This is a genomic window from Thiorhodospira sibirica ATCC 700588 (assembly GCF_000227725.2).
Classification (GTDB): domain Bacteria; phylum Pseudomonadota; class Gammaproteobacteria; order Ectothiorhodospirales; family Ectothiorhodospiraceae; genus Thiorhodospira; species Thiorhodospira sibirica.
On the sequence record NZ_MU255056.1, the window covers coordinates 981351 to 1039021 of the forward strand.

Below are 57671 nucleotides of genomic sequence, written 5' to 3' on the forward strand. Positions count from 1 at the left end.
GAGGATCTGGATAAAGATGCCGCTCATGCGTTGCAGAGCCTTCATGAAAGTAATCCAGCGACTGTAGACATTGCCAAGCACGCAACCGCCATTCTGATATTTCCCAGTGTGATTAAGGCAGGACTGGTCTTTGGCGGCAGCTATGGTGAAGGCGTGCTGATGAAAGGTAACAAGGTTACCGGTTATTACAACTCTGTTTCCGCATCCTGGGGCTGGCAGGCAGGTGCTCAGTCGTATAGCTACGTTGTTTTTCTCATGAACAGCAACGCCGTGGATTATCTGGATAAATCCGAAGGATGGGAAATCGGTGTTGGGCCAACCGTGGTCGTGGTGGATGAAGGCGTCGCTAAAAATCTGTCATCAACAACGCTGCAAGATGATGCGTATGCGTTCATTTTCGATCAGAAGGGATTGATGGCCAGCCTGAGCATTGAAGGAACAAAAATCAGCCCAATCAAACGTTGATTTGATGACGTGCATTGATCCGATAGCGTGCAGGTCAAGACCTGCACGCCGTTTCAGTCACCAGTGTTGCGCGAGAAGCCCCCGGCTTTAGCCGTGGGGAGGGTAGTCAAATCTATCTACTACGGTACAGATATTCCCGACGGCTTATAGGCAGACGACACACGCTGCTGTTCCTAAAAACCTAAACAAAGTTGCTTATGCGATTTTTAGGCATTTCGCTCTCCGTTGATAGCGCCCCGAAGGGCGAGCAACTGGAGTCCTGGTTGAGCAGTCCCAACCGGAGGCGCTCAGTGCGTTCCAGCAAGATCGCCTTGACCCGCTTGAACGGGGTAAACCGCTCAATGTCCGGGTCTGATAACCTCGCCAGCACGTTTCGCGCAGCGTTTTGGTCTGCCTGCAACACAACCCCGTCGGAACAGTAAAATTGATCCCCTTGCCGTTTGCCGTCAAGGCATCCAGTTCGAGAATCCATTTGCGATGTGTAAGCAGGATTAACGAGAACGACCGTCGAACCTCGACGGCTTGAAACACTGTCAAGTGCTTGGGCAATAACACCTTTCGTCCAGCTTGCCAGCCGACGATTGGCATTCTTGCCGAAGGACTTGCTCGCCATGGGGGCGGTTAAATCTTCTGCCGCGATCACGGCGGCTTTATCGACCACCTTGTGAACGGATTGAAATACAATGTCGCGGATGCGCGCATGGGTTTTGCTCATCTGCCGGTTGAGCTTCTTGCGCCCCAAGTTGAACTGGCGAATGTGTTGACGCTTGCGCGGGTTGCGGGTGTTGTTGGCGAGTGCCCGCAGCTTGGCGCGACGCTGGTATTTGATCTTGAGCCGGTCGGATTGGGCGGTCAGCACTTGCCCCAGCTCCGGGCCATGATGGTCGCCATCCGAGTCCACCAGGACTTCGGAGTAGCCTTTATCGACGCCGAGGGTGCGCGTGCCGCAGTTCTGTTTGGCTTCGACTTCAATGGTGTAATGCACTTCGATGCGGTCATCGTCGGTCAGAATGATCCGCAATGTGCCCGTGGGTGCGACATGGGTATCGAGCGGAATGGCGATGCGCTGGCCTTTGACCAGGCCGGGAATCTTGATCCAGACGCGCCCGCCAAGATGAAAGGTGGTGTAGTTGTCGGAACGAACGATGATTTGGTTGTGCGTGTGATTGTGACCATGCTTCCAGTGCTTGCGCATCATTCGGCGCAGATAAGGATCGTGTACCCAGTCGTTGCCTTTGAGCGCGGTGAAAAGCCGTTTTTGCTCGGTCTTGTCTTGGGTATGCCGCCAAATGCACTGCCGCACCTTGACCTTGGCAGCTTCCATGTAAGCCGTGATGTCGCCCTTGGCATCGCGCAAAGTTTCTTTCCAAGCGTTGGCTGAGACGGAAAAGACGCGCTTGTCTTTCAGCCATTGGTCGCGGATTTGGCGATCCGAGCGGGTGACGCCGCCAATTGAGCCAAACCGCTGCCAGACCTCGGAGCGCACCTGCCCGAGCCGCCCCGCTTGGTCGCGCAACGCCCCGACTTTGCCCTGGTTCGGGCGCTTGGCGCACAAAATCCGCGTGACTTTCATTCGCACAAATCCTTGGGCTGGCGAACGGGCATCTCGGCAAAGTCCTCCTTGAGCTTCCCCTCGCGCTCCCAGCGCCGAATTGTCGAGGGTGCTTTTCCGATCCGTTTTGCAAACTCGTTAATGCGATATATATTGCTCATGTAAGCAATTATAGATATTTGCAGAAAAAAATCAAGCAACAGTTTTTAGCTCTTTGTCTCGATCGGCGAGCAGGGCCTCTTCCAGGCTTTGTCCTTCTTTCCAGCCGGGGGCGTAGTGTGCGTGAAATGCGCCGATGATTGGCATGTGCTGCACCAGTGAGATCAGTTCGGGCAATAAGGCGGCGATATAGTCTTGGCGGGCGGCTGATAAGGCGTTTGCCCATTGGATAAACTCGGCATTCCAGATGGCCATTTCCTGGGCGTTGGCCTTTTTTTTCAGCGCCTCATTGCGTTGTTTCAGGATGCGATGGAAGCGTTGCCAAATCTGTTGAAACTGCGGGTTGCTGTGAAAGGCGCCCCAGTCCATGAAGGCGCGCCGCTTCACCGGGGCACCCGAGATCAGCTCATGGCTTTGCGGGTGGAAGACTTGCACCGGCAGCAGGCGGGTCAGTTCGGCCTGGCTGTTGGCGGGGTTACCGGCAATGCGCACGCTGCTGTTGCCTTGTCGATCTTTTTGCATCCCTAAATGCAGCGGCGCGGGATAGGCATCGGTGTGTAGTTGGGCGGTGATTAAAAGATGCGCTTTGTCATGTGCAATGCAATGGGCCAGCTGCGGGCTGCGAAAGCTTTTGCCGGTGGCAAGCAGGTAGATGGCTTCCAGCAGACTGGTTTTGCCGGAGGCGTTGGCGCCGTGGATGATGTTTAGGCCATCCACCGGCGCCAGTATTCCCTGCGTCCAGCAGCGCAGGTGCTGTATTTGTAGCTGGGTCAGGTGATTTCCCATGCGCTTTGCCGCGTGTGTTGATGCCGCATATTAAAACGGCATCTGGAAGATGCCGTCATCGGCGCTTACAGGCGAATCGGCATGATCACATAGGCGACATTGTCGTCACCCGGCGGCTTGAGCAGGCCGGAGGATTCCGGATCGCGGAAGAAGATGTCAACGCTGTCGCTTTCCAGGGCATTCAAGGCATCGAGAAAATAATTGACGTTAAAACCGATCTCCAGCCCATCACCGGGGTAGCGGGCTTCCAGTTCTTCCTCGCCCTCATCTTCGTCCAGTCCGTGCGTTTTGAGCTTGAGCAAATTTTCGCTGATCACTAAACGAATGCCGCATACCCGGGTTTTATCGGTGTACAGAATCAGCATGCGCTTGAGCGCTTTGATCAGGGCGGTTTTATCGACGTTGAGAATCTGGTCATATTTGCGGGGAATCACCCGTTCATAGTCAGGGAAACGGCCATCAATCAGTTTGCAGGTGAAGCGCAGGCCGGGAAAGTGCAAGCGCAGGTGGTTGCTGCCCAGGTGAACCTCGATGTGGGATTCTTCGTTGGGGGAGAGCAGGCGCAAGAGTTCCTGCACCCCTTTGCGCGGGATGATGGCCTGGCGGACTTCCTCGGTTTCAATCTCTTTGGGCAGATCGCATAAAGACAGGCGATGGCCATCGGTGGCCACGCAGCGTATCAGGTTTTTGCGCGTTTCCAGCAGGATGCCGTTGAGGTAGTAGCGAACATCTTGATTGGCCATCGCAAAGGCGGTGCCTTGCAACAGGTGTTTGAATTCCTTTTCGTTCATCTGCCAGTGATCATTGGCCTCGATTTCATCAAGCACCGGAAAATCATCCACCGGCAGCGTGGCAAGGCTAAAGCGCGATTTGCCGCCGATGATGGTGGCTTTGTTGCCCTCTACGGTGAGCCTGATCTCGGTGTTGGCAGGCAGGGATTTGCAGATGTCGAGCAGTTTGCGGGCCGGCAGGGTGGCCATGCCGGGCGTATCTACCGGGTGGGCAAAGGAGGCGACGAGTTCAACTTCAAGGTCAGTGCCGGTGAGCTGAATGTGATCAGCTTCTGCCTTGATGAGTACATTACTGAGGACTTGCAGGGTTTGCTTGGCTTCAATGGCACCAAAGACCTGGGTCAGCGGGCCAAGTAATGTTTCGCGGGATATGGCAAGTTTCATCAGTTTGCGCGGGATATCCGGGCCGTTGGGCGCGGGGAGCGCAGCACCGCCCTGCACAAGCAGGTTAGGCCGCCCTCAATCCCGATCCTCCATCAGTTTTGGGGTTGGATAAAAGAATCTGGGAGCCCCGGCCTGGCACGACAGCAACGCCGTGTGCCGTGACTGTGCCGGGGCTCCCAGGAAAGAATGGGTAGAGTGGCTATTTTAGCAAATTTATGGGGCGGGCAGAATTTTCACGCGGGCGCCTGCGGTACGGGCATGGGCGCTGGGCGCATACATATCCTCCACAAATGACGGCGGCAGCGCATATTCACCGGGCGTTACGGCGCGCATCAGGTAAGCCACTTTAAATTGATTATCCTCCTGGCTTAAATCCAGCTGGGCAATAAAGCGATCATCGCGCAGATCCACATGTACCACCCCGGTGCTTTGGGTGGCCTCTGGATCAATCAGGCCGGTCAGCGTCTCGCCAAGCCAGGCCAGATCACGCAGATTTGCCCCACCTAAAGCGGCATTTTCCAGCTCAAAACCAGCGGCGAGCAGATCAACCACCAGCAGTCGCCGAGCGGGCAGATAAGGGCGTTGCATCTGTCCTTCAAGCACCGCAACCACCACCTCGTTTTGCGAAAGCTGCTCCAGTGTCAGCGGCGTGCCTTCGCGGGTGTAGAACTGGCGGCTGAGTTGCAGGCCGTGGCTGCTGGGGCCACTGTCATTGAGCGGGAAACCGGCAGTGCTTAAAGCGTAATACAGCGCCTGGGTGCCATTCTGGCTAAGGGTTATCCCCTGACGCAGACGGTCAACCGGCAGGGCGCTGAGCCAGATGCCTTGCGTGACCTGCTGGCGCTGTCCATCCAGGGTAAATTCAAAGGCAGCACTGCGGGATTTGAGATGGTGAGCGGCGACTAACAGCCAGGCCATTTCCTGAGTGCTGACGGCCATGTTCGGCTGATAGCGTTCCTGTAGCTGTGTTGCCAGCTCAAAGAGCGTTTCAACTGGGCGCTGACTGACTGCCGCCAAGGCCAATAAGGCCGCCCGATCACGCAGATCCGAGCCATAGGTGCGATAAATCCATGTCCCGCTGGCCGTTTCCTGATGGCCGTATGCGGCGTTGAAGGCGTTATCAGCACGGGCGCTGTCACCGGCGTGGGTCAGTGCCGCGCCCAGATGGGCCTTGGCCATGCGAGTCGGCAGTGCCGCCAGATAGGTATCGGCAAAATGACGCAGTTCAGCGGTCTTGCTGGTGCCGCTGTGGGCGAGCACATAATGGGCATAGCTCACCGCTGGTAGTTGTGCCGACTCAAAATCACCGGAGGCCACCGCCCGTCCGAGAAAGGCCAAACCGCGCCGATAGCTGGCTTCATTGATGGAAACACCGACCTGCTGCGCCTGTTGCAAGAAATCCAGGGCATAGGCACTGAGCCAAAGATCGGCAGGGCCGCCGGATGACCATAAACCAAAGCCCCCTTCGGCATTTTGCATCGCTTCGATGCGCGCAATCGCTTGCTGGATGCCGCGATGGGTGGCCGGGGGCTGTTCCGTGTGCCAGTAGAGCAAGGGCAGCGCCCGGCTGGTTACCTGCTCCAGACAGCCATAGGGATACTGCTGCAGCTGCTTGAGCAGACTCGCTACATCCACCGTCGGCACGCTGGCCAGCAAGATGCTGGCGCGGGCCTGGTCTGGGTGTACATCGCTAAGCAGTTCAGGATCAATGCGCAGGGCTTCGCCGGGTTGCAGGTAGCCGCTGCGGGTGCGGGTGATGAAGGCGTGCGCCGGTCTGACGCTCAGGTCCCAATGGCGTTCAATCGCCATCGCATCAGGGCCTTGCAGCTGCAGATGTAATTGTCCGTCGCCGATTTGCCGGGCGTGAACGCGCACATCCATCCAGGCGCGTTGCTCCGGGAGGAGGTTCAGCGTCAAGGTGCTCTGGGCGGCGATGACCTCACCATCTCCGGCCAAACTGACCGTATACGTCCCCGCCGGGGCATCCAGCGCCGTCAGACTCAGACGCACATCGGCGGCATCGCCCGGCGCCAGAAAGCGCGGCAAGGACGGTTCGGCAATCAGCGGATCACGCACAAGTACGGTGGTTTGTGCGCTGCCTACGGCCTCGGCATTAAACGCCACCGCCATCAGGCGCAAACGCCCGTTAAAATCAGGAATATCCAGCGTGACCTCGCCATATCCCTTGGCATCCAGTGCCACCACCCCGCTAAACAAAGACACCACTCGCGAGCTGCGCTTACCCAGGGCAGCCAGATTTTCTGCGCCGATGTCGCCGCCGGTGCGGATACTGCCGGGATTGCCCAGCCAACCATCCAGCAGGCGACCATACAGATCACGTATCTCCACCCCAAGCTGGCGCTTGCCATAATAGTGCGCTGCCGGGTCAGGGGCACGATAGGCGGTGATTTGTAACACCGCATCATCCACCGCTGCCAAGGTCATGCTGGCCGGACCGCTATGGCCCTTGACCTGCACCGGAATTACCACCGACTGGCGGGGCGTGATCTGTTCAGGTGCGGTGAGCGTCACATCCAGCGTGCGCGGGCTACGATCCATCGCCAGCCAGGCCAAGCCCACTGCCCGCGCCGGACCTCTGCTCGCCCCAGCCTGGGCGGGTCGCAAGGCCGTGGCGGTGATGTAAGCCCCGGCCTGCCAATCGCCCACCGGCAAAAGAAACTCGGCGCCTTCGGCAGGCACCTGGGCACGATAGACCCCGCGCACCCCGTCGTTTAATACCGCCAAGACCACCTCACCGGCAAAGGGCGGCACCAAGCGTACCTTGGCTTTTTCACCCGGCAGATACTGCGCCTTATCCAGAGTCACCTGCATCTTGTCAGGAGTCTGTGTGGCCTGCCCGGTGCTGCCATAGCCCACGCTAAAGGCAAAACTGCTCACCGCACCGCTGTGCGGGTCTTTGATCTCCAGCCGATAATGCCCCCAGTCTTGCTGCAGTCTCAGCGTGCCGGGCTGCTCTGCCGTCCCGGTCTGTATCTTCCCGGAACTGAGATAACGGTCGGTGCTGACCGTGCGATAAGCCCAGTGCTCATGATCACGATACCAAAAGTAATCCCGCACCTCTTCATACAAGACCCACTCCAGCGGATAGGCAGACATGGCCTCACCTTGGCTTGACAGCGCAATGATGGCAAATTCAGCCGCCTGATTCAGGCCAATTTCCCCCTCGCCCCATAAGGGCCGCACCCCGATCATAGGACGCTGCGGGGCTACCGCCATGCGCAATGAACGATTAACAGGCCGACCGCCCTCTTCAAACAGGGTCACCCGCAGCCGTGCCTCCAGAGGGCGAGAGCTCTCGGGCAAGGTATTCAGTAGCAGCGCCAGACGGGACTGCCCTTGGGCATCGGTTGCAGGCACCGTCAGGCTGTGGCGAAAGGGTGTCCAGGATTCATCGGCACGGCCGAAATGATAGCCCGGATAGCCTTCCAGCGAGCCTTGCTGCGCCTCAATGAGCAGTTCTGCTTCACCGCGCAAACCCGCTGCCACGGCCCCATAAAGAAAACGCGCCGCAATCTCCACCGCTAGCGGTTGGCCGGGGATCAGTTGCGGGGCCTCGGCACTGACATTAAACTCCACCAGAGGCGGGACAAAATCCTCGACCTGAAAGGCCGTCTGCCCCACCGGTTCAGCCTCAGGATCAAGATGCAGATGCAGGCGCCACAGTCCTGTAGGAGCGCGCTCATCCATGGGCAAACTGAGCGCGTGGGCGCCGCCGGGATTTGCCGCCAGGGATAAACGCCGACTCTCCACCCCATCCGGGCGCAACACCCGCAAGGTAGCGGGCAGCTCGCTCAGGGCCTTGGCATTGGCATCGCGCAACAACACGCTGGCGTGTACCGTCTCGCCAGGCCGATAAATCCCTCGCTCGGTATACATAAACGCATCTACCGCCCCCGGCGAAGGACGGCCACTCACACCGCGATCCGCCAAATCAAAGGCCGGTTGAGTCAGCTCAAGCAGGGCAAAATCCCCGTCTTTGGACAGCGCCGTCAGGGCCACCGGCTCTGCGCCCAGCGTACCGCGCAACAGCCCCGCGCTCAAACGCGCCACCCCGTTGGCATCTGTCGTCGCTGTGCCCAAAACGCGGTTACTGCGGCTCAGCAGTGTCAGGCGGACATCCGCCAAGGCCTTGCCCGTGGCCAGGGAATTTGCCACCACCGTCAGCCCGTCATGCCCCCAATAACTGATTAAACCGGTATCCGAGACCAGCACCCACTGCGTGATCGGTTCATAATAGCGGGCATCGTCTTCATGCAACTCCGCCGCCAGCAGATAAATCCCCGGCTCAGGACGACTGAGCAACTGGCCGATGGGAAAAGCTGTCGTCGTCTCGCGGTTGCGTTCCCCCGGCGTCTCCAGCGCACCCTCCCAGACCTTTTCAGCGCGCTCCGCTTTAAAATCCTCCAGCATCCAGTAATACAGGCTTTGCCCCAGACGATCGCGGTTAATCTCCTCGACCAGATTACGATCCGTGACCCGCCAGAGCGACAGCTGTACCGCATCGGTATTCACCGTAACCATCGGAACCCCCTGGCTGCCGACCTTGGGCAAGACATAGCGCTGGCCACGAAAGAAAATCGCCGGTTCGCGATCGGGAACCATCATGCGCTGTGTCGTACTACTCACGGTTGCGCTGCCTGCAGCAGAGGTCAGACCCGGCAACACCGTAACCGCATACTCCACGCCGTGACGCACCCCTTCCAGGCACAGCATCATCTCCTCAGTGCGCACCACATAATCCAGCTCCGGCGCAATGCGCAAATAATCTTTATAATTCAGTGCCTGCATATTTTGCAGACCGCGATTAAAACGCAAACACAACTGCGGATGATCACGTTCCGCCTCGGCCGTCATCTCCTGCACCCCAAAGGGATGTGCTTTAAGCAACTGCTCCAGTGCGGCCTTCGCAGCGCTGGCTTGGGCATCCAGCGCCAGTATCTGACGCAAGGCCAGCTCGGCCTCATGAAAATGACTGCGCTGACGCTGTGCTTCGGCCAACAGGCTCAGCGCCCTGACCTGTTCGGCGGTTTGCGTACTGCTGCGATAGGCGCCATACGCCGCCACCGCCGCATGAAAACGATGATCCGCCTGCTGCCACTCATATTCCGGCGTGATATATAAATGCCCCTGCGCCAGCAACAGCCACGCCTCAACCGCATGACGATCCAAGGCCAGCGCCGTATTCGCGGCAGTGATCAACGACGCCCAGGATTTTTGCGCCAGGGCCTTGTGCGCGCTACTCAGCGCCTGGGAAAAATCCCCCGGCGCCGTACGCCCCGCCGCATCTTTAAGCTGCGCCTGCCACAGCGTCTCCAGCGCCTGATCATGATAGCCAAGCCCCCCCGCACCCGCCTGGCCTGCCTGCAGCGTCGCCGCAGAAAACCACAACAGACCCACAAGACACAGCAGCACACCACATCCACGCATCGACATCACACCGCCTCCCGGCACCCGCCGCACATTCAAAGAGTTAACCAAGCTTAGAACACATACTACCCATAAAACTGTGAGGTACGTCCGATTCATCCAGCGTAGGACGTGAAAACACCATTGAAACAGAGGCTGCTTGCCGAAGCGCGGTCAAGGGGGTGTGCGCAGTGACTGCAATGCGGCTCCAGAGATCACTCCTCGCACCTGCGTCAGCACGTCGCTGGCCAGTAGCCCTTGCATCCCTGCAGCGGCGGCTTGATCGGCGGCGCTGGCATGTAGACAGACCCCGGCGCAGGCGCTGGCCGTTAGGCGGCGGCCTTGGGCCAGCAGGCCGGTGATGAGGCCGGTGAGAACATCGCCCATACCGCCGCTGGCCATGCCGGGATTGCCGGCGCTGCACAGCCAGCGCTGGGGGCCGTCGGTGATCAGGGTGCCGCTGCCTTTAAGGACGCACACGCCGCCATAGCGGGCGGCAATACGTTCCGCTGCCGTAAAGCGCGCCGCCTGCACGGCACGGGCATCGGTCTCCCCCAGCAAGCGGGCGGCTTCACCGGGATGCGGGGTGAGTATCCACGAGTCACGGCGTATGGGCTGCTGTGCCAGCAGATTCAAGGCATCGGCATCAACGACCATCGGCAAATGACTTGCCAGTGCCTGCTCCCACAGCATACGGCTCCAGCGATCCTGACCTAATCCCGGTCCCATGGCGATAACTGTGGCGCGCTTGAGCAGGGGGGCCAGCTCTGCGCTGCGCACAATCCCATGGCTCATCAGTTCGGGGCACGCCTGGGCAATCAATGCGGCATGATCCGGGTGAGTGGCCACACTCACCAGCCCCGCACCTGCCCGTGCTGCCGCCTCCGCACACAACCGCACCGCGCCTGACATCCCCGGCGCACCGCCAATCGCCAACACATGGCCAAAATGCCCTTTGTGGGCGCTGGCCACTCGCGGTGTGAGAAAATCAGCCAGGCGCTGCCGATCCAGACGTTGCGCATAAGGCGGCAGGGCGGTATAGACCTCGGGCGGTGCGCCCAGCCCATCCCATAAGACGGTGCCGCTATGCGCCTGCCCTTCGGCGGTGAATAAACCGGGCTTGAGGGCGATAAAGCTCAGCGTCAGGTTGGCCTTGACCGCCGTACCAAGCACCGCCCCCTGATCGGCATCCAGCCCGGAAGGAACATCCAGTGCAAATACCGGGCAGGAGCTTTGATTGATGGCCTCAATCCATTGAGCCAAAAGGCCGCTGACCGGGCGCTGTAATCCAGTACCCAGCAAGGCATCCACCACGAGATCTGCGCCAGCGAGTGCTGTGTGCAGGTCATCGTGTGCTTTTCCGCCGGCTTCGTGCCACGCCTTGCGGGCCTGTGACGCGGCCTCTGGCAGGCGTTCCGGCGGCCCCCATTCCAGCACCCGCACCTCAAAGCCCACCGCGAGCGCCAGCCGGGCCAGCACATAGCCATCACCGCCATTATTTCCCGGTCCGCACAGGATGCTCAGGCGGCGGGCTTTGGGCCATTGGGTGCGTACCGTGGCAAAGGCTGCCTGTCCCGCCTTGCACATTAGGGTATAGCCATCGATGGCGAGGGTTTGCAAGGTCAGGCGATCCAGTTCGCGCACCTGCCTGGCCGTGTACAGCGCATAAGGCAACATGATCAAAAAGCTCCTGGGCGTCAGTGATATTGAGCTTAGCGGGTCGGGCTTGGCGCGTCGAGGCGCTCATCAAAGGTGCCCGACCGGCCCCCCGCTTTGTGCAGCAGGCGGATATTGTCCATGCACATCTGCCGATCCACCGCTTTGCACATATCATAAACGGTGAGCAGAGCGACCTGCACCGCCGTGAGTGCTTCCATTTCCACCCCGGTGGGGCCGTGGGTTTCGCAGCGCACCTGACATACGACGCCCGGCAGGGATTCATCCAGGCTAAAATCGACGGTGACATGGCTCAGGGCCAGCGGATGACATAAGGGCACCAGTTCGGCGGTTTTCTTGCTGCCCATTATCGCCGCCACGCGGGCAATGCCCAAGACATCGCCTTTTTTATGCGTTCCGGCCTGAATCAAGGCCAAGGTTTGCGGCTGCATGACAATCTGTCCGCTGGCAATGGCCACGCGGTGGGTACTGTCCTTGCCGCCGATATCGACGATCTGGGCATGCCCCTGGGGGGTGAAATGAGTCAGTGAGGATTTAGGCATAGTCATATAAGAATTTAGTTATATCAGTATTTTTCACGATTATAATGAGTTTGATCAATGACAAATCTGTGCGAGCGTTTGAGAATTCACCCTTTCGACTGTTTACGCAGGTAGGTTGCTCTTATGTTTCCAAGCAAAAACTGGCAAACCATGATGCCATGGTGGCTTGTGCTGGTATTAACGGTGCTATCCGCGTCCGTTGCAAACGCACAACCCAGCGAAGCTCAGGCCGATGCACCCGCACGCCTTGCTGTGCAGACACCCTTTGAGATTGTTCCCCGCGAAGACCGCCTCACCTATTACCCGTGCATGGCCTGTCATCAGGTGATGGAGGTCAACTATCAAGAGCGCGATCTGGCACAGACCCCGCATCTTAAAGAACAGCCGCACGGCGAAGGGCGTTTTTGGTGCCTGACATGCCATGATCCCGAGGATCGTAACAGTCTGCGCACGCTCAAAGGTGAGCGGGTCGGCTTTAGCGAAACCCATCTGGTATGTGAGCAATGTCATTCGCATCGCGGCCAGGACTGGTTTCACGGCGCGCACGGCAAGCGGGTAGATAACTGGCAGGGTCAGCGTGCGATTTATACCTGCACGGAATGCCACGATCCGCACAATCCAGTGATTCCGCCCGGCCCGCCGGACCCACCGCCACCGACACGCATCGGCTTCCCGCCGCCCCAGGATCACGGCATCAAACATGCGCCGATCTGGGAAACGGTGTTGAGCAATTCCCATCGCTAAAGGTTGCATGATTATGACAGATAAACCCTCGAAACAGCCCCAAACGGCTCCGGATGATGCGCCGTTCAGTCACAGTCGCCGTGGCTTTTTAAAGCGCGTGGGTGTGGTTGGCGGGGTGGCCGCCACCGCTGGCAGCGTCCCCGCCATTGGGCAGGCCGCCTGGGGCGGGCACACCTTATCCGATGCCTTTGCCGATTTTTTCCAAAGGCATTATCAGCGCATGTCCCGCGATGAGATCAATGCCTCATTGGAGCGCATCGAGCGCCGCACCAAGCGCCTGTATGATGTCACTATTCAGTGCGAAGACAGCCGCCCGCTGCCCGATGTGGTCTTTGGCTATGCGCTCAACATTTCCAAATGCAAAGGCTATCGCAAATGCGTCACCGGCTGCGTGACCGAAAATAACATGGGGCGTGAATCCCAAACGCAATACATTCGCGTCCTGCAGATGAAGCGCGGCACCATTGACCTTGAGCACTCCGATCACTACTACGACCCGGAAACCGTGCCGGTGGCCGGGATGCAATACCTGCCGGTGCAGTGTCAGCAATGTGAAGACCCGCCGTGTGTCAAAGCCTGCCCGGTCAAGGCCACCTGGAAAGAGCCTGACGGCATCATCGTCGTAGACTATAACTGGTGCATTGGCTGTCGCTACTGCATGGCCTCGTGTCCGTACTTTGCCAGACGCTTTAACTGGAGTCAGCCACAGATTCCGGCCGAAAAAATGAACACTTTCACCAGCTATCTGGGCAACCGGCCCCGGCCACGCGGCGTGGTGGAAAAATGTCATTTTTGCACCCAACGCACCCGCAATGGGCGCCTCCCTGCCTGTCATCAAGCCTGTCCGACAGGGGCGCGCGTCTTTGGCAATCTGCTCGACCCGCACAGCGAAATCCGCTATGTGCTGCAAAATAAGACCGTCTTTCGTCTGAAAGAAGATCTGGGAACCGAGCCTAAGTTCTGGTACTACACCGATGTCTAATGCCACCACCGACACCCTGCCGGGCAGTGCTGCGCCTAAGCAGCCCGGCTTTATCCTGACCTGTCTGGGCAACCTGCTCAAAGGCGGCATCGCCTATTGGCTGTGGGTCTTTTTGTTGCTGACCGGCGTTGCCACCGGCGCGTTTTTCTACCTGGGGCAGGTACGCGATGGCCTGATGATCACCGGCCTGTCTGATCAGGTTTCCTGGGGCTTTTATATCGCCAACTTTGCCTTTTTGGTGGGGATTGCTGCTTCAGCAGTGTTATTGGTGATTCCGGCCTATATCTTTCATCGCAAAGAAATGAAAAACGTCGTGCTGCTGGGCGAGGCCGTGGCAGTCGCGGCGGTGGTCACGGCCATGACCTTCGTCACCCTTGACCTTGGGCGTCCGGATCGGCTGTGGCATTTGCTGCCCCTTATTGGTGAATTTAATTTTCCGATCTCCTTGCTGGCCTGGGATGTCACCGTCCTGAGCGGCTATCTGCTGCTCAACCTGCTGATTCCGCTTTACGTCCTGCATTGCCATTTCAAGGGGCGTGAACCCACCTTCTGGGCCTACTTTCCCTGGGTGGTACTGGCGATGTTTTGGGCCATCTCCATCCACACCGTCACCGCCTTTTTGTTTGCTGCCAACTCGGCCCGCCCCTTCTGGGACACCGCCCTGCTGGCGCCACGCTTTATCGCCTCGGCCTTTGTCTCCGGGCCAGCGCTGATGATCATCGCCTTGCAGATCATCCGCAAGGTCACAGACTACCCCATCAGCCAGGACGTGATCCGTATGCTTGCAGTGATCATGACCGTGGCCCTGCAGATCAGCCTGTTTTTCCTCATTACCGAGCTGTTTGTGGACTTCTACAACGAAGGCGCACACGCCGCCTCGGCCCGCTACCTGTTCTTCGGCTTATACGGCTTTGACTCGCTGACCATGTGGATCTGGACCGGCATCTTCCTCAACATCGCCGCCGTCCTCATTCTCATGATCAACCCGCTGCGGGAAAACCTGATCACCCTCAACCTTGCCTGCATCCTCGCCTTCGTCGGCATCTGGATTGAAAAAGGCATGGGCCTGGTGGTCACCGGCTTCATCCCCACCCCGCTGGGCGAAATCATGGAATACACCCCCACCGTACCAGAGCTGTTCATCTCTCTGGGCGCATGGTCTTTAGGCGTACTCGTCTTCACCCTGCTGGTGAAAATGATCATCCCCATCGAACTGGGCTACCGCCAGCGCAAACCCTCCGCTTAACCCCCTTCCCCGGCGCACGGACGCGCCTTCCTTCAAGTTTTTTGCATCCTGCGCTTCACTCTGGGAAGCCAGCACGCTCAACGGTCACAATCCGTTTGAGGTGTTGCGCAAAGTGCTGGGTAGTTAAGAAATAGAAAAGGATTTTTAAAAGCGGATCACATGCGGGATAAAGCGTGAGCTGTCTTGTGTGATGGGGCTGAGATCTTCGCGGATGCATAAACCGGCGGCGCGATCCGCAACCACCCAACTGCCACAGACGGCATAGTGTTGACCAAAGCGCGGCAGCAGGTGCAGCGCCTGGCGGATGGTTGGGCTGTCTTGATATGGACCGGGAGTGTGATAGCGTCGGCCATCGTGCCGGGTGAGTTCGATATTTGCGCCTTCGCGGGAAAACAGCGGTTTGCGCACCCAGCCGGGCGCTAAGGGCGGGGGCCTGGACGGCTCGAAAAAGCAGGGGAGCAGATTGGGATGCTGCGGGTAGCGTTGCCACAATAGGGCTAAAAAGCCCTTGTTAGAGGCCAGTAATTTCCACGGCGGCTCAATCCACTGGGTATGGCTGCCGGGCAAGGCAACGGCAAAGGGTTCCGCCAGCAAAAACTCCCACGGATAGAGCTTGAACAGGCGCTCAATGGCTTGACCCTGCGGGTCATAAAACTGCCCCGTCAGCAGGCCAATGTCTTCAATCGCCAGATAGCGCACCACATGTCCGGCCTGCTGGGCGATGTCTTGCAGATAGGCGGTGGTTCCCCAATCCTCGGCATGATCGCGGATCGAGGCAAAATAAAACGTGGCGTGCTTGGAAAGCAGGGCCATCGCCTGCTCCAGATAATCCTGCAGCGCATTGAATTGATCCGTATCCGGCGGCAACTCGCGGGCATCAAGTTTGTCTTGCAACCACACCCACTGAAAAAAGCCGCTTTCATACAAGGCGGTTGGCGTATCGTAATTCAGCTCCAACAATTTTGCCGGTGGACGACCGTCATAAGCCAGATCCATGCGCCCATACAGATACGGCGCCTGTTGATGCCAACTGGTGGCAATCCAGTCACGAAAGGCCTCCGGGATGTGCAACTGATCCAGGGCGTGCTCATCGTCAATGATTTCATCCATCAACGCCAGCACCATCGCATGCAGCGCCTCGGTGGGGGCCTCCAGATCCTCTTCGATCTGCCTGAGCGTAAATTGGTAATACGCCGATTCATCCCAGTATGGCTGCCCATCAAGGGTGTGGTAATGAAAGCCCAGCGCCTTGGCCTGTTCCCGCCACTGCGGACGTTCGGTGCTTGTCATGCGCTGCATGGTGGCTTAACCGCCGACGCTGACGCGCACCCTGGCCTGTTGCCCAAAGCCCTCACGCTGCACCATCCGTGCGGGTTGCGGCTGTAATTGGGAAGCTTTGACCGAGGCAAAGCCGGTGGAATTTGCGACCATGGTATTCGTGGCCGTGCGAAATCCGGGCTGATGACGCGAGGTATACAGCGGCTGGGTTGGCACACTGCGTGCCCCGCTGCCCATCTGACTCATGGCACGGCCGACCAGATAACCCGCCATCAAGGGCATAAACAGACCTGCGCCAAGCCCGGCGGTGGCGGGTGCTGTTTCGCACTGGCCGCTGCCAAACTCTGCCTCGCAGGCACTCAAATCCGTATAACGCGGCGCGGTTTCCTGATGCAAGGCCTGCGCCTGTCCAAAGTCTGCGCGACATTGTTCGCTGGAAAGCACCCCATAATCATTACAATCCTGCTCGGAATGAAACACCATCGCATCGACCGATTTTTCCCCGCACCCCGCCAAGATGAAGCTGACTGCCGGTGCCATTGATATCAAGGCAACGTATTTGCTGCGTTTCATAAAAAACCCCTCCGCCCGTCAGGCCGTTAGAGATTAAAATGCACGATTAATGAGACAATTTCAGCGTAGCCACCCCGGCAACAATCAGGATCACCCCAAGGTAGCGTCCCAGACTGGTCGCATCCCCAAAAAATACCACACCGACCAAAAATGTACCCGCTGCCCCGATGCCTGTCCACACGGCATACGCCGTACCCATGGGAATTTCTCGCTGTGCCAACCACAATAGCAAACCGCTGATGGTCATGCAAAAAATAGCTATCGCAATCCCCACCAAACGCAGCGACTCGGTTTGCGATAATTTCAAACCCACAGGCCAGCCGATTTCAAACAAACCCGCCAGAAATAGATAAACCCATGCTATAGGTAACACCGTTAAACCCTCCTGAATGAACGACGCTTTCCAAGCCGTGTGGGCGGATGTAGACAAGGTTTCCGGTTTCGCTGAACGAGGGTGCCACGTTACAAAACATCGGCAAAGCCGTTTTGCAGACGGCGAAACAGTGCATACCCCAGCCCAAAGGCCAGTGCCGCCACGGTGGCCAAGCCAAGCCAGGTGTGCAATGCGGGCCATTGTCCCAGTAATACGACATTTTGATAACTCTGCGCATAGGGGGTGAAGGGATTGATCAATAATAACCAGCGCAGATGTTCGGGTACCAGGGCCAGCGGATAGAGAATCGGTGCGGTATAAAACATGGCGGGCATGAGGGCGTTGACCACTTGCTGGATATCACGGATATAGACCGTCAAGGCGCTTAAGCCCAATACCAGCCCCGCCATCAACAGCCATTGCAGCCCCAGCAACAACACTAAGGCCAACAGGGTTGGCCAGGCCATTCCCTGCCAGATAAAAAACACGCCGATAAACAAGATAAAGCCGCACAGATGGATGATAAAACCGGCGCTGAGGGCGGCGATGGGGAAAATCTTGACCGGAAAGGCCACTTTCTTGATGACATCCCGGTGGGCAATCAGTGAACCGGTGCCTTTCATCACGCCTTCCTGAAAGGCAAACCAGGGCAATAGGCCCGCCAGCAAAAACACCAAAAAAGGCAGCTCCCCGGCGACTTCAACAGGAATGCGAATGCGTAAAATGGCAGAAAACACCCACCAAAACAGCAAGATCAGCAAGGCCGGTTGAATCACGGTCCACAAAATGCCCAGCCAGGAACCGGCATATTGCTCGCGCAATTCACGCATTACGAAGGGAATTAACAGGCGCAGACGTCTCATTACACAGCACACAGCCAACACAAAAAACAAAGGCCGCCTTTGCTCAATGCGCAGGCGGCCATAAAGGACTCAAGACTTATCCGTTTTGGACCATGAAGCGATCAATAACGGGCGAAGCTGAGTTCCTGCGCCTCGGAGTACATTTCCATATACCAGTCGCCATCAACCCACAACCAGCGCGTGGGGGTTACCATTTCGCGCTCAGGGACTTCGATATCACGCCCACCACTCGAAAATCGTGGCACGGAAGCGATCATGCGAACACCGACGAAGGCGAGGTTGCCAAAGCGCACCATCTCGGCAAATTCAGCCTCACGGTACTGGATACGGCCCTGTGATTGCAGATGACCCAGGAAATCCACCCGCGCCCGATAGAAAGGATCCATCAGGTCATAGGCGGCCTGATAATCTTTGTCGATCAATGCCTGAGCATATTTTGCAACCCGTGCCTGCAGGCGCTTTTCGTCAGGGCGCTCGGGGGCTTTATGCAGGGAACGATGTCCCAGACGTGACTGCTCCAGTGTCAAAGTCAGAATGTCTTTGCTTAAAAAGGCATCCTGGCTGCGTTCAAAGGCCAGATGTAGTCTGCCATCTTGGCTTGGGTAGACACTTTGTACCGCATGTGCCAACTGATAGTTGTATGCAGGATCAAGATTTAAGGCTCCACCTTCAATGCGCCAGCTGGTGCCCATATCAGCGGAAACCCAGTAGCGCAATTCAGCGCGAATCGACCGCCAGTCTTCCACCAGCAAAAACAATTCACCATTGTTTAAAAAGGTGGCCTTGGCATTGGGCGCCCGCGCATAGTCGAATTCCTCGCCCCGTAAAGAACGGGGTTCGCTCCAGCTGCTGCCGTTATCTGTTGAAGTAATCAGGAAAGGCCGCTGTTTTTCTACGCGGGTATGGCGATAATCGCCAATCACTAGCAGAGCGATCTGACCCTTGCCGTCTACCGCATGATCAATCTTGGCAACGTCCATGCCGCGCAAGCCTTCAAAGGCAAAACCTTCCCAGCTTTGGCCTTGATCATCCGAATAAAAGCCTTCGATCAGGAAGTCACTCTTGTTTTCACCGTGCAGGGCTACCCAGTACACAAAATAGCGGCCCTTGGACTCAAAGGCAGCAAAGGGCAGCGAGATTTCCGGGGTATCGCTTAGCACGACTTCCGGACCGAATACCTGTCCATCCGTGCTGTAGCGCATACCAACGCGAAAACCCTGGGCAGATGCTTCTGCCGGATACCAGGAAAAGACCATCACGCCACCTTGGGCGTCATTGATCCATACCGGATAGATGCCGGGGAGTACAGCTTGTGGTTCGCCGACCTGACCGTCCTGGACATGGTTGTAATACACCATGTAGGGCTGCGGGTCATCGCTTTCACCCATCAGACCGCGCTCACCGTACCACAATACGCGCACGCTCTGATCTACCACGGCCATCTGCAAGCGTGCCAAGGCCGCTGAATCTCCGGAAATCCCCAGCTGAGTCTCCAGATCACGGGTATGTGTCAGGTAAATATCGCGCACAGGATGCTTGTTGCGATAGGCAATCCAGGCACCTTGGGCATCTCCTGCCATGGCTAAACCGGAAGGCGCATCTTCTGCATCTGCACCAGGATCTACAATGGGCTGAGGACCCGCTGCGCCGGCTAGCATCAAGCTATGGCGGGTCGGATAAAATGCGGTATATAGAGTGCCTGAGTTATCAATAGCGGCATTCCAGGCATCAAGGGCCTGGACATTGCTTGAACCGATAAGCTGCATGGCAAGCCCAACGCTTTGACGCGGTGGCGTAGCTACCGGGGCCGGGGCGGAAGGAGGAGTGGTTGTTGATTTGGGGTCAGCGCTGGAAAGGCTAGGGGCGTCCTGGTGGGCGACAACAGTGGGGGAAGAGTCTTGTCGGGCATCCTGGAATAACCAAAATGCCACCAGAATCGGTACAAGCCAAAGCCACGGATATGTCATCAAGTTCACCTGTCCGAAGAAAGTCAATCAACGCAAAAAAAGGAGCCGCCCTAAGGCGGCTCCCAAAACATCACACTAAGGGTGATTCAGATTAAGAACCACCGGGGATGCCTGGAACACCAGGTAATACACCTTCACCGAATACCAATCCGCGACGTGAAGGTAACACGAAGGCATTATTGAAAGCACTGGCACTGGCAAGCGACTGACCGTTAAATACGCCAGCGGTGTTGAATTCCAGCTTGATGACCACCGCATTGCGGGTTGGTACGCGGCCACCGGTCAAGTTACTCGGCATTCTGGTTCTTACATTGGTCCAGCCGCCGGTATTTTCTACGACACGTTGCGCACCAGCAGTCATCAGATCCTGGATATTAACAGCACCAACGCAGGTTACGTCAGCCGTACGCGAGCCGGAAATTGCATTTTCGTCACGATCGAAGGCGACACCGGTTGCGCTGGCCCACAAATCAATGCGGGTTGTGAGGCTATTCCAGCCCAGTACTGAAGCTCCGCCATCAGCACCTAACATGGAATTAGTAACCTGTTCAGCCGGAATCACAGGCGTCGGGAAAGCTTGTCCAGCAGCACCACGATCATTCACTGGGGTAACAATGAACACGGTGCGGCTTTCTGTCAGCGGCATGAAGGTGACTGCCTGATCAGCGCTGGCAGCAAAGGAGAAATCAAAGTCACTGGCGCGGCTACCACCGGCAGCCAGGGTACGACCGCTATCGCCCTGGATAAAGGCCTTATAACCCCAAGCAGCACCGGTAGCAAATTCAAATACCATTGCCTCGCCTTCCAAAGAAGCTTGAGGCGTAGCAGAGGCTGCATTATTGACAACTAAATTACCACGCAGAGGCGTTCCAGCAACGGCAGCCAAGGCGTAGGTCAGGTTAGAACCTTCCAGGGCACCACGGTAGTTGTTGTTGTTGCTGGCATCGCCAAACAATACACCGTAGTTATCACCGCCGAAATGGGCGCCCAGATCAATGGTTTGAATGTCGTTGGGGCTGGTTGGGAGGAAATAGTTGATTTCGTCACACAGCGCGGCATTGTCACCAGCACTGTCACCGGCCTTGTAGGTCAGGTGGTAATGCAGACGGTTACCATCGACAGCAGCCTGCCCAGATGCATTGTAACGTGCCGTGCCTGGTACGCCGCGATCAATGACGCTAACGATGGTAGTCACGGATTCACTGTTTACAACATAGGGGAAAAACAGGACATCAGAGGCCGAGGCAGTGCCTACGCCCGCAGTCATGGCGGCGGCAACAGCGACGGTTAAGGCTTTACGCTTTACGTTCATTCAGAATATCTCCCTTGCACTTAGATGAGATGTTGAGGTTTCAACCAGATCAGGCTTTAACTTGCACTGGAACAATACACGATAACCACCTCTATCGACAAGCTTTGTCGATAAATTTTCTGTAATTGCTTCAGTGCCAGTGACTCGCCTGATGCCTAGGGGCAGATCATACCAATAATATAGCTGGCGTCAAGTAAAATGTATCTCGCAAACATCACCTGTTACTTAAAAGCAACATTTGCGCGTTATTCCGGGCGAGACAGGCTCCCCAAACCTTGCAGGCGCTGCCGAAAAGCCTCGGTAACCTGACGGGCCTGGGTGGTGTCTTCAACCACACGCGGGGTCAATAACACCACCAGCTCGGTGCGCCGCGTTGAACGACTGGTCGCGCCAAACAGTGCGCCCAGCACCGGCAGTTTGTGGATGCCGGGCACGCCGGATTGATTCTGGCCGCTGGAATCCAGTATCAGTCCCCCCAGCACGATGGTTTCACCACTTTGTACGGCAACCGAGCTTTTGATCAGCCGTTGCTTGATGGTCGGTGAGTCGATGCTGGAGCTGGTGGTGGTGGAGACATCGTTGACTTCTTGCTGAATGTCCAGGACCACCATCCCGCCTGAGCTGATGCGCGGCGTGACCTCCAGACTGACCCCGGTATCGCGGTACTCAATGCTGGTGACCGTCAACGGGTTGTCGGTCACCACGCTGGTGGTTTCGGTGGAGCGGATCGGTACCTGATCGCCAACACGAATCAGCGCGCTGTGTTTGTCCAGCACCATCACGGAGGGGGATGATAACACATTTACCCTGGAATCTTGTGCTAAAGCGCTTAAAACCGCCCGCACCTGATTGGCGCTATCGACAATGGAGTAGTTAAAGCCGGGAAAGCTGCGCGCCAGTTGTGCCGATTCCCCCGTTGCAAAGGTGCCGCTCCCGCGATAGCCATCCAGATGATCGCGGAAAAACCATTGTAGCCCATAGCGCAGCTCGTCCGTGAGCGAGACTTCAATGATGGTGGCATCCACCAGAACCTGACGGCCCGGAATATCCAGCTGGCGAATGGCGGTTTCCATCAGTTCGTAATCCGTCGGTGTCGCGAGAATCAGCAAGGCATTATTGCGATCATCGGCGACAATGCGCACCGTGGCCTCCAATCCTGCCCCTTGCTCTGCCGCAGTCACTGTGGTGATAGCGGTGGGGGTTGCGGCAGGGCTGTCCTGGCTTTGCCCATCGGTACTGAGCTGTACCGGGCGCTGTCCTGGGGCAAGGCGCGGTGCAGAGGGTGTGCTGCGGCTTTCCTGGGCGTAAATCTCTCCCAGGACCGCAGCAACTTCTTGCGCATCGGCATTTTCCAGGCGATAGACATACAGCCTTGGCGTATTGACATGACGCGCCTGATCCAGGCGGGCCACCCAGCGGCGGGCCTCTTCGAGGTAATCCGGCTGTGGGGTGATGAGCAGCACGGCATTGAGCGGCTCAATGGGCACCACGCGCAACAGTCCGGCCAAGGGCGAGTCAGCGCCCCCGGTTAAGCCTTCCAGCGCAGCGGTGACACTGGCAATGTCAATGTGTTTAAGGGTAAACAGCCCCGCCGACATGCCTTGCATCAGATTGACATCAAAGGCGTTGATCATGTCCTGCCATTGGGTAAGTTCCTGGCGCGTGCCGCTCAGGATTAACAGATTGCGCACCGGGTCAACGCGCAAAACCGCCGGGGCCGAGAGCAGAGGTTCGAGGATGCCTTGCATCTCGCGGGCCCCGATATAGCGCAAGGGGATGATGCGAATACTCAGACCGGGACGCTGCCGATCTAAGCCGGGGGAGGCCCGCAGTGCTCCATCACGCGGCACAATCTGATAAATGCCATCGCCTTCGATCAAGGCGGCTCCATGTATCGCCAGAACCTGTTCAAATACCGATAGCAAGGTCTCTGGCGTTAGCGGTTTGTCGGTTTTGAGGCTGACCTGGCCTTGCACTGCAGGATCGAGCACATAGGCTTTGCCCAGAATTTCGCCCAGAATATGCCGGGTCACCGCCCGCAAGTCAGCATCTTCAAAATTGAGGCTGATCTCACCGGTGCGGGTATCACGCTGTGACGGTGGTGGCGGACGGCGAATAAAGGTTCCCGTACCCGGATACAAGGCAACCTCGGTGCTGGCATCGCGGCTTTGCGTAGCGCTGGCAGCGGTGCTGTCGGCCTGTGGGTCATGCGCACCTTGCGCAGCGGTCTCGCTAGCTTGCGGCCAATACTGTGCATCGGCATTCCACGGACTGGGGGGGGTGCTGGCACAGCCTGTGAGCACGCTGACAAACACAGCGAGCCACACGAGCATGGGTGTATTTTTCAAGCTTATACGGAGCATGGTGATCTTAAGTAATTCCGTTGTGTCGTGGCGGCGGCTTCTAGCCGTCGCTTTTTTTATAAGCGGCATCAGGAAGACGCCGGCCATGTGGCGGACGCATCCTGCGTTCGCTGTGATTTTAAGCGGGATCAAGATGATGCCGCCACATTTTGGCGCTATGGACGGCTCCAGGGAGTCTGAAGATCCAGGGTATGGCGACGCTCTGCCTGCGCAAAAATTACCCGTCCGGCCTCAATCTGCGCCACCTGCCAGGCGCCAAAGCGTTCGCCCTGGCGTAATTTCACGGTTTTGGCCTGATCCTGTCGATAAAAAAAAGCAACCGAATCATGCGGTGTCATCACGATACTGGTTAATATCAATTGACTCAGCGGGGCATCCTGCGCGTTAGCGCCATCCGCGTGAGCGCTTGCAGGACGCCGGTTTGCGCTAAACAGGGGGCGTTCAACCAGCGCCTGCGGCAGGGTGGCCTGAGTGAGGTGTGCATGATGCATTAAAGGATGATCCGCCACCGCCGGAGGGGCGGGTGGGCTAAGCGTTTGCCAGTATGCCAGACGCTGTTCACGCCAGGAAAGGCTTTGGCTCCACACCACGGCAAGCAACGCCAGCAGGGCAAGCAATGCGGTGGCAAGCGTATAGCGGCGTAAGGGGCTGGGTAAGCGCATCATGTTGCCCATCAGGTGCGCATCAGGGCGCTGATCTGTAGTTGAATATCCAGCCAGTCGCCGCCGTGCGCAGGGGCCGGCAGCGCCCGGATGGTGAGATCATCAATAAACATCAAGGGAATGGCGGTTTCGATATCATAGATGATATTTGCCAGCGCCTGACTGTTTGCCAGGATGCGCAGCCGCAAACCGATGACACGCAGGCCATCTTGTGCGCGAGGTTCCAGCACCTGGCTGCTGCTTAACTGGCCGCCGTGCGTACGCAGGATGCGGCTGAGCGATTCCTGCAAGCGGGCCGCAATCAAGGAAGGGTTTTCCGGCTCAAAATACCAGCCCTGCGCGTTTAACAGACCTTCCAGCTCCGCCACATTGTGACGCAATCCCGGCTCGCGGGCCACTTGGGCACTCAGGCGCTCAATGCGAAAGCTGACATCCTCAATGGCGGTGGCATAGTGCATGACCAGGCCAACGATGGGCTTGAGCACCAGCAGACCAAAGGCCAGCACAAGGCTCATCAAAATAGCCAGTGCCAAGATCCGCTGACGGCCGGGGGAAAGTGTCTCAATGTCCATGCGCAAAAATGGCTAATCGGCTCACGGCGCGGGTGTACGTCGTTGAATGTTGATCTGAAAACGCTCCATGCCAGTGGTGTGATCCCGCGTGACCGGGGCGCGAAAACTCACCCCGTCAAACAAGACCGAGGCATCAAGAATCTCAATCAAACGGGTTGCGTTATCTGCCAGGCCTTGCAATTCCAGCGCGGTCGCGGTGATGCGCAGAGATTGTAACCAAACTTCATCAGGAAGCAACTGCGCCAGCTCTTCCAGATGCTGGCTCACAAAGCCATCCATTGGACGCCGGGCCGCCAGGTGATGCAAGGTGCTGTCCAACTGTTCCTTACGCATTTGTAAATCGCTCACCGCCACCGCTTGACGCCGCAGGCCCTGTTCGTAGCTTTGCAGCTCAATCACCAGGGCGCGCATCTGCCAAATGGGGGTCAGCACGATGGCTCCCAGCAATCCCAGCAGCAGCGCGCCAAACAACAGTCCACGGTGGGCGCCGCCTTTCCGCTTGGCCTGCTGTGCCCAGGCGGGGGTTAAGTCGATGGCGGGGTCATGCGGACATACCACCGTCAACGGATGCAAGCCTGCCTCGGCAAAGGGCTTGAGCAGGCGCTCCTGCACGGATTTGGGCAGCAGACTCAGGCGCAGATGCAGCTTGCCGCTGGCGGTGCGCTTGTCCAGAATACGGTAGCCATAGCACACCTGATCCGCTGGAAAGGGGCTTTGCCGTTCCAGTTCAAAGGCCATCACCTGGGCCAGATTTTCGCGAGCCGCCGCAGGCAGGTACAGTGTTTTGCTCAAGACCAAGGATTTGGGCAAAACCACGCTCAGGCGGGCGTGCGGATAATGCGCCTGGACGGTGTGCTGATAGTCATGCAGCAGGCTTTGAGAGGAGGTGAGATCCAGCGACCGTCGCGTACCCTGAAGGTCTATCTGTGCGGCATGATCCTCGGCGTGCAGATAAAGATACAGCGTATCGTCTGCCAAGGCCCAGTGTTTTTGCCAGGCCGCCGGGAGAAAGGTGATGAGCTGATTGCGCCACCAGCGCCCATAATAGAGTGCTGTCCGCTTGAGCGCATCCAGGTCAAGCGTCCAAAAAAACAGGCGGGTTGTAGCCATGAGTTAGTAAATACGTTGGTCGTAGCTGGATAAAGCGCCAAAATCGGCAGTAAACGATAGGGCGTCACGCGTAAAACTGGCGCGAAGGGTGGTCTGGACACCGGATAACAGGGTGGCGGTGATCTCTACGGTATAGGCGCTGGGCGTTAAACCGCCCACATCATTGGCGGCGGGAGCCAGCAGATTCAGGCCAGTGGTCGGCTCATTGCTGTGAGCACGCGCCTCCAGATACCGTGCAATATCATTGTCGCTTAATCCAGGCAGGGCGCGCAACACCTCGGGCGGGGCGGAGAAGGGGCTGATGTAGGCGCGTGATGAGTCCACCGTGAGCCAGGGGGCCAGCCGCCGGTATAATTCGGGATTCATCCCATAGACCAACGGCAATTCCGCAACACTGACAAAGGGGGCATTGCGCGGCCCATAGTCCAGTCCGGCAGCGGCGTAGTCACGCGCATCGGCCAGTGGTGAGGCTGCTTGCGTACCGCGCCACAATAATAGATGCGCGCTGAGGCCTTCGCTGTGTTCCCTGTCCAGCCCGCCCGCTGTCTGCAACAGACCCGTCAGCAGCTCAGGAGACGCTTGATTCAGATCAATCAAGGCGGCACTGTCGCGCACCGTGATTTCAAGCTCTGCTGGCGCCAATGCCAGTCGGTACGGTTCGGCCCGGGCGTGCCAACGAAGACTCGTATCAGGATGCACCAGCTGTAGCTGGGTATATCGCAACCCGGCCTCAGCCGACAATCTGGCCTGGGTCGCCTGCACGATGTTATAGGCAATCCCGGCCTCACGGCGGATGGTTAAGCTGAAGCTCCCCGCCATCACCGTCAGCAAGGTCACTACCCACAGCACTGCCACCAGTGCCAAACCATGCGAGCGACGCGGCGCATAACCTGTGGGACGGATACTTTGCACAGGTGCGCCGGATTGTCGCTGTCGCATCAATAACAAACGACGGCCGTCAAGGCGTTAAGCCTTGGTCAGGGGAATAGTACTTTCCACGCGGCGTAAGATCACCGGTTGAAAGTGGGGATTTTTGCGGATGCGGCGGGCCAGCCAGAACAGCCAGCCAAAGCCTATGCTGATGCCAAGCAGTCCGCCCAGGACTGCTGGCCAGTCGCCCAGATGCCCCCACAGCCACTGGGCGATGCCCGCTGTGACAAGCATGGCAATCAGCGGCCAGGCATAGACCAGAAAAGAGCCTTGCACCAGTGCAGACTCCTCAATGCCGATGACCACCGCATCGCCGGGTTTGACGCCCACAGGATCCAGCGCCCGCACCTCAGTGGCCCGCTGGCCGACCAATTTGGCAATGACCCCGGTGCCACAACCCTGATTGACGCCACACTGCACGCACGATGAGCGGCGCTGGGTTTGCACCAAGGCATAGCCATCCTCCAGGGCAATCACGCAGCCTTGCTCTTCAATCATGGCGCACCCCGGTTACCCGCATAACTGATGGAGTCGGCAATCATGCGTACGGTAGCCTCGGGAACCTCGCCCAGCACCGTGATCTGATGTTCTCCACGCACCACGGCCACTGCATGGAGTGCCCCCGATTGTGTGGCCCCCATGAACAGAGCGTCTGCGGTATCAGCGCGGGCGATGAAAATCGAGATCGAAGCCAGACCGTCGTATAAAACCAGGTGTTGCACCGGCTGCGGGCTGGCGTCCATCGGGCGGCGCATGACAGCTTTAATCTGAAAACCGGCAGGAATATTGCCAATCTGCCAATGTGGGTCGGGCGCGGTACGCAGATAGCCTTGCGTCTTGATTTCGTGGCGGGTGAGATGCTCCCCGCTCATCACCGAGTTGAAGCGTTCATCGGCAATGTGCTCGGGGAAATGGATATTGGTAAACATGACCTGCTCAATGGTCTGACCGGCGTGATCAAGAATTTCTGATTTAAGCAGCATCCCGCGCTGCTCTTCAATGCACAAACGGTGACCGTAGCGGTACGGATCATTGGGCAGGATGTACAGGGTACGACACGACAGACCGGCCACCCGATGGCGATCATTCAGTTGCAGCTGATAGTGGCCTTGCTCGCTCAAGCCATAGCTTGGGATTGAGGCCGGCAGAATAGTACGCTTGCGGCGCGGCTCCAGCATCATCGAGTGATTGCCAGACAGGGTACAGGTCAGGACATGTTCATCTTTGATGATCTCGCGCGGTTCGCCGGTGAGACTGAGCAAATGCTCGCGTTGCCCGCGTTCATCACGCGCATGGAGAATCTGCATGGTTTCCAGCTTATCCCCATGCCGATAGATGAAGGTGCCTTCATAGTTGAGAAACTCAACGGCGTGAATCATCTTTTGCAGCAGCTCATCGGCGCTTGGTTCACTGGCCACAACCGCTGCCTGGGCGAGCAGCAGATAGGCCAGTAAAAGATAACCGGATTTACGCCGCATGGTTACTCGCCTGGCTGTGCATAGCCCACCACGCGCACATACGGCATGATGCCACGCCCGCCAGCGTGTTCGGCGTGGTTGATGATGTAGGCATTAAAGCGGGCGTCGTTGGGATGAAATACAGGGGGGGAGACTTCAAAGGGGTTGGGCGAGGCGGTCATAAATACCGGTACGATATTCTGTTGCTCGGGGGTTTGTACGGCCATTCCGGGCCCCAGCACTGGATAGGTGTTTTGGCCGTCCACCAGATTCTGCAAGCCCACGAGTACGGCAACGGCAACGGCAGCGGCCATGCCAAAACCAAGCACCGGTTTGGCGTGACGCAGGCGCGAGCGCTGCGGTGCAGCCTGAATCGATGGTTCCTGCTCAAGCTGCGCCATAATCCCTTGCGCAAAGTGCTGATCAAGCTGTGGCGCCAGGTGCCCACGCATGGCATCACCGATCAAGTGATAACGCTCCCAGCGTTGCAGATCCTCAGGCGTTTGCAATAACTCATCACTTAGGCGTCGCAATTCAAAGCCTTGAGTTTCGTCATCGGCCATCGCAGAAAAGCGTTCATTCTTACTCACATTCATCACAAAATGCCTCGTATCAGTGTTGAGATACACAGTTAGACGATTGACAAAAAACCTGCCGACGCAGTAACAACGTGTTTGTCCGCCAAGATCAAGATATGGAACGCCGGACAACAGCCCGGCATAAAAACGCAGAGCTTAATCCATATTTAAGGCTTTCAAGCTTTTATCAATCGCTTCACGGGCTCTAAAGATGCGTGAGCGCACCGTACCAATCGGGCAATTCATGGCTTGTGCAATCTCTTCATAACTCATCCCCTCTAGCTCCCGCAATATAATCGCTGTTCTAAGGTCATCGGGCAAAGACTCTACGGCCTTTTGCACCGTGGCCTGAATTTCAGAAGACAATAACTCAGCCTCTGGCGTGGCATACTCCTTTAAGGCAGATTCGCCGCCGATTTGTTCGGCATCCTGGGCATCAATACTGATGTCTGGATTGCGACGGCTTTCGGAAACAATATGGTTTTTCGCAGTATTGATCGCAATGCGATAGAGCCAGGTATAAAATGCGCTTTCGCCGCGAAAGTTATGCAGCCCACGATAGGCTTTAATGAAAGCCTCCTGGGCGACATCAAAGGATAAGGCAGGATCATGTACATAACGCGAGACAAGATTCACAATCTTGTGTTGATATTTGAGCACCAGCGCGTTGAACGCGGCCTTGTCACCGGCCTGCACACGCCTGACCAACTCCTCGTCTGTAACGCTTTTGCCCATGCGGGCATCCCCCTACAAGGGTGCCTCCAGGCGACCTCTTGAGATTGACCTGAAAACCCTATTTAAGTTCTTGTTAAGTTTTTGTGCAACATCACAAAATTGATGCAGGCGCGGTGCCTTTGTGCCAGCAGCCCCAGGTCAATCCCTTGCAGGCACCTGAGCGCGCTAAAAATATCAGGCGTTCAATCACGAAACAAGTCGATGATTGCACACCTTAATAAATTACCGCTCGCCAGAGCGGCAGAGGTGGCGGCGGCTTGCAGCCCTCGCTTTCTGGCAGCGACATCAAGATCAGGCCTTGAGCGGTTAAAAATGAATGGAATCAAATGCGTGTTCGGTGCTGATGATTTCGATGATGATACGGTTGGGGAGACTGATGGCGGTATCCCCAGGCTCGCGTAGCCAACCGCTGCGCTGGCAAATGCCTTGAATACCCGGCGAATTGACACAACGAACCGCGCCTTCTCGCACTTCCACCAAGGTGATGCCCGCCGGGCCAGGCACCTCCAGAAATTGCGGCTGATCCAGCGCCAGGCGGGCAAACTCGCGGTCGGCGGTGATGATGCGCGCCTGCAAGGACTCACCACTGCCAGGACGCCAGAGTAGCAGATAACTGCTCAGCACGCACAGCACAGCCATGGCGATCAAGAGCCCATCGGCGAGGCGAACCCGGCTGGAATCGCATGATTTAATGCTCGGCCTGGACACCACGCACACCAAAAACCCTATGGAACGCCGGGCAACTCACCCGGCAACACACGGCCACGCGGGTGCGTGACGCTCCATCAACCGCTTAATCCTCGGCCAGTTTGGCTTTCAGCAAATCATTGACCTGTGCCGGATTGGCCTTGCCCTGAGTCTGCTTCATCACCTGACCGACAAAAAAGCCAAACAGCTTGTCTTTACCGCTGCGGTATTGCGCCAGTTGTGTCGGATTGGCGGCAATCACCTCATCAATGACCTTGCTGATGGCACTGGTATCGGTGATCTGTACCAGCCCCTTGCGTTCAATGACGGCATCGGCCTCGCCTTCACCGGCCCACATCGCCTCAAAGACCTCTTTGGCAATCTTGCCGGAGATGGTGTTGTCGGTGATGCGATTCAACAGCGCCGCCAGGGCGACCGCCGACACCGGGCTTTGCGCAATGTCGAGATTATCCCGATTAAGAGCGGCGGAGAAATCACCCATCACCCAGTTGGCCACCAGTTTGGGCTCTCCCTGAGCGGCCTTGACCACTGCCTCATAAAAATCCGCCAGCTCGCGTGTGGCGGTGAGTACCCCGGCGTCATAGGCAGATAGGGTATATTCCTTGATAAAGCGCTGGCGCTTGGCATCCGGGAGTTCCGGCAAGTCTGCACGCATCTGTTCAATCAGGCCGCTGTCAATCTCCAGCTGCAACAGATCGGGATCGGGGAAATAGCGGTAGTCATTGGCCTCTTCCTTGGAGCGCATCGAACGGGTTTCCCCTTTATCCGGATCAAACAGCCGGGTTTCCTGCACCACCGCGCCACCGCTTTCCAAAAGCGCAATCTGACGCTCAATCTCGTAGTTGATCGCCCGTTCCACAAAGCGAAAGGAGTTGAGATTTTTGATTTCCGCCCGCGTGCCCAGTTTTTCGCTGCCCAGCGGTCGCACCGAGACATTGGCATCACACCGAAAGGAGCCTTCCTGCATATTGCCATCGCAAATTTCCAGATAGCGCACCAGGGCATGCAGCTTTTTCATATACGCCACTGCTTCCTTGGCCGAGCGCAGATCGGGTTCTGAGACAATCTCCAACAACGGCGTTCCGGCACGGTTGAGATCAATGCCGCTCATGCCGTGAAAATCCTCGTGCAGGCTTTTGCCGGCGTCTTCTTCCAGATGCGCCCGGGTGATGCCGATGGTTTTGCACACCCCGTCTTCCAGCTCAATGTCCAGCGTCCCTTGTTGCACCACCGGCAGCTCATATTGCGAGATCTGGTAGCCCTTGGGCAGATCGGGGTAAAAATAATTTTTACGCGCAAACACCGACAGCGGCGCAATGCGAGCATCAATGGCCAGACCAAACTTCACCGCCATGCGCACCGCTTCGGCATTGAGCACCGGCAACACGCCTGGCAGCCCCAGATCAATCGCGCAGGCTTGGGCATTCGGTTCAGCGCCATAGGCGGTCGAGGCCCCGGAGAAAATTTTGCTGCGTGTGGCAAGTTGGGCATGAATCTCAAGCCCGATGACCGTTTCCCATTGCATAACTGAATTCAACCCTCAAAACCCGTTGGTAGGCGCGTGTGCCAATCAGTGTGTTGCTGATACTGGTGGGCGGCGTTAAGCAGCCGCGCTTCATCGAAATATGAACCAATCAACTGCACGCCCACCGGCAAGCCTTGGGCAAACCCGGCAGGCATGGACAGCCCCGGCAATCCAGCAAGATTGACCGCGATGGTATAAATATCGGACAGATACATGGTCACCGGATCGTCGGTTTTTTCTCCCAGTTTAAACGCCGTGGTTGGCGTCGTCGGGCCTAGAATAATGTCCACCTCACTGAAGGCGCGCTTGAAATCATCGGCAATCAGACGGCGCACCTTTTGCGCCTTGAGATAATAGGCATCGTAATAGCCTGCCGAAAGCGCATAGGTGCCAACCATAATGCGCCGCTTGACCTCTGCACCAAAGCCCTCGCCCCGCGAGCGGGTATACAGATCCAGCAAATCCTTGGGCTGTGCGCAGCGATAGCCATAGCGCACCCCGTCAAAACGCGCCAGATTGGAAGAACATTCCGCCGGCGCGACCACATAATAAGCTGGAACTGACAGCCCCGAATTAGGCAAGCTGATGTCTACGCAGATGGCACCCAGTTGCCGGTATTGTGCAACTGCGGCCTCAATAACGGCGGCCACCTCCGGCTCCATGCCTTCGGCAAAAAATTCCTTGGGCAGGCCGATTTTCAGCCCCTTCAAGGGCTGATCCAGCGTCGCGGTGTAATCCGGCACCGGCTGATCCACACAGGTGGAATCGCGTGGATCAAAGCCTGCCATCACATTGAGCAACAAAGCGCAATCTTGCGCCGTGTGCGCCATCGGCCCGGCCTGATCCAGACTGGAAGCAAAGGCAATCATGCCAAAGCGCGACACCCGACCATACGTCGGCTTGATGCCCGTAATCCCGGTCAAAGCCGCCGGCTGACGAATCGAGCCGCCGGTATCCGTTCCGGTAGCCGCTGGCGCCAGACGCGCCGCCACGGCAGCAGCAGAACCGCCGGATGAGCCCCCCGGCACGCGCTGAAGATCCCAGGGATTTTTTACCGGCCCATAAACACTGGTTTCATTCGATGAGCCCATCGCGAACTCATCCATATTGGTTTTCCCCAGCATCGGGCAACCCGCCGCCGCAAAACGCTCAATCACCGTGGCGTTATACGGTGAGATAAAATTATCCAGCATCTTCGAGGCGCAACTGGTTTTCACGCCCTGCGTACAGAAGATGTCTTTATGCGCGATGGGAATGCCGGTCAATGGCCCAGCCTCGCCCTTGGCCCGCCGGGCATCCGCCGCCCTGGCCGCTTCCAGGGCCAAGTCCCCGGTCTGGGTAATAAAGCTATTGAGCTGAACATCCAGCCGCTTAATGCGCTCCAGATAGCTCTGCGTCAGCTCGACACTGGAAAATTCACCGCGCGCTAGCCCGGCGCTGAGTTGGGCAATGGTTTTATTGTGCATGCTGCGTCATGTTGTCAGGTAATTTAAGAAACTTTAGAAGGTGCCGCATCATAACAAAATCCTTTCCTCTCAAGATACCATCAGGCTTTGTCATCAGCAATTCCCGCTGTCAGCCATTCAAACCGACGCAAGCAAATCACGGTGGCGTTGAAAAACAGCCGAGCGGCCGCGCACCTCGCGGCTGAATCACGATGTTGCAATCAAGCGGTTTGGGGCACCTCGAAAAACCTCGGCACCTCGTGAGTGATAAAATGACATCGTAGTGAAACCTGCCACAGCCGATACCCATGAAAAACGCACAGCCCTCAAGACAGACCTGTTCGCTGACGAGCAGCACCGCAAGAAGATCGACGCCTTGGGGGATCCGCAGGTCGAGATTGCGTCGTACATCGATGTTGCGGTGCTGACCGAGAAAGTCGATCAGGTAGCACCGCGTCCGCTGAGTTCGCAAGGCGGTCATCCGCCGTATCTGACGGAGACGATGGTGCGCATCCTGGTATTGAAGCGGCTGTACACCCTCTCGGACGAACAGAGCTTACACCTAGGCAATATCAGCTTCTTGACCGCGCCGATCAGGGCTACCCCGCACAGATCGGGAGAACTGGCTCAAGGCGCACGGCTATCCAGAGGAAGGGCACGCGCAAATTTTGCAATGACGATGATGGCCGCCTGCGACACCCTCAAGCGGCGGGTGTATTTCCGGAAGGCCGGAGTTAAGGCCTTCTGACGCCCGACATGGGCCGAATCGTCGTTTCACAGGGCGATTCACCAGAAAAACGGGGCGACACTGACCGAAAAAGCGGTGATTCGCCGGGGATGAATGAAAACGCATAGCTTGAATGATGTGGAGCGTGAGCTTGGCTTGGCGGATTGAGTCCGCTGCACGAAAATGTAGCGGCATCTTCCAGATGCCGCTATGTGTTTATGCCGAGCTGGGGCTCGGCACTCCCAGGCGCTGCGCTCCCGGGGTTATGCGCTATCGGCAGGCGCTTGGGTATAGCCTTTGCGCAAGAGGGGTTCTATCTCGGCGACGGGGAGGGGGCGGCTGAACAGGTAGCCTTGGGCGATATAGCATTCGTGTTTGAGCAAAAAGTCACGCTGTGAGACGGTTTCTACGCCTTCGGCAATGACTTCCATACCCAGATTATGGCCCAGGCCGATGATGGCGTTGATGATGGCGGCGGTTTGTGTGTAGTTTTCGCTACCCGACATGAGCGCGGCGAGGAAGGATTGATCGATTTTGAGCACATGTACCGGCAGGCGGCTGAGGTAATTCAAGGAGGCATAGCCGGTGCCAAAATCGTCAATGGAGAGGTGGAAGCCATAGGATCGCAGTTTGCTGAGTACGCTGATGGAGCGCTCGATGGAGCGCATGGCGGCGCTTTCGGTCACTTCAAATTCGATATAGCGGGGGTCGATGCCAATGCTTTGCACCGTGCCGGCGATGTTTTCCACCGCCATTTCCTGATATAGCTCATGGGCGGAGAGGTTGACTGCAATGGGTACGATGGGCAGTCCCTGTTTGCACCAGCGTTTGAGCTGCTCGCAGGCCATGCGCAAGACTTCTGGCCCGAGTTTGAGAATCAGGCCGGTTTGTTCGGCCACGGGAATGAAGCGCCCCGGCGAGACCAGCCCCCATTCCGGATGTTGCCAGCGTACCAGAGCTTCAAGGCTGAGAATGCGTCCGTCGTTGAGGTCGATGCGCGGCTGGTAGTGCAGGATGAATTCGCCGCGTGAGATGCCCTCGCGCATGGATTGTTCGAGTTGCAGGCGCTGGCGCAGTTGGTCGTTGAGTGCGGTGGTGTAGAATTGGTAGCGCTGGCGGCCATCCTCCTTGGCGCGGTGCATGGCGGTATCGGCATAGAGGATGAGATCTTCGCTGGTGTGGGCATCGTCGGGATACAGGGCGATGCCGATGCTGGCGGTGACGCTGAGTGCCTGATCATCGACAAAAAACGGCTTGCTGAAGGCGCGCATAATCTTGGCCGCCACGCGCCCGGCGTCCTGGGCCTGTTTGAGGTCTGTGAGTAATAGCAGGAAGGTGTCGCCGCCAAAGCGGGCCAATGTGTCTTGCTCGCGCAAGGTGGCGCGCAGCCGCTTGGCGACCTCGCGCAGTAAAAAATCCCCGGTGGCATGGCCGAGTGAGTCATTAAAGACTTTGAAGTTATCCAGATCGAGGGAGAGTACCGCCAGACAGCGTTTTTCCCGCTCGCAGGTGAGGATTTCAAAATCAATGCGCTCGGCGACCAAGATGCGATTGGGCAGGCCGGTGAGCACGTCATGATGGGTTAAATAGGCCAGTTGTTCATGCAGGCCTTTTTTGTCGGTGATGTCTTCGCCCATCTTGGCATAGTGCACCACCTCGCCGTGTGCGTCACGAATCGGGCTGACCAGCGCCTGTTCCCAATAAAGCTCACCATTTTTCTTATGGCCGCGCAGTTCACCTTTCCAGGTTTCGCCTTGGTGTACGGTTTCCCATAAGGTATGGATGATGGCGTGCTCTTTATTATCAGGATAAAAGTAGTCAATCGAGCGCCCCTCTGCCTCGTGACGCATATAGCCGGTGACTTGGCAAAAGCGCCGGTTGACATATTCGATCATGCCATGGACATCGGTGATCAGCACAATGCTGGCGCTTTGTTCAACCACTTGTGCCAGGCGGGTGGCCTCGGCTTCCTGAATCTTTTGCTCGGTGATGTCCACCAGGGCGCCATAGATGCGCGCTATCGGCATTGGACCTTCATCCAGCACGCATTGCGCACTGCTGCGTACCCAGCGAATCAGGCCCTCTTTGTGTAACAGGCGCAACTCGGCCTCGCCACACACGCCGGGTTCCAGCAAACCGACTTTTTCATCAAACAGCACCAGATCTTCTTCGTGGACCAGACAGCGCCAGCAGCCGTTGGCCATCATCTCCTCGCGGGTGTAGCCCGTAAGCAAGGAGATGGTTTCGGTGATCCATTCCAGTTGAAAGCGCTGGCCAGGGTGCGCGGTACACGAATAGGCGACATCACTGCTAATGGCGCTGACGTGGCGATAGCGTGCTTCGCTGCGCCGCAGGGTGATCTCGGCACGCTGGCGGATAATGGCCCCTGCAATGATCTCGCCAATCAGCTTGACCATATCCATATCCAGGGCATCCCATTCATGGCGCTGGGTCACCGCATCAAAGCCTAAAAAGCCAATCAGGTGCTGCTGGGCCAGCAAAGGGATGCTCAGCAAGGAGACGATATCCTGGCGGGAAAATTCGCGCCGCTCGGCTTTGGCCTGGGTCGGCAGATCATCAAGCTGATTGAGCCGGATGATCTCGCCGCGCCGAATACGCTCACTCCACCAGGGCAGGCTGTCTACCGGAATATTCTGGTTTTCTGCGATAAAGGGCTGCACCCCGTTAAGACACCACTCATGGGTGTTGCTCATCTGGGTGTCATCGTCTGAAAACTCAAAAACATAGGCCCGATCCACCTGCAAAAACCGGCCACTTTTTTCCAGAATCTGCCCAATGGCGTCATCAATATCCTGCGCCGCTGCGTTGATACTTAAGGTGGAACATTCGGCAATCAGGCGTTGCAAGGCGAGTTGATAAGACAACGTCTGTTCTACTTCGTGCTTGGCCGTGATGTCGCGATTGGTGCCGCGATGACCGAGATAGCTGCCGTTATGCCCATAGACCACGCGACAGTCATGCTCGATATAGCGAATCTGGCCGTCTTTGGTCTGAATGCGAAAGGTCAGCAGGCTTTGCCCGGCGTCTTCGCCTTGGTGGCGATGCTGGCGGTAGCGTTCGCGGTCATCGGGGTGGATGATGCGCTCCAAAAGCTTGGGGTCGGCCATAAAATCGCAGGCGCGATAGCCGGTGATGCGCTCGCAGGAGGGGGAGATATAATGAAAGCGGTTATCCGGCCCCATCCAGTAGGCCCAGTCCGGGGCAAAATCCGCGACGATGCGGTAATTTTCCTCGGCGATTTTGAGCGCCTTGTTTTGCTGGATGTAGGTGGTTTGGTCGATGATGTTGCACAAAAAGGCGTCGCTATCGCTGTCTTGATCCGGGATGCGGATCAAGGTGATATTGACAATCAGACGCCGCCGTTTGGAGCCGATAAAATCAATCTCTGTGCAGCTGGCCGAGCCAAGGATGTTGGCCGATTCCAGCGCGCTTTGCAAAATATGCTGTTGGGTTGGATGGGCCAGATGGCGAAACAGTTTGCGTCCCACCGGAATCAGGCGCATTGCGGCGGCATTGGCATCGTGCAAAAAACCGTTGCGATCAATCACCAACGTGGGGATGGGCAGGTGATGGTAAAAGCGGGTGAAGCGCTCCAGCGCGCGCTCCAGGGTCTGCTGGCTTTCCTTGAGCGCCTCGTTTTGTACGCGCAACTCGGCATGATAAATGTGCAGCTCTTCGAGTAAGATGTCGATGCTTAAATCACCGGTGTCGATATCCGCCAGGGCCCCATTGAAATCATGATCTTTAAGGACTTGCTTGGCGTGTTTGTAACGGGGATCTTTGCTCACGGCACTTAATCCAGCGAATTTGAGGTTATGTGTCGGGCGCTCCCTGCAGTGGCGCTCGCGTCCTGGCATTGTTTTTTGTCATCCCGTGGCGTGGCGGCACCTTACAGGTGCCGCTTTGTGCGACATCAAGATGATGCCGCCACTGGGAGCGCCGAGTTGCACTCGGCAACGCAGCCGCAGCGCAGGCTTCGCATGATGTTTGCTGGTCGGGATGAACAGGAAACCCCGTATCCCGATCAGCCGAGTACAACTTGGCGATCCAGATCCAAATGATGCCGCCACGGCAATGCTTGATATAATAAACTGTTTTGCCAGCCTTGTGGCATGGCTTTTTCAGGTGGAGTTGAGCTTTTTAGCGCAGCGTAGCGGTGCATAACCCTTAGACAAAATAACCGCATCGCCCCTAATACATAACAGATACAGCACAGAGGAAGACCCAACGATGACTGAATACGTCCACCACGGTGGTCTGCAGATTGCCAAGCCCTTGTTTGATTTTGTCAATGATGAGGCCTTACCCGGCACGGGCGTTGAGCGCGAGGCCTTTTGGAGCGGTTTTGGCCAGTTGGTGGCGGATGTTGTGCCGCAAAATCGCGCCCTGCTGCAAAAGCGGGCCAAGCTCCAGGCACAGATTGACAGCTGGCATCAACAGCATCGCAATGCCTTTGATTTTGCCGCCTACAAGGCTTTTCTGGGCGAGATTGGCTATCTGCAGCCGGAAGGTGAGGATTTCAAGGTCAGCACCCAAAATGTGGATGTAGAGATCAAGCTGGCCGGGCCACAGTTGGTGGTGCCGATGAGCAATGCCCGCTATGCCCTGAATGCCGCCAATGCCCGCTGGGGCAGTCTGTATGATGCCCTGTATGGCACAGATGCCATTGCCGACAGCGGCGAAACTGCACGCGGGGCTGACTACAACCCCTCACGCGGGGCTCATGTCATTGCCTTTGGACGGCGCTTGCTGGATCAGTGCGCCCCGCTGGAACATGCCTCCCATCACAATGCCAGCGGTTACCAGATCAGCGACGGGCAATTACATGTGCAGCAAGCGGATGGCTCGATTGCCCTGCTGCGTGATCCGTCGCAGTTCATCGGGTATCAGGGCGACCCTCAAGACCCGCAGGCCATTTTGCTGGAGCATCACGGACTGCATCTGGAAATCCAGATTGACCGCAGCGGTCTGATTGGCAAAACCGACCCTGCCGGGGTGCAGGATATTCTGGTGGAAGCGGCGCTGACCACCATTATGGACTGCGAGGATTCCGTGGCAGCGGTCGATGCCCATGATAAGGTACAGGTCTATCGCAATTGGCTGGGACTGATGCAAGGTACCCTCAGCGCCAGTTTCAGCAAGGCTGGCGGTACGGTCAAGCGCACCCTCCATGCTGATCGCGTCTATACCGCGCCCAATGGCCAGGATCAGGTCAGTCGACATGGCCGCTCCTTGATGTTTGTGCGCAATGTCGGTCACTTGATGAACATTGCGGCGGTACGCGATGCCCACGGCGAAGATATCCCGGAGGGGATTTTGGACGGCGTGATCACCAGCCTGATTGCCAAGCATGACCTGCTGGCTCAGGGCGGTCTGCGCAATTCGCGCACCGGCTCTGTGTATATCGTCAAACCGAAAATGCACGGCCCCGAAGAGGTGGCCTTTGCCAATACCCTGTTTGCCCGCATTGAAGACCTGCTGGGGCTGGCGCGCAATACCCTGAAAATGGGCGTAATGGATGAGGAACGCCGCACCACCGTCAATCTCAAGGCGTGTATCCGCGAAGTCAAAGAGCGCATCGTGTTCATCAACACCGGCTTTTTGGACCGCACCGGCGATGAAATGCACACCTCCATGGAAGCCGGCCCGATGATCCGCAAAAACCAGATGAAGACCTCCACCTGGCTGCAAAGCTACGAGCAGTGGAATGTCGATGTGGGGTTGCGTTGCGGTCTGCCCGGACATGCGCAGATCGGCAAGGGGATGTGGGCCATGCCCGATCGCATGGCGGATATGCTCAAGCAGAAAATCGCCCATGTGCAATCCGGAGCCAATACTGCCTGGGTTCCCTCCCCCACCGCCGCTACCTTGCATGCCTTGCATTATCATGACGTCGAAGTCAGCGAGGTGCAGGCCAAACTGGCCTCGCGCCCTCATGCTTCGCTGGATGACATCCTGCAAATCCCGCTGGCCAAGGCCACCGATTTTGACAGCCAGGCGATTCAGGAAGAACTCGACAACAACGCCCAAGGCATTCTCGGCTATGTGGTGCGCTGGGTTGAGCAGGGCATCGGCTGCTCCAAGGTTCCCGATATTCACAACATCGGCTTGATGGAAGACCGCGCCACCTTGCGCATCTCCAGCCAGCACATTGCCAACTGGCTGCATCACGGCCTGTGTACCCAGGCGCAGGTGCTGGAAACCCTCAAGCGTATGGCCAAGGTGGTGGATCAGCAAAATGCCACTGATCCGGCCTATCGCCCCATGGCCCCGGACTATGAACGCTCCAAAGCCTTCCAGGCGGCCTGTGATCTGGTCTTTAAAGGACGCGAACAGCCTAACGGCTACACCGAACCCTTATTGCACCAGCATCGTCTGCAATTCAAAGGTCTTTAAGACCCGCCCGGGGGTAGCCTGGCTGCCCCCGCCGCCGTGCCCTGGAAGCGCGTAGCACCCGCTACACAAAGCCCTTAAAACCCGTAGCCCTACGGTTTTTCTTGCGCTGCGGGTGCTGTGCGCTCCCAGATGCCTGACCGGCCAATCAACCGCTAATCCACAGCCGCTACAGCGGCGGTATCGTGTACGAGGACTTATTCATGCAGCCATCCTATGATCTGATTGCCATCGGCGGTGGCAGCGGGGGGCTTTCCGTTGCCGAGCGGGCCGCACGTTATGGTGCCCGCTGTGCGGTCATTGAACAGCATCTGCTCGGCGGCACCTGTGTCAATGCCGGGTGTGTTCCTAAAAAACTCATGTGGTACGCCGCGCAACTCGCCCACCAGCGCGAGGAGATGCACGACTACGGCTTTGGTGATCCGCACAGCAAGCATTCGTTTGACTGGGGCACCCTCACCCGGGCGCGTGATGCGATGGTCAGCGGCATCAATGCCTGGTATCACACCTATCTGGAAGACTCGCAGGTGGACGCCATCATGGGCGAGGCGCGTCTGCTCAATGCGCAGACGGTTGAAGTCAACGGGCAGCGCCTTCAGGCCAAACACATCGTCATTGCCAGCGGCGGTCAACCGGCTATCCCCGAGATTCCCGGTGCCGAGCTGGGCATTGATTCCGATGGATTTTTTGCCTTGCAGCGTCAGCCGCAAAACGTCGCCATCATCGGCGCGGGGTATATCGCCGTCGAACTGGCCGGGGTGCTCAATGCCCTTGGCTCACAGGTCAGCCTGTATCTGCGCCGCGAACACCTGCTGCATCCCTTTGATGCGATGCTGCGCGAACACCTCACCGAACAAATGCTCGCCGATGGCATCAACCTCTTTCCCCGCACCGACATCAAAAGCCTGCATGAACAGGGTCAGGGACACGTTGAGCTGCGCTGTGATCAAGGGCAATGCACCGGCGTATTTGACTGCGTGATTTTCGCCACCGGACGCCAGCCCAACACGGCCCGGCTCAACCTGCAGGCCGCCGGCATTCTCACCGATGCACAGGGACATATCTGCGTCGATGCCTACCAAAACACCAACGTCGCCGGGGTTTATGCCATTGGTGATGTCACCGGACGCGCCCTTCTGACCCCGGTGGCGATTGCTGCTGGACGGCGCCTGGCGGATCGCCTGTTTGGCGGACAAAGTGAGCGCCGTCTGGAATATGAAAACATCCCCAGCGTCATCTTCTCCCATCCGCCGATTGCCACCGTGGGACTGACCGAAGACGAGGCCCGCGAAACCCACGGCGAAGGCGTCAAGGTCTACAGCACCCGCTTTACCTCCATGTTTTACAGCCTCACTGAACGCAAAGTCAAAACCGCCATGAAACTGGTCTGCGTCGGCGCCCAGGAACGCATCGTCGGCATTCACATCATTGGCCCCGGTGCCGATGAAATGCTCCAGGGCTTCGCCGTGGCCCTGCGCATGGGTGCCACCAAACGCGATTTTGACGACACCATCGCCATCCACCCCACCAGCGCCGAGGAGCTGGTCACGATGAAATAAATCAGTCCCGCCCCCAGGTTGTGGAAAACGTCGCACAGGGGGAGCAAAAAACAGTTCTTGATTTTTTCTTCATTGTTTATCAGAATTCTCCATTGTAGATAGGTTATCTACAAGCGCGAAGGTTTCGCGTTCCATGGTCGGGGTCTAAGTCGAATCGCAAAGTTGTTCTCTGTTCAGGATGAACGCCGAGGCAAGTTTTATGGCGCAAGCTGGGTTTCGACGGCTGAAACCGCCCATGTTGCCGGTGTTGACCGGCCATTCGGTTGGGACTGCTCAACCCGGACTCCAGTTGCTCGCCCGCAAGGGTGTTATCAACGGAGAGCGAAGTGCCTAAAAATCGCATAAGCAACTTTGTTTAGGTTTTTAGGAGCAGCGGGTTGTGATACAAACCGCTTGCGGCGACTTGGGCGATTTGCTGCGTTTAAGGCGCTGTCATCGGGGGAAACAGGGTATTGAGCCTTGTTTTGCGCAATCTATCGTACATGAGGGGGGAATCCTGGGCGGTGATGTCCCTGTGGATGTTGCCTGCCGAGGGGAATCATCATGATCATCAAGACATCCATTCACGGCCAATGGTCATCCCGGGTGGCCTTTATCCTTGCAGCGACCGGCTCGGCGGTCGGTCTTGGCAATATCTGGCGCTTTCCGTATATCGCCGGGGAAAATGGCGGCGGGGCCTTTGTGCTGGTGTATCTGCTGTGTATTCTCTTGCTGGGTCTGCCGATCATGATTGCCGAGATCATGCTCGGGCGACGCGGGCGCCAAAGCCCGATCAATACCATGCTCAGTCTGGCGCGGGATGAGGGACGCTCGCCGCTGTGGGGCGGGATTGGCTGGCTGGGCGTGGTGACGGGCTTTTTCATTCTCTCGTTTTATAGCGTAATCGCCGGCTGGACCTTGGCGTATCTGTTTCGCGCCGGCGGGGCCAGTTTTGCGGGCCTGGATGCCGAGGGGGTCAGTGCGCTGTTTACCGCGCTCATCAGTGATCCGGAAAAACTGCTCGCCTGGCATACCATCTTTATGATTATGACGGTAATGGTGGTGGCACGCGGCGTACAATCGGGCCTGGAAAAAGCGGTTAAATTGCTGATGCCGGGGCTGTTGGTGGTATTGGTCTTGCTGGTGGGCTATGCCGCTATTGAGGGCAATTTCTGGCAGGGCTTTGCCTTTATGTTCCGTCCGGATTTTGCCAGCCTGACCACCAATTCCATCCTGCTGGCGATGGGGCAAGCCTTCTTCACCTTGAGTCTGGGCATGGGGGCGATCATGGCCTATGGCTCTTATCTGAGCTCTCAGGCCTCCATTGTCAAAACCGCTGCGGTGGTAGTCTCTGCGGATACCCTGGTGGCATTACTGGCGGGGCTTGCCATCTTCCCGATTGTCTTTGCCTCGGCCCTGGAACCGGCACAAGGCCCCGGCCTGATCTTTGTCACCTTGCCCTTGGCCTTTGCGCAGATGCCCGGCGGCACCGTGTTTGCGACCCTGTTTTTCACCCTGCTGGTGCTGGCGGCCTGGACCTCGGCGATTTCCATCATGGAACCGGCCACCGCCTGGCTTGCGGAAAACCATGAGATGGATCGCGCCAAAGCGGCCTCTATCATCGGCGGCGTGGCCTGGTTTTTAGGGATTGGCTCCATCTTGTCGTTTAGCCTATGGGCCAATTACACCTTCCTGGGAATGACCTTCTTCGATACCCTGGATTATCTCACCTCAAACATTCTGCTACCGCTGGGTGGCTTTTTGATTGCCCTGTTTGTCGGCTTTAAGATGAAAATCAGCTCGGTGCAGGAAGAATTAGCCATGCGCCAACGCTGGCTGTTTTATGTGTGGTATTACCTCGTGCGCTTCGTGGCCCCCATTGCCATTGCGCTGATCTTTTTGCGCGCAGTGGGACTGATCTGAATAAAAAACCCTAGAAATGCGACGGCGGCTTCCCGCCGTCGCATTTCTCTTGGTGGCATCAAGATAATGCCACCACATGGCCCGGCTTTCTCTGCCGGAAATCAAGTCACTCAGGTTTATTTCGGACGTTCACCCATGCCCTCGATTCACCGCCAGGCCCTGGTTCCCTACAGCGTCGAACAGATGTATCAGCTGGTCAACGATATTGCATCCTATCCCCAGTTTTTGCCGCACTGCCGCGCTGCACATATTCACTGGCAGCGCGATGATGAACTGCAGGCGAGCATCGAACTGGCCAAAGGGACATTACACAAATCCTTCACCACCCGCAACCGCTTGCGCCCCCACCAACGCATTGATATGCAATTGGTCGATGGGCCGTTTAAATATCTGCACGGGGCCTGGAATTTTCGTACTCTGCCGCAGGGGAGCCAAGTCAGCCTGGATCTGGATTTTGAATTCTCCAACACCCTGATGCGCCTGACCCTCGGACCGGTGTTTCATTCCCTCACCCATCACCTGGTTGATGCCTTCGTCACGCGGGCACAGCAAATCCACCGCGAAGTATCGGCTACACCACCGCGATAGCGTGCTGTTCCGGCGCGTATTTGCTGCATTGCGGTATCGCTATTTTATTGTTCTGGATCAATGTTGCGGGCATTAAATACTGCATCAAATTTTAATCTATGACTACATTAGAATTTGCTGGTATGTTGTTAAAAGTATCGCTATCTACCAGCCTATCCTGCGCCTCTCGGGGTACATCTTTTCATGACGCCCACGTTTGAGCACTCGCCGCTCCGCTCCGCCATGCGGGATAACACAATCCAGGCGCTGCTCCCTGCCTCTGCTTTCTGAAAAACACCAAGTCCCGCCTGGGCATCACAGGCAATTCCCCTTTTGCATTAAATCTTTGCTTTTGCCCAGCGGGCGCTGTGCGGTGTACGTATGGCTGATTTTTCTGTTTGCCATGCTGCAAGTTTGCGGTGAAACGCTTAGAATCCGTGTTTAAATAATGCGCTGATGCCGATGTTTTGGCTGAGGCTTTGGCGGATGTTTCTTGATTGAGGGGTACTGCGGGTGGCGCATGAATCATCCACAAAACGTGTTATGCATCGCGCCAGGACGGTGCCGGAGCCGCCCTTGGGATGGTGGCCACGGACGCAGACGCATCTGGAGCGTGTGGATGGGCTGTTGGTGCTGGCGGTGGCGGGTCTGTTGGTGCTGGGCCTGATCATGGTGACCTCGGCCTCGATCGGGATTGCCGAGCGCAATCTGTCGAGTCCTTTTTATTTTCTCCAGCGCCAGTTGATTTATGTGGTATTGGGACTGGGTACCGCGCTGGTGGTGTATCAGCTCAGTTTGCAGCAATGGGAAAAGATCACCTATCTGCTGGTGCTGGCGCTGTTGGTTTTGCTGGTGGTCGTGTTGTTGCCGGGCATTGGCAAGAATGTCAAAGGGGCCACCCGCTGGTTGTCGCTGGGGCCGTTTAATCTGCAGGTTTCCGAGATTGCCAAGCTGGTGGTGGTGATTTATGTCGCCAGTTATATGGTGCGCTGCAAGGAGGCTTTGCAAAAGACCTGGTTTGGCTTTTTCAAGCCTTTGATCATCCTTGGCCTGTTGGCCGTTTTGTTGCTGCAGCAGCCGGATTTTGGGGCGGCAGTGGTGTTGATGGCGATTGGTCTGGGGATGTTGTTTTTGGGCGGGGCCAAGTGGCTGCCTTTTGGTTTGCTGGTTGGCTCGGTGTCGGCCATGATGGCTTTTCTGGCGTATTCGTCGCCGTATCGTCTGGCGCGTCTGACCAGCTTTATGGATCCGTGGACGGATCCATACAATACCGGTTTTCAGTTAACCCAGTCCTTGATCGCCATCGGTAGTGGTTCGTGGTTCGGGGTCGGTCTGGGCGGCAGTGTGCAAAAGCTGTTTTATCTGCCAGAGGCGCATAACGATTTTTTATTTGCGGTGCTGGCCGAGGAGTTGGGTCTGGTCGGTATTGTGGTGGTGATTGCCTTGTACAGTCTGCTGGTGTGGCGGGCCTTTGTCATTGGCGCGATGGCCGAGCAAATCCGTGATGATTTTGGGGCCTATCTGAGCTATGGCATTGCCATCTGGTTTGCCTTGCAGGCCTTTATCAATATCGGGGTGAATATGGCGCTGCTGCCCACCAAAGGGCTGACCTTGCCGTTGATGAGTTATGGCGGCAGTTCCATGCTGGTTAGCTGTGCGGCCATGGGGTTGTTATTGCGGGTGCATTATGAAACGCAGCTGGGCTTGATTCGCCGTCAGCGGCGCTTGGCCCGTTCGGCATTTACCGAATTACAGTTTAAATAGAAGGCGTATGGGGCGTTTTGCGAGAAAGCAGTGTGTGTTAATCATGGCCGGTGGTACCGGAGGGCATGTTTTTCCGGGTCTGGCGGTGGCGCAAAACCTGCGCGCACGCGGCGTTGAGGTGATCTGGCTGGGCACTCAGGGGGGCATGGAGGTAGCGCTGGTCACACAGGCCGGTTTTCCCGTGCATACCCTGCCGGTCAGCGGTCTGCGCGGGCGCGGCCTGATGACCTGGCTCCTGGCGCCCTGGCGTTTGAGTCATGCTTTATGGGCGGCCTTGATCTTGATGCACCGCCTGCGTCCAGCGGTGGTGCTGGGCTTTGGGGGCTTTGCTTCGGGACCTGGCGGGCTGATGGCTGCAGCCTTAGGCTATCCTTTAATGATCCATGAGCAAAACAGTATTGCCGGTTTAACCAATCGCAGTCTGGCCCGGCTTGCCGATCAGGTTTTAGAGGCCTTTCCACAGACCTTTCCAGCCTCGCGCCAGGCAATTACTGTGGGCAATCCGGTGCGTGAGGCCATTGCGGCTTTGCCGCCCCCCGAGCACCGCTTTCAAGACCGTGAGGGGCCGTTGCGCCTTTTAGTTCTCGGTGGCAGTTTGGGCGCGTTGACCTTGAATCAGTCAGTGCCGGCGGCCTTGGCCTTGCTGGCGGAGCGCCGCGCTTATACGGTGATTCATCAAACGGGGCAGCGTACCCTGGCGCAGGCACAGCAGGCGTATGCAGATGCGGGTATCACGCCCCAGCAGCTTAGCCCGTTTATTGAGGACATGGCGGCGGCCTATGCCTGGGCGGATATTGTGATCTGCCGCGCCGGGGCGTTGACCTTAGCGGAGCTGGCCGCTGCCGGATTGGGGGCCATTTTGGTGCCCTATCCGCATGCGGTAGATGATCATCAACGCCATAATGCACAGTATTTAGTCGATGCCGGCGCGGCGCTGTGCCTGCCAGAAACGCAATGCAATCCTGAGACGCTGGCCGATGGCCTGGCGGGACTGGATCGCGCACAGGCGCTGGTCATGGCCCGGCAGGCGCGCACCCTGGCTAAGCCCTTGGCGACGCAGACGGTGGCAGACCACTGTCTGCGTCTGGGTGGCCTGGCTTCTACTCAAGGCGGATAAGGGGGCTTTTAAACGAATGAATACACGACCTGCGGGTAATGCCGCTGCGATAGCACACCTTGCCCCGGAAATGGCGATGCGGCGCATCCGGCGGATTCACATGGTGGGGATCGGCGGTTCCGGCATGGGTGGCATTGCCGAGGTGTTATTGAATCTGGGCTATACGGTAACGGGCTCGGATGTCAGCAGCAACAGTGTCACCCAGCGCCTGCGGGCCTTGGGGGCGCATATCTGGGAAGGCCATGATGCCGCGCAGATTCACGGGGCGGATGTCTTGGTGGTCTCAAGCGCGATCACAGAAGATAACCCGGAGCGCTGCGCGGCGCTGGCGCAGCGTATCCCGGTGGTGCGCAGGGCCGAGATGCTCGCTGAATTGATGCGTTTTCGCTATGGCATTGCGGTCGCCGGTACGCATGGAAAAACCACGACAACCAGTCTTTTGGTGAGTCTGCTGGCCGAAGGCGGACTGGATCCAACCTTTGTGATCGGCGGGCGGCTTAAAAGTACAGGTTCACATTCACGTCTGGGGCAAAGCGCATACTTGGTGGCCGAGGCGGATGAAAGTGATGCCTCTTTTCTGCACCTGCAGCCGATGATGGCGATTGTCACCAATGTGGATGCCGATCATTTAAGCACCTATGGCGGCGATTTCGCGCAGCTGCAGGCGACCTTTCTGGAATTTTTACAGCATCTGCCGTTTTATGGTCTGGCGGTGTTGTGTGCTCATGATCCGCATCTGCGCGCCCTGACGCCTAAACTGGGGCGTCCGGTGGTCACTTATGGCATTGACATCGAGGCCGATGTACAGGCGCTTGAGGTTCACGCCGATGGCACCTGCACCCATTTCAAGGTCAAACGGCCTCACTCTGCGCCGCTTTTGCCGCTGACCTTGAATCTGCCGGGACGGCATAATGTACTCAATGCCTTGGCTGCGATTGCGATTGCCACTGAGCTGGGGATTGAGGACGCGGCGATACAACGTGCCCTGGCGCAGTTTCAGGGAATTGAGCGCCGCTTTCAGCTGCATGGAGAGCTTGACACTGCCGCTGGAAAAGTGATATGGGTTGACGATTATGGCCATCATCCCACCGAAATTGCGGCCACCTTGCAGGCCGCACGGGCGGCGTGGCCTGATCGGCGCGTGGTGCTGGCGTTTCAACCGCATCGCTACAGCCGTACCCGTGATCTTTTTGACGAATTTGCCCGGGTACTTGCCTTACCCGAGGTCTTGGTGCTCATGGACATCTACGCAGCCGGTGAGGCTGCCCTTCCCGGCATTGACGGTCAGGCGCTGGCCAAGGCGGTGGCGCAACGCGCTGCGCAGCCGCCGGTGTTTGTCGCCAACCCGCAGGCGCTGGCACAACAGCTTAAATCTGTATTGCGTGATGGTGATGTCTTGCTCACCCAAGGGGCAGGTAATGTTGGCAGCCTTGCCACACATCTGCCCAAGGATCTGGCCCGTTGACAGCACGCAGCGCCTCATGGCTTGAAGATGAGCCCCTGCAGCAGCATACCACCTGGCGAGTTGGTGGCCCGGCACGGCGTTTTTACCGCCCGGCGAGTCTGCTTGAGTTACAGCACTTTTTGGCGGCGCCGGCCGACGATGAGCCGCTGCTGTGGCTGGGGCTGGGCAGTAATGTCTTGGTGCGTGACGGCGGTATTGCGGGCACCGTGATTGCCACCGCAGGGGGCTTAAACACGCTGGCGCAGATTGCCTCACATACCGTAACCGCCGGGGCGGGGCTGAGTTGTGCTGTGCTGGCACGTTTTTGTGCACGCCTGGGTCTGAGCGGTGCGGAATTTTTAGCGGCGATTCCGGGGACTGTGGGCGGCGCCTTGCGCATGAATGCCGGGGCCTGGGGCGGCGAAATTTGGACCTTGGTACACTCCGTAGACACCATCGACCGCCAGGGTCGGCTATATCACTATACACCGGCTGATTTTGACATCGGTTATCGCCATGTCGAAGGGCCGCCCGATCAATGGTTTGTGCAGGCTTCTCTGGCGTTGTCTGCCGATGATCCGGCGGCCATCAAGGAACGTACCCACGCATTGTTAGCCAAACGTCGGGCAACCCAACCGGTCGGACAGGCCTGCGCCGGTTCTGTGTTTAAAAATCCCCCGGGTGGCTTTGCGGCGCAACTGATTGATCAGGCGGGTCTTAAGGGGCTGCGTATTGGGGCGGCGGTGGTATCACACAAGCATGCGAATTTCATTATCAATGAAGGGGGCGCGAGCGCTGCGCAGATTGAGGCGCTGATTCATGCGGTGCAGCATCGCGTTGCCCAAATCCACGGCATTTCACTTGCCCCCGAGATTCAGATTCTCGGGACGCCTTCGACGGATGACACACTGATTAAAAGAATAAATGATGAGCGATAAAGAGATACAAGCCTTTGGCAAAGTTGCCGTGTTAATGGGTGGGCATTCCGCAGAACGCGAGGTCTCGCTCAGAAGTGGCCAGGCGGTATTGCAGGCCCTGTTGCGTTGTGGCGTTGATGCCCAGGGCATTGATGTCGGACAAGATATTCTGACGGTTTTGCAGCAAGCCTCCTTTGATCGGGCCTTTATTGCGCTGCATGGACGCGGGGGCGAGGATGGGGTTTTGCAGGGGGCGCTGGAGGTGATGGGCCTGCCATATACCGGAAGCGGCGTGCTTGGCTGCGCCTTGGGAATGGATAAACTGGCAACCAAACATGTGTGGGGGGGTGCAGGTCTGCCCACGCCGGATTATCTGCTGTTAGAGCCGGGCTTTGATGCTGAGGAAGTGGCGGCGCATCTGGGTTTTCCGTGCATCGTCAAGCCTGCGCTGGAAGGCTCCAGCGTCGGCATTACCAAGGTGGAGCGTCTGGCCCATTTTGCCCGCGCCTATCAGGAGGCCAGTGTCTGCGGCGGGCCGGTGTTTGCCGAGCGCTGGATCGACGGCGTTGAGCTGACCGCCGCTGTGCTGGGAGATCAGGCCCTGCCGATCATTCGTCTGGAAACGCCACATGCCTTTTATGATTATGAGGCCAAATATCACAGCAGCACGACGCAATACCATTGTCCGGCCGGTTTGCCTGCCGCCCAGGAAGCAAGCCTGCGCGCCTTGGCCCACAAAGCCTTTAAGATCACCGGCGGTTCAGGCTGGGGGCGCGTAGATCTGATGCTGGATGCCAAAGGCCAGTCGTGGCTGATTGAAATCAACAGCGTGCCGGGCATGACCGATCACAGTCTGGTGCCGATGGCGGCCAAGGCCGCCGGGATTGATTTTGATACCTTGGTCTTGCAGATTCTGGCGAGCAGCGTCGCTAAGACCTAAACAGGAAGCCAGGCACTGTGTCTGACCGTATGGCTAAACGCCGGGCCCGGCCTGCCCATACGCCGTGGCCCTATTGGTCTGTTGTGTGGCGTTTTGCCCTGCATGGCCTGATAATATTGGGATTAACCGTGGTGATGGTGCGTGGATGGGAATATCTGCACCACCCAAACACCTTGGCCATTCGCAATGTGTTAATTGAAGGCGAGATTCGCTACCAGAGTCGCAGTGAGTTAACCGAGGCAATGGCGCCGCTGGTCAGTGGCGGTTTTTTCAGCCTTGACCTGGATGAGCTGGAGCAGGCCCTGCGCGCCTTGCCGTGGGTCTATGCCGCCACGGTGCGGCGTATCTGGCCAGATCAGGTGGTCGTGCATATCACCGAAGAGGTTGCGGTGGCCTACTGGGGCACGGATGGCCTGATGACGCAATATGGCGAGATTATCAAGCCTGCTGTGAGCAGCTTCCCGCTTGGTCTGCCACACTTGCAAGGCAATGACGGGCGCCACCGCGTGTTGATGAATCGCTATCTGGCGGTACAGGCGCGTCTAGCGGACATTGATCTTGAGGTTGTAGGATTGTATGAAGATGCCCGGCGAGCCTGGCGTATCGAGTTTGCCGACGGCATGCAGGTCATGATGGGACGGCGGGTGGATCAGGCCAGCGTTGAGCGCCTCGTGCGCATGTATCCGCACATCCGGGCGCACCGCGAGCAACCGCTCAAGCATATTGATCTGCGCTACACCAACGGCGCAGCGGTGGCCTGGCTTAACGACACCGAGCGCCCCCCGGCGCGCTGAAACCCTGCGCCGTTTAGCAGTGATGCACCCATTCTGCAAGGCAATGCCTGAGCTTTATCTGTAGGCTGTGTAAAATAGACGCTATTTTCGCGCAAATGACCCAAGGTGCAGGTACGCCGCATCATTTGTGTTTCATGATAGAAAAGATTTGGGGAAAAGGCTTTTATGTCAAAGCGATCTGACAAGGGGATGATAGTTGGCCTGGATATTGGCACCTCGAAAGTTGAGGCCATTGTGGGCGAAATTTCTGCGGATGGCGCCATCGAAATCATCGGCATTGGTTCGCATCCCACGCGTGGCCTGAAAAAAGGCGTTGTGGTCAATATCGAGTCCACCGTCCAGTCGATTCAACGCGCCATCGAAGAGGCCGAACTGATGGCGGGCTGCCAGATTCATTCCGTCTATGCCGGCATTGCCGGCAGCCATATCCGCAGCCTCAATTCCAACGGGGTGGTGGCCATCAAGGAAAAAGAAGTCACCCAGGCCGACGTGGAACGGGTGATTGATGCGGCACGCGCCGTGGCAATTCCGGCGGATCAGCGAATTTTGCATATTCTGCCCCAAGAGTTCATCATTGACGAACAAGAAGGCATCCGCGAGCCCATCGGCATGTCCGGGGTACGCCTGGAGGCGCGGGTACACCTGGTGACCGGTGCGGTCTCTGCCGCCCAGAATATCATCAAATGCGTGCGCCGCTGCGGTCTGGAGGCCGATGACATCATCTTGCAGCAGATTGCCTCAAGCTATGCAGTCCTGACCGACGATGAAAAAGAGCTGGGCGTATGTCTGGTGGATATTGGCGGCGGAACCACCGACATTGCCGTCTTTACTGAAGGCGCCATTCGCCACACTGCCGTGATTCCCATCGCCGGGGATCAGGTCACCAATGACATTGCGGTGGCTTTGCGCACCCCGACACAGTATGCCGAGGATATAAAAATCCGCTATGCTTGTGCACTGCGACAAATCGCCGACCCTGAGGAAAACATTGATGTTCCCAGCGTGGGCGAACGACCGACCAAGCGTCTGTCGCGCGAGACCCTGGCGGGCGTGGTTGAACCACGCTATGAAGAGCTGTTTTCCCTGGTGCAGGCAGAACTGCGCCGCTCCGGATGTGAAGAGCTGGTTGCTGCGGGCATTGTGCTCACGGGCGGGGCGTCCAAGATGGATGGGGTTCTGGAACTGGCCGAGGAAGTCTTTCACATGCCCGTGCGCCTGGGGATTCCTCAATATGTGACCGGCATGGAAGAAGAAATCAAAAACCCCATTCATTCCACCGGCATTGGCTTATTGCTCTTTGGCTACCATAGCCGGATGCAGATGGGCATTGACAGCCACCGTAACAATACGGGGATCAAATCCGTTTGGGCAACCATGAGAGGCTGGTTTGACCGGGGGTTTTAACTGACGAAGCGATTCATGTCAGCCGGTAGCCCGTTATATACACGGTCTGTAAAACCGGGGAGCGCTGAAAAATACACGACAGCATCATAAGCATAATCGGGGCAAGGTATGGGGTTTTCATTTACATCTGGGTTTTCAATGATTGTAGGAGGGTACTATGTTTGAATTGATGGAAAGCTATCCGCCAAGCGCGGTCATCAAAGTGATCGGCGTTGGCGGGGGCGGCTGCAATGCCGTGCAGCACATGGTGAATTCCAATGTCGAGGGGGTTGATTTTATTTGCGCCAACACGGATGCCCAAGCGCTCAAAAATCTTAACGCCAAAACGATGCTACAACTGGGCGGGCATATCACCCGTGGCCTCGGTGCAGGCGCCGATCCGGCCATTGGGCGTGAAGCAGCGTTGGAAGATCGCGAGCGCATTCAGGAGGTGATTGAAGGTGCCGATATGGTCTTCATCACCGCCGGCATGGGCGGTGGTACCGGTACCGGCGGCATCCCGGTAGTGGCACAAATTGCCAAGGAAATGGGGATTTTAACCGTTGCCGTGGTCACCAAACCGTTTCCCTTTGAAGGCAAAAAGCGCATGCAGATTGCCCTGGCAGGCATGGAAACCCTCAGCAAATCGGTTGACTCCCTGATCACCATTCCCAATGAAAAGCTACTGACCGTCCTGGGCAATAACATCACCCTGCTGGATGCCTTCCGCGCCGCCAACAACGTACTGCTTAATGCCGTGCAGGGCATTGCCGAACTGATCACCCGTCCGGGTTTGATCAACGTAGACTTTGCCGACGTGCGGGCCGTCATGTCAGAAATGGGCATGGCGATGATGGGCACCGGCATCGCTGATGGGGAAGATCGCGCCCGTGTCGCCGCCGAGGCTGCCATTGCCAGTCCCCTGCTGGAAGACATTGACATCGCCGGGGCGCGCGGAATTTTGGTGAATATCACCGCCGGGCCGGATTTATCCATGGGTGAATTTAAGGAAGTCGGTGATGCCATCAAGGAATTTGCCTCCGAGGAGGCCACGGTGGTCGTCGGCACGGTGATTGATCATGAAGCGTCTGACGAATTGCGCGTCACCGTGGTGGCCACCGGTTTAGGTCCAATGCGTCAGGAACAACGTGCCAGCGCAGAACGTCCACGCGTTAAGCTCGTTGACCGTAAAATGCCCGGAATGGGCGCAGATCATCATCACGGTGATGTTGACTACGGCAAGCTTGATCGGCCCACGGTCATTCGCCAGCAAAGCAACAACCCGCAACAAAGCGGTAATGCGGCGCATAATCTGGATATGGATTATCTGGATATTCCGGCCTTTTTGCGCAAGCAAGCTGATTGATCAGGCATGGACCCGCAGTGTAACAGCAGTCGATGGGGCGGTGGCTAACAGAACCCGAAAACGCCGCATGTGAACGTGGATACACGCTTAAGCGTTGCGTTTTGCATGGTTCTTCCACCGCCCCGTTTTTTGGTTTATCCCGGCAAGCAGACGGTTTTCATGGCATCCTCACCCCTGCAGCATTCACCGCATCTTAAAATAATCAGAGATAAGTATGTCAACCCAATTCAGAAAAGTCCCCTTTTGTGCAAAGCAGAAGTGTCCCCCGTAGAATGCGTGGTTATGGTGTTTGGGCTGGTGCCGGAGTGATGTTGCCCCGACCTCTCCAAGGGTGGTCCGGCGCCGGTTTGTAGGTTGGCTTGGCGGTCTGTTTTGCCTTGGCCTGGTCGACGCTGTGGTGGACACTTTTTTCATCATCCAGCGGTGTGGGCGGTTCGCCCTCAGCCAACAGACGGTAAGGCATGATGTGCCCCTGGTGCAGGAGGGTGATGGTGCCGTCGAAGGCCTCGCAGACGGTGAGGGTGGCACCCCGCAGGCGGTAGCCCTTGCCCTGTCCCTGAAGCTGATATTCCCGGTTCTTGAACTGGAAGCAAAGGTTCTTGGAGAGCTTACGGGTATGGTGCAGGCAAAGGATGAGGGCCTGCTCCTCGGGGCTGTGCAGCACCGGTCGGTGGGCATCCTGGGGGCTTTGTGGCTCGACGGCGAAGCGGGCGTTGAAGTCGGCCATGAAGGTGGGGAGGAAGGCGTTGGCGGCGTCGATGTCCGAGATCTCACGCAGGCGCAGCTCCTTGACCAAACGGTCTTGCAGGGTCTGGTTGGCCCGCTCCACCCGCCCCTTGGCCTGAGGCGTGTTGGCATGAATGGCGGCGATGTCGAGGGTCTTGAGGGCGCGGGAAAACTGGGTCAGCTCCCCGTCGTGCTCAGGATGATTGACACGGAAGATGCTGTGTTTGTCTGAGTAGAGGGCCACCGGACGTCCGTGCTGATCCAGGTATTGCTGTAGGGTCTCCATGTAGGCCTGGGTGGTCTCGGCGGGCACGAAGCGCAGGGCCATCAGGCGCCCTGTGGCGTCGTCGATGAACACAATCAGGGTACAGCGCGGGCCGCGCACCTCAAACCAGTCATGGGGCGAGCCGTCGATTTGAATGAGCTCCCCCAGGCAGGGGCGGCGTGGACGGCGCTGATGAATGCGGGCTTGCTTGCGTTGCTTGGGCTGCCATAGCCCATCGGCCACCATCCACTGGCGCAGGGTCTCGACCGAGAGATGATGACCATGGCGCTCGGCCAGCTTTTCGCAGGCCAGGGTGGGGCCAAAGTCGGTGTAGTGCGTCTTGACCAAGGCGAGCACCTCCTGGCGTACTGTCTCGGCAATGGCGTTATTGGGACGTCGGCCACGGTGGCCACTGCGTAGCCCTGTCGCCCCATGCTCACGATAGCGGCGAACCAGGCGCTTGACCTGGCGCACGCTCAACCCCAGGCGCTGGGCCGCCTCGGCCTGCCGCAGATGCTTGTTCGCCACCGCCTGAATCATCTCTAGTCGGTCAATTTCTTTGTGACTCATCGTAATGTGCTCCTTCGTCATGCGTGCCCCTCCCGCTTAAATATAAAGGGGACATTTTAGAATTGGACGAAGGGGACATTACTGCTTTGGGCTAACATAATCAGAGATAAGTATTGACAGACATCCTCTGAATGCATAAAATTATGCGCCTGATTACACAGTAGATGTATGATCCTCACCTGCCGAGGTGGCGGAATTGGTAGACGCGCTAGTTTCAGGTACTAGTGGGGGTAACCCCGTGGAGGTTCAAGTCCTCTCTTCGGCACCATCGTTGTTCTCTCTGCTTTTTTTCTGTGTTACCCGCCCTTTGGGGCTTGTCATTGTGGCCTGAACAGGCCAATATCTCACTCTTGAATACTTGCTTGATACCCGTGCCCATCTTGTCCGCTCAATGGACAGTGCCTGGCGATTTGGCAATACATGCCAAAGCGGCGCGAGTATCTATTCATGCCTCGGTATTGATTCCGAGGGTGTACATCCCATTGCCTTTTTTCAGGGAGCCATGCTGTGTCACACACCCAGCCCTGGTTTGTGCAAGTTAACCTGCCAAAATGGTTTGAGTCGTATCTGCCGTCTTATCTAGGGATCCCTTTAGACGATGCACATGCGATGGATTTGGCAATTGCTCTCTCTGCTAAAAATATTCAACATCACACTGGCGGCCCTTTTGGTGCTGTGATCACCAACAGCCACGGCTTTTTGGTCGCGGCGGCGGTGAATCTGGTGACTTCCAGCGGACAGTCCTGGACACATGCGGAGATGCTGGCCTTGACTCTGGCGCAAATCCATACGGGCTGTCTGGATTTACGCAAAGCGCCACTGGCGCCGCTTTCTCTGTATTCCTCGGCAGAACCTTGCGCCATGTGTCTGGGTGCAGTGCCCTGGTCAGGGATTGCACGCGTGGTGATCGGGGCGCGTGAGGAGGATATTCTGGTAGCCGGTTTTGATGAAGGTGACAAACCCGCCTTAGGGCTTGCCAGTCTGCACCGCTGGGGCATTGTGGTAAACGCCGATGTGCAGCGCCAGGCGGCAGCGGCTGTGCTGGCGGATTATGCAAGACAGGGTGGCGCTGTGTACCAACCTCCACCACTTCGAGAGCAAGGTTGTGAGTGATGATCTGAATGGTCCGGGCTATATTCACACCTTTCGCGTGGGCTTACACGATACCGATGCGGCGGGCGTGTTGTTTTTTGCACAGCTTTTTCGCCATGCGCACGAGGCTTATGAGGCCTTTATGGCGCATATCGGCTTTCCCTTGCCAGAGATGATACGCCAAGGTGAGTATCATTTGCCGTTGGTGAGTGCCCAAGCCGATTATCTGGCGAAAATCAGCCACGGCGATGATATTCAGGTCACGGTGCAAGTCGCACAGATGAGCACCCGCTCATTTAGCATGGCCTATACCTTCACCGCAGGTCGCCGCAAAACAGTGGCTCACGCCAAGACCGTGCATGTGTTGATTGCACATCCCGATAAGCGCATCGCCGCACCTCTGGTATTACCACAGGCTCTGCGCATCGCGCTGGCACGATACCAGCAACCACCGCCTGCAACGGATTAGGATTGCTCCTTGATCATCGGGGTAGCGGGGGCCTCATCATCGCCTGCAATGGGTAGCGGTTTGGGCTGGGCATTGGGCGGTTTGGTGCCGCTTTCTTCAGCAGACAGGGCATCCCAGGCGGTCTTGATCTCGCGCATCAGGCTGGACACCTCGTCTAAAATCGCCGGGTCATTGCGCAGATTGGCCATCATCAGCTGGCGATTCATGTAGTCGTACAGAGCCTCCAGATTAGCCGCGATTTCGCCGCCTTTCTCCATGTCCAGATGAACGCGCAGACCTTCGATGATGTCAATGGCGCGGCTGATGCGCTCGCCTTTGACCGCCACATCACCGCGCAACATCGCCCCTCGGGCCACGGCAATACGTTCCAGCGCGCCCTCCATCAGCATCTGAATGAGCCGATGGGGGCTTGCCTCGTTAATCTCTGCCAGCGTGCCTGATTGACGATA

Annotated in this window: 44 protein-coding genes, 1 tRNA gene and 3 pseudogenes (2 of these 48 cut by a window edge); 20 read left to right on the forward strand and 28 right to left on the reverse strand. The window is 57.4% G+C overall.

Annotated elements, in window-relative coordinates; all coding sequences use genetic code 11:
* Nucleotides 1-465 carry the 3' portion of a lipid-binding SYLF domain-containing protein gene (locus THISIDRAFT_RS04725; protein ID WP_006787574.1) on the forward strand. It extends 168 nt beyond the left edge of the window, so the window shows 465 of its 633 coding nt (coding positions 169-633); the start codon falls outside the window, past its left edge; its stop codon occupies nucleotides 463-465.
* 181 nt (nucleotides 466-646) lie between these two features.
* Here THISIDRAFT_RS04725 and THISIDRAFT_RS04730 read toward each other — a convergent pair whose 3' ends face one another.
* From THISIDRAFT_RS04730 to moaC, 7 genes and pseudogenes are all read right to left on the reverse strand, one after another.
* A complete protein-coding gene (locus THISIDRAFT_RS04730; protein WP_221913959.1) occupies nucleotides 647-2038 on the reverse strand; it encodes an RNA-guided endonuclease TnpB family protein in 1392 nt (463 codons plus the stop codon).
* Between the two features lie 50 nt (nucleotides 2039-2088).
* A pseudogene (locus tag THISIDRAFT_RS14665) lies at nucleotides 2089-2178 on the reverse strand (MerR family transcriptional regulator); the annotation flags it as partial.
* 31 nt (nucleotides 2179-2209) lie between these two features.
* On the reverse strand, nucleotides 2210-2962 hold the full coding sequence (gene recF, locus THISIDRAFT_RS04740; protein ID WP_006787130.1) for a DNA replication/repair protein RecF: 753 nt from the start codon (nucleotides 2960-2962) through the stop codon (nucleotides 2210-2212).
* 65 nt (nucleotides 2963-3027) lie between these two features.
* Nucleotides 3028-4137: a DNA polymerase III subunit beta gene (gene dnaN / locus THISIDRAFT_RS04745; protein ID WP_040852007.1), complete on the reverse strand. Its 1110-nt coding sequence runs from the start codon at nucleotides 4135-4137 to the stop codon at nucleotides 3028-3030.
* A 213-nt stretch (nucleotides 4138-4350) separates the two neighbouring features.
* Nucleotides 4351-9591, reverse strand: a complete 5241-nt coding sequence (locus THISIDRAFT_RS04750; RefSeq protein ID WP_006787132.1) for an alpha-2-macroglobulin family protein — start codon at nucleotides 9589-9591, stop codon at nucleotides 4351-4353.
* 147 nt (nucleotides 9592-9738) lie between these two features.
* Nucleotides 9739-11241, reverse strand: coding sequence for a bifunctional ADP-dependent NAD(P)H-hydrate dehydratase/NAD(P)H-hydrate epimerase (locus tag THISIDRAFT_RS04755; protein ID WP_006787133.1), 1503 nt, complete (start codon nucleotides 11239-11241; stop codon nucleotides 9739-9741).
* Between the two features lie 35 nt (nucleotides 11242-11276).
* Complete coding sequence (moaC, locus tag THISIDRAFT_RS04760) at nucleotides 11277-11783, reverse strand: cyclic pyranopterin monophosphate synthase MoaC (RefSeq protein ID WP_006787134.1); 507 nt, start codon at nucleotides 11781-11783, stop codon at nucleotides 11277-11279.
* A gap of 123 nt (nucleotides 11784-11906) precedes the next feature.
* On the opposite strand from moaC, the gene THISIDRAFT_RS04765 reads away from it, so the two are divergent.
* The 3 genes from THISIDRAFT_RS04765 to dsrP are packed head-to-tail and all read left to right on the forward strand — an operon-like array spanning nucleotide 11907 to nucleotide 14755.
* Nucleotides 11907-12527: a hypothetical protein gene (locus tag THISIDRAFT_RS04765; protein WP_006787135.1), complete on the forward strand. Its 621-nt coding sequence runs from the start codon at nucleotides 11907-11909 to the stop codon at nucleotides 12525-12527.
* Nucleotides 12528-12540: 13 nt separating this feature from the next.
* Complete coding sequence (locus THISIDRAFT_RS04770) at nucleotides 12541-13509, forward strand: 4Fe-4S dicluster domain-containing protein (RefSeq protein ID WP_006787136.1); 969 nt, start codon at nucleotides 12541-12543, stop codon at nucleotides 13507-13509.
* On the forward strand, nucleotides 13502-14755 hold the full coding sequence (gene dsrP, locus THISIDRAFT_RS04775) for a sulfate reduction electron transfer complex DsrMKJOP subunit DsrP (protein ID WP_006787137.1): 1254 nt from the start codon (nucleotides 13502-13504) through the stop codon (nucleotides 14753-14755). Before THISIDRAFT_RS04770 ends, dsrP begins: the two co-directional genes overlap by 8 nt.
* 144 nt (nucleotides 14756-14899) lie before the next feature.
* Here the strand turns inward: dsrP and THISIDRAFT_RS04780 are convergent, their stop codons facing one another.
* From THISIDRAFT_RS04780 to gatA, 18 genes are all read right to left on the reverse strand, one after another.
* Nucleotides 14900-16054, reverse strand: a complete 1155-nt coding sequence (locus THISIDRAFT_RS04780) for a glutathionylspermidine synthase family protein (RefSeq protein WP_006787138.1) — start codon at nucleotides 16052-16054, stop codon at nucleotides 14900-14902.
* A 6-nt stretch (nucleotides 16055-16060) separates the two neighbouring features.
* Nucleotides 16061-16606: a DUF1190 domain-containing protein gene (locus THISIDRAFT_RS04785; protein WP_006787139.1), complete on the reverse strand. Its 546-nt coding sequence runs from the start codon at nucleotides 16604-16606 to the stop codon at nucleotides 16061-16063.
* Nucleotides 16607-16652: 46 nt separating this feature from the next.
* Complete coding sequence (locus tag THISIDRAFT_RS04790) at nucleotides 16653-16979, reverse strand: DMT family transporter (RefSeq protein WP_006787140.1); 327 nt, start codon at nucleotides 16977-16979, stop codon at nucleotides 16653-16655.
* An 89-nt stretch (nucleotides 16980-17068) separates the two neighbouring features.
* Nucleotides 17069-17842 carry an ABC transporter permease gene (locus THISIDRAFT_RS04795; RefSeq protein WP_006787141.1) on the reverse strand — a complete coding sequence of 258 codons (774 nt, stop codon included), beginning with the start codon at nucleotides 17840-17842 and terminating at the stop codon, nucleotides 17069-17071.
* 101 nt (nucleotides 17843-17943) lie between these two features.
* A complete protein-coding gene (locus tag THISIDRAFT_RS04800; protein ID WP_006787142.1) occupies nucleotides 17944-19809 on the reverse strand; it encodes a sialidase family protein in 1866 nt (621 codons plus the stop codon).
* Between the two features lie 91 nt (nucleotides 19810-19900).
* Nucleotides 19901-21121, reverse strand: coding sequence for a hypothetical protein (locus THISIDRAFT_RS04805; protein WP_006787143.1), 1221 nt, complete (start codon nucleotides 21119-21121; stop codon nucleotides 19901-19903).
* A gap of 245 nt (nucleotides 21122-21366) precedes the next feature.
* On the reverse strand, nucleotides 21367-23454 hold the full coding sequence (gspD, locus tag THISIDRAFT_RS04810; protein ID WP_159098510.1) for a type II secretion system secretin GspD: 2088 nt from the start codon (nucleotides 23452-23454) through the stop codon (nucleotides 21367-21369).
* Between the two features lie 185 nt (nucleotides 23455-23639).
* Nucleotides 23640-24149, reverse strand: a complete 510-nt coding sequence (locus THISIDRAFT_RS04815) for a hypothetical protein (RefSeq protein ID WP_159098511.1) — start codon at nucleotides 24147-24149, stop codon at nucleotides 23640-23642.
* An 8-nt stretch (nucleotides 24150-24157) separates the two neighbouring features.
* Nucleotides 24158-24718, reverse strand: a complete 561-nt coding sequence (gene gspM, locus THISIDRAFT_RS04820) for a type II secretion system protein GspM (RefSeq protein ID WP_006787146.1) — start codon at nucleotides 24716-24718, stop codon at nucleotides 24158-24160.
* A 21-nt stretch (nucleotides 24719-24739) separates the two neighbouring features.
* On the reverse strand, nucleotides 24740-25828 hold the full coding sequence (locus THISIDRAFT_RS04825) for a PilN domain-containing protein (RefSeq protein WP_006787147.1): 1089 nt from the start codon (nucleotides 25826-25828) through the stop codon (nucleotides 24740-24742).
* Between the two features lie 3 nt (nucleotides 25829-25831).
* Nucleotides 25832-26740 carry a type II secretion system minor pseudopilin gene (locus tag THISIDRAFT_RS04830; protein WP_159098512.1) on the reverse strand — a complete coding sequence of 303 codons (909 nt, stop codon included), beginning with the start codon at nucleotides 26738-26740 and terminating at the stop codon, nucleotides 25832-25834.
* A gap of 54 nt (nucleotides 26741-26794) precedes the next feature.
* On the reverse strand, nucleotides 26795-27256 hold the full coding sequence (locus tag THISIDRAFT_RS04835; protein WP_006787149.1) for a SoxR reducing system RseC family protein: 462 nt from the start codon (nucleotides 27254-27256) through the stop codon (nucleotides 26795-26797).
* On the reverse strand, nucleotides 27253-28236 hold the full coding sequence (locus THISIDRAFT_RS04840) for a MucB/RseB C-terminal domain-containing protein (RefSeq protein WP_006787150.1): 984 nt from the start codon (nucleotides 28234-28236) through the stop codon (nucleotides 27253-27255). Before THISIDRAFT_RS04840 ends, THISIDRAFT_RS04835 begins: the two co-directional genes overlap by 4 nt.
* A gap of 2 nt (nucleotides 28237-28238) precedes the next feature.
* Complete coding sequence (locus THISIDRAFT_RS04845) at nucleotides 28239-28811, reverse strand: sigma-E factor negative regulatory protein (protein ID WP_006787151.1); 573 nt, start codon at nucleotides 28809-28811, stop codon at nucleotides 28239-28241.
* 138 nt (nucleotides 28812-28949) lie between these two features.
* Nucleotides 28950-29528 carry an RNA polymerase sigma factor RpoE gene (rpoE, locus tag THISIDRAFT_RS04850; protein ID WP_006787152.1) on the reverse strand — a complete coding sequence of 193 codons (579 nt, stop codon included), beginning with the start codon at nucleotides 29526-29528 and terminating at the stop codon, nucleotides 28950-28952.
* A gap of 306 nt (nucleotides 29529-29834) precedes the next feature.
* Complete coding sequence (locus THISIDRAFT_RS04855; RefSeq protein ID WP_006787153.1) at nucleotides 29835-30167, reverse strand: NusG domain II-containing protein; 333 nt, start codon at nucleotides 30165-30167, stop codon at nucleotides 29835-29837.
* Between the two features lie 154 nt (nucleotides 30168-30321).
* Nucleotides 30322-31761, reverse strand: coding sequence for an Asp-tRNA(Asn)/Glu-tRNA(Gln) amidotransferase subunit GatB (gene gatB / locus THISIDRAFT_RS04860; protein WP_006787154.1), 1440 nt, complete (start codon nucleotides 31759-31761; stop codon nucleotides 30322-30324).
* 8 nt (nucleotides 31762-31769) lie between these two features.
* The gene (gene gatA, locus THISIDRAFT_RS04865; RefSeq protein ID WP_006787155.1) at nucleotides 31770-33227 is read right to left on the reverse strand and encodes an Asp-tRNA(Asn)/Glu-tRNA(Gln) amidotransferase subunit GatA; all 1458 of its coding nucleotides are present in this window, start codon (nucleotides 33225-33227) and stop codon (nucleotides 31770-31772) included.
* 262 nt (nucleotides 33228-33489) lie between these two features.
* On the opposite strand from gatA, the pseudogene THISIDRAFT_RS14670 reads away from it, so the two are divergent.
* Nucleotides 33490-33759 (forward strand): annotated as a pseudogene (locus THISIDRAFT_RS14670) (transposase); the annotation flags it as partial.
* 437 nt (nucleotides 33760-34196) lie between these two features.
* Here the strand turns inward: THISIDRAFT_RS14670 and THISIDRAFT_RS04875 are convergent.
* A complete protein-coding gene (locus THISIDRAFT_RS04875) occupies nucleotides 34197-37742 on the reverse strand; it encodes a bifunctional diguanylate cyclase/phosphodiesterase (RefSeq protein ID WP_040852000.1) in 3546 nt (1181 codons plus the stop codon).
* Nucleotides 37743-38184: 442 nt separating this feature from the next.
* On the opposite strand from THISIDRAFT_RS04875, the gene THISIDRAFT_RS04880 reads away from it, so the two are divergent.
* From THISIDRAFT_RS04880 to ftsZ, 12 genes are all read left to right on the forward strand, one after another.
* On the forward strand, nucleotides 38185-40350 hold the full coding sequence (locus THISIDRAFT_RS04880) for a malate synthase G (protein WP_006787158.1): 2166 nt from the start codon (nucleotides 38185-38187) through the stop codon (nucleotides 40348-40350).
* 200 nt (nucleotides 40351-40550) lie between these two features.
* Entirely contained in the window at nucleotides 40551-41906 is a 1356-nt protein-coding gene (gene gorA, locus THISIDRAFT_RS04885) for a glutathione-disulfide reductase (protein ID WP_006787159.1), read from the forward strand.
* A 543-nt stretch (nucleotides 41907-42449) separates the two neighbouring features.
* Nucleotides 42450-43808 (forward strand): sodium-dependent transporter, encoded by a 1359-nt coding sequence (locus THISIDRAFT_RS04890; RefSeq protein WP_006787160.1) that lies wholly within the window; start codon nucleotides 42450-42452, stop codon nucleotides 43806-43808.
* A gap of 135 nt (nucleotides 43809-43943) precedes the next feature.
* Nucleotides 43944-44396 carry a type II toxin-antitoxin system RatA family toxin gene (locus THISIDRAFT_RS04895; protein WP_006787161.1) on the forward strand — a complete coding sequence of 151 codons (453 nt, stop codon included), beginning with the start codon at nucleotides 43944-43946 and terminating at the stop codon, nucleotides 44394-44396.
* Between the two features lie 522 nt (nucleotides 44397-44918).
* On the forward strand, nucleotides 44919-46139 hold the full coding sequence (gene ftsW / locus THISIDRAFT_RS04900; RefSeq protein ID WP_006787162.1) for a putative lipid II flippase FtsW: 1221 nt from the start codon (nucleotides 44919-44921) through the stop codon (nucleotides 46137-46139).
* Between the two features lie 7 nt (nucleotides 46140-46146).
* Nucleotides 46147-47256: an undecaprenyldiphospho-muramoylpentapeptide beta-N-acetylglucosaminyltransferase gene (gene murG, locus THISIDRAFT_RS04905; protein WP_006787163.1), complete on the forward strand. Its 1110-nt coding sequence runs from the start codon at nucleotides 46147-46149 to the stop codon at nucleotides 47254-47256.
* Between the two features lie 16 nt (nucleotides 47257-47272).
* Nucleotides 47273-48721, forward strand: a complete 1449-nt coding sequence (gene murC, locus THISIDRAFT_RS04910) for a UDP-N-acetylmuramate--L-alanine ligase (protein WP_169312426.1) — start codon at nucleotides 47273-47275, stop codon at nucleotides 48719-48721.
* Nucleotides 48718-49638 (forward strand): UDP-N-acetylmuramate dehydrogenase, encoded by a 921-nt coding sequence (murB, locus tag THISIDRAFT_RS04915; protein WP_006787165.1) that lies wholly within the window; start codon nucleotides 48718-48720, stop codon nucleotides 49636-49638. Before murC ends, murB begins: the two co-directional genes overlap by 4 nt.
* The gene (locus tag THISIDRAFT_RS04920; protein WP_040852003.1) at nucleotides 49625-50557 is read left to right on the forward strand and encodes a D-alanine--D-alanine ligase; all 933 of its coding nucleotides are present in this window, start codon (nucleotides 49625-49627) and stop codon (nucleotides 50555-50557) included. The genes murB and THISIDRAFT_RS04920 overlap by 14 nt, the downstream gene beginning before the upstream one ends.
* Before the next feature lie 29 nt (nucleotides 50558-50586).
* Nucleotides 50587-51351: a cell division protein FtsQ/DivIB gene (locus THISIDRAFT_RS04925; RefSeq protein WP_040852004.1), complete on the forward strand. Its 765-nt coding sequence runs from the start codon at nucleotides 50587-50589 to the stop codon at nucleotides 51349-51351.
* 165 nt (nucleotides 51352-51516) lie between these two features.
* Entirely contained in the window at nucleotides 51517-52755 is a 1239-nt protein-coding gene (ftsA, locus tag THISIDRAFT_RS04930; RefSeq protein WP_006787168.1) for a cell division protein FtsA, read from the forward strand.
* Between the two features lie 157 nt (nucleotides 52756-52912).
* The gene (gene ftsZ, locus THISIDRAFT_RS04935; RefSeq protein ID WP_006787169.1) at nucleotides 52913-54100 is read left to right on the forward strand and encodes a cell division protein FtsZ; all 1188 of its coding nucleotides are present in this window, start codon (nucleotides 52913-52915) and stop codon (nucleotides 54098-54100) included.
* Between the two features lie 280 nt (nucleotides 54101-54380).
* On the opposite strand, the gene THISIDRAFT_RS04940 is transcribed toward ftsZ, so the two are convergent.
* A complete protein-coding gene (locus THISIDRAFT_RS04940) occupies nucleotides 54381-55682 on the reverse strand; it encodes an ISNCY family transposase (RefSeq protein WP_006786022.1) in 1302 nt (433 codons plus the stop codon).
* Nucleotides 55683-55842: 160 nt separating this feature from the next.
* Here THISIDRAFT_RS04940 and THISIDRAFT_RS04945 point away from each other — a divergent pair.
* The 3 genes from THISIDRAFT_RS04945 to THISIDRAFT_RS04955 all read left to right on the forward strand — a co-directional run bounded on the left by THISIDRAFT_RS04945 (nucleotide 55843) and on the right by THISIDRAFT_RS04955 (nucleotide 57222).
* Nucleotides 55843-55929: transfer RNA gene (locus tag THISIDRAFT_RS04945), tRNA-Leu, on the forward strand.
* A gap of 341 nt (nucleotides 55930-56270) precedes the next feature.
* On the forward strand, nucleotides 56271-56774 hold the full coding sequence (locus THISIDRAFT_RS04950) for a nucleoside deaminase (RefSeq protein ID WP_050984949.1): 504 nt from the start codon (nucleotides 56271-56273) through the stop codon (nucleotides 56772-56774).
* Complete coding sequence (locus THISIDRAFT_RS04955) at nucleotides 56767-57222, forward strand: acyl-CoA thioesterase (protein ID WP_050984948.1); 456 nt, start codon at nucleotides 56767-56769, stop codon at nucleotides 57220-57222. Before THISIDRAFT_RS04950 ends, THISIDRAFT_RS04955 begins: the two co-directional genes overlap by 8 nt.
* An 89-nt stretch (nucleotides 57223-57311) precedes the next feature.
* Here the strand turns inward: THISIDRAFT_RS04955 and fliS are convergent.
* Nucleotides 57312-57671, reverse strand: a pseudogene (gene fliS, locus THISIDRAFT_RS04960) (flagellar export chaperone FliS) (its annotated part continues 36 nt past the right edge of the window); the annotation flags it as partial.

Excerpts from the sequence above, each read along its gene's own strand:
- murG (WP_006787163.1), top strand. The coding sequence starts at position 46,147 with ATGGGGCGTTTTGCGAGAAAGCAGTGTGTGTTAATCATGGCCGGTGGT.
- THISIDRAFT_RS04770 (WP_006787136.1), top strand. The coding sequence starts at position 12,541 with ATGACAGATAAACCCTCGAAACAGCCCCAAACGGCTCCGGATGATGCG.
- THISIDRAFT_RS04890 (WP_006787160.1), top strand. The coding sequence starts at position 42,450 with ATGATCATCAAGACATCCATTCACGGCCAATGGTCATCCCGGGTGGCC.
- THISIDRAFT_RS04895 (WP_006787161.1), top strand. The coding sequence starts at position 43,944 with ATGCCCTCGATTCACCGCCAGGCCCTGGTTCCCTACAGCGTCGAACAG.
- dsrP (WP_006787137.1), top strand. The coding sequence starts at position 13,502 with ATGTCTAATGCCACCACCGACACCCTGCCGGGCAGTGCTGCGCCTAAG.
- THISIDRAFT_RS04815 (WP_159098511.1), bottom strand. The coding sequence starts at position 24,149 with ATGATGCGCTTACCCAGCCCCTTACGCCGCTATACGCTTGCCACCGCA.
- THISIDRAFT_RS04950 (WP_050984949.1), top strand. The coding sequence starts at position 56,271 with ATGGATTTGGCAATTGCTCTCTCTGCTAAAAATATTCAACATCACACT.
- THISIDRAFT_RS04880 (WP_006787158.1), top strand. The coding sequence starts at position 38,185 with ATGACTGAATACGTCCACCACGGTGGTCTGCAGATTGCCAAGCCCTTG.
- ftsZ (WP_006787169.1), top strand. The coding sequence starts at position 52,913 with ATGTTTGAATTGATGGAAAGCTATCCGCCAAGCGCGGTCATCAAAGTG.
- gatB (WP_006787154.1), bottom strand. The coding sequence starts at position 31,761 with ATGCAATGGGAAACGGTCATCGGGCTTGAGATTCATGCCCAACTTGCC.
- THISIDRAFT_RS04805 (WP_006787143.1), bottom strand. The coding sequence starts at position 21,121 with ATGAACGTAAAGCGTAAAGCCTTAACCGTCGCTGTTGCCGCCGCCATG.
- THISIDRAFT_RS04780 (WP_006787138.1), bottom strand. The coding sequence starts at position 16,054 with ATGCAGCGCATGACAAGCACCGAACGTCCGCAGTGGCGGGAACAGGCC.
- THISIDRAFT_RS04855 (WP_006787153.1), bottom strand. The coding sequence starts at position 30,167 with ATGGCTGTGCTGTGCGTGCTGAGCAGTTATCTGCTACTCTGGCGTCCT.
- gspM (WP_006787146.1), bottom strand. The coding sequence starts at position 24,718 with ATGGACATTGAGACACTTTCCCCCGGCCGTCAGCGGATCTTGGCACTG.
- THISIDRAFT_RS04920 (WP_040852003.1), top strand. The coding sequence starts at position 49,625 with ATGATGAGCGATAAAGAGATACAAGCCTTTGGCAAAGTTGCCGTGTTA.
- THISIDRAFT_RS04785 (WP_006787139.1), bottom strand. The coding sequence starts at position 16,606 with ATGAAACGCAGCAAATACGTTGCCTTGATATCAATGGCACCGGCAGTC.
- ftsA (WP_006787168.1), top strand. The coding sequence starts at position 51,517 with ATGTCAAAGCGATCTGACAAGGGGATGATAGTTGGCCTGGATATTGGC.
- THISIDRAFT_RS04835 (WP_006787149.1), bottom strand. The coding sequence starts at position 27,256 with ATGATTGAAGAGCAAGGCTGCGTGATTGCCCTGGAGGATGGCTATGCC.
- THISIDRAFT_RS04825 (WP_006787147.1), bottom strand. The coding sequence starts at position 25,828 with ATGGCTACAACCCGCCTGTTTTTTTGGACGCTTGACCTGGATGCGCTC.
- dnaN (WP_040852007.1), bottom strand. The coding sequence starts at position 4,137 with ATGAAACTTGCCATATCCCGCGAAACATTACTTGGCCCGCTGACCCAG.
- THISIDRAFT_RS04750 (WP_006787132.1), bottom strand. The coding sequence starts at position 9,591 with ATGTCGATGCGTGGATGTGGTGTGCTGCTGTGTCTTGTGGGTCTGTTG.
- THISIDRAFT_RS04845 (WP_006787151.1), bottom strand. The coding sequence starts at position 28,811 with ATGAATGTGAGTAAGAATGAACGCTTTTCTGCGATGGCCGATGACGAA.
- THISIDRAFT_RS04800 (WP_006787142.1), bottom strand. The coding sequence starts at position 19,809 with ATGACATATCCGTGGCTTTGGCTTGTACCGATTCTGGTGGCATTTTGG.
- ftsW (WP_006787162.1), top strand. The coding sequence starts at position 44,919 with ATGCATCGCGCCAGGACGGTGCCGGAGCCGCCCTTGGGATGGTGGCCA.
- recF (WP_006787130.1), bottom strand. The coding sequence starts at position 2,962 with ATGGGAAATCACCTGACCCAGCTACAAATACAGCACCTGCGCTGCTGG.
- gorA (WP_006787159.1), top strand. The coding sequence starts at position 40,551 with ATGCAGCCATCCTATGATCTGATTGCCATCGGCGGTGGCAGCGGGGGG.
- rpoE (WP_006787152.1), bottom strand. The coding sequence starts at position 29,528 with ATGGGCAAAAGCGTTACAGACGAGGAGTTGGTCAGGCGTGTGCAGGCC.
- moaC (WP_006787134.1), bottom strand. The coding sequence starts at position 11,783 with ATGCCTAAATCCTCACTGACTCATTTCACCCCCCAGGGGCATGCCCAG.
- THISIDRAFT_RS04795 (WP_006787141.1), bottom strand. The coding sequence starts at position 17,842 with ATGAGACGTCTGCGCCTGTTAATTCCCTTCGTAATGCGTGAATTGCGC.
- murC (WP_169312426.1), top strand. The coding sequence starts at position 47,273 with ATGAATACACGACCTGCGGGTAATGCCGCTGCGATAGCACACCTTGCC.
- THISIDRAFT_RS04765 (WP_006787135.1), top strand. The coding sequence starts at position 11,907 with ATGTTTCCAAGCAAAAACTGGCAAACCATGATGCCATGGTGGCTTGTG.
- gspD (WP_159098510.1), bottom strand. The coding sequence starts at position 23,454 with ATGCTCGTGTGGCTCGCTGTGTTTGTCAGCGTGCTCACAGGCTGTGCC.
- THISIDRAFT_RS04755 (WP_006787133.1), bottom strand. The coding sequence starts at position 11,241 with ATGTTGCCTTATGCGCTGTACACGGCCAGGCAGGTGCGCGAACTGGAT.
- gatA (WP_006787155.1), bottom strand. The coding sequence starts at position 33,227 with ATGCACAATAAAACCATTGCCCAACTCAGCGCCGGGCTAGCGCGCGGT.
- THISIDRAFT_RS04840 (WP_006787150.1), bottom strand. The coding sequence starts at position 28,236 with ATGCGGCGTAAATCCGGTTATCTTTTACTGGCCTATCTGCTGCTCGCC.
- THISIDRAFT_RS04730 (WP_221913959.1), bottom strand. The coding sequence starts at position 2,038 with ATGAAAGTCACGCGGATTTTGTGCGCCAAGCGCCCGAACCAGGGCAAA.
- THISIDRAFT_RS04940 (WP_006786022.1), bottom strand. The coding sequence starts at position 55,682 with ATGACGAAGGAGCACATTACGATGAGTCACAAAGAAATTGACCGACTA.
- THISIDRAFT_RS04925 (WP_040852004.1), top strand. The coding sequence starts at position 50,587 with ATGGCTAAACGCCGGGCCCGGCCTGCCCATACGCCGTGGCCCTATTGG.